This is a genomic window from Stenotrophomonas sp. 14P6.2.3, assembly GCF_057799055.1.
This window is the reverse complement of sequence record NZ_JBYOLA010000012.1, coordinates 57,672-113,655: the sequence shown is the minus strand read 5'-3', so window position 1 is coordinate 113,655 and position 55,984 is coordinate 57,672. Positions and strand designations below refer to the sequence as shown.

Here is a 55,984-nt window from a genome sequence, read left to right as displayed (position 1 = left end):
GGCGCGGCATTCTCGGTGCAGCAGGTCGAGTCCTTGCCGGTAGCGTCCTGGGACGTGCCGGTGGATGCGATCTGCACTGAAGCCGGCACCCTGCTCCCTTCCGCTGCCCCCGTGAACGCATGACCGCCCGCAAGCGCTACTGGCTGATGAAGTCCGAACCGGACGCCTTTTCCATCGATGACCTGGCCAAGGTCAAGGTTGAACCCTGGAACGGCGTGCGCAACTACCAGGCGCGCAATTTCATGCGCGACGGCATGCAGGTCGGCGACGGCATCCTGTTCTACCACTCCAATACCAAGGTGCCCGGCATCGTCGGCCTGGCCACGGTGGCCAGCGCGGCCTACCCGGATGACACCCAGTTCGATCCGAAATCCGACTACCACGACCCCAAGAGCACGCGCGAGAACCCGCGCTGGATGCTGGTGGACGTGGCCTTCGACCGCAAGCTGAAGCAGGTGATCGCGCTGGACGAGATCAAGCTGCATGCCGAGGAACTCGGCGAAGGCTTCCCGCTGGTTGCCAAGGGCAACCGCCTGTCGGTGTTCCCGGTGACCGCTACGCAGTGGAAGCTGCTGCTGTCGCTGGAAAAGAAATCCTGATTCCCTGCCTGAGAGCTCCCCGCAATGTCTGAAGCCAAGCGCCTGGCCGCCGAAAAGGCCATCGAGTACGTCGAAGACGGCATGATCGTCGGTGTCGGTACCGGCTCCACCGTCGCCTATTTCATTGATGCGCTGGCGCGCATCCAGCATCGCATCAAGGGTGCGGTGTCCAGTTCCGAGCAGAGCACCGCGCGCCTGAAGCAGCACGGCATCGAGGTGATCGAACTGAACCACACCGGCACGCTGTCGCTGTACGTGGATGGCGCCGACGAGTGTGATGCCAACAAGTGCCTGATCAAGGGCGGCGGCGCTGCACTCACGCGCGAAAAAATCATCGCCGAGGCCAGCGAGCGCTTCGTCTGCATCGTCGACCCGAGCAAGCAGGTGCCCGTGCTGGGCAGGTTCCCGCTGCCGGTTGAAGTGATCCCGATGGCACGCAGCCTGGTTGCCCGCCAGATCCGCGACATGACCGGCGGCCAGCCGACCTGGCGCGAAGGCGTGGTGACCGACAACGGCAACCAGATCCTGGACATCCACAACCTGCAGATCACCGATCCGGAGAAGCTGGAGCGCGAGCTCAACCAGTTGCCGGGCGTGGTCTGCGTCGGCCTGTTCGCACGTCGTCGTGCCGATGTGGTGATCGTCGGCGGCGAGCCGCCGGTCGTGCTCTGACCCTTTCGAAGGACCCTGACGATGTCGCTGCTGCGCCCACTGCTGATGCTCCCGCTGCTGGCCCTGGCCGGCTGCGCCACCGATGCCGCCCGCCACTGGGTGGAACTGGGCGGCGCACGCTATGACGTTGAACTGGCCACCAACGATGAAACCCGTGCGCGTGGGCTGATGTTCCGCGACCAGATGGCCGAGGACCACGGCATGCTGTTCGTGCATGACCGCGAGGAAATGCAGGCGTACTGGATGAAGAACACCAAGATCGCTCTGGATATCCTGTACTTCGACAGCGAGCGGCGGCTGGTGAGCCAGCAGCGCGACGTGCCGCCCTGCTCGGCCGGCGACATGTGCCCGCCCTACCCCAGCGGCGGTCCGGCGCGATTCGTGCTGGAGCTCAATGCCGGCCAGGCGGAGAAGCTCAAGCTGAAGGATGGTACCGAGCTGACCTTCGGCCCGGGCATCGAGAAGTAAAGGTTCGGCCGGGCTGCGCCCGGCACCCGCCGAATCAACATCAAATGCAACATCTGGGCGTCCGAGGGATGGCGGGGCGATGTGGGCTTGCAGGACACGCCGTGAACCCATCCCTGGGGGCTCGTAGGCGCCATCCATGGCGCCTGCGGTCCTGCAAGCCCACACCGCCCCACCTCTGACAGTTTCCCGCTGCTGTTGGTAGGTGTCGACCTTGGTCGACACGGTAGATCCACGCCATGCGTGGATGGGAAATCGGTGGGATGAGAAATTCACGCCGCACTGCTTGAAACCGCCCACGATTGCCGCCAGTCTGTGGACATGCAGGACCGGATCACTCTCCCCGACTGGGATGCACTGGCCGCCTTCGACGACGAGGCGCTGCCACTGCTGCCGACCGCGTTGCTGATCGCGCGCGATGAATATCCCGATCTGCAGCCGTCGACCTACGATGCGCTGGTGCAGAGCCACGTCGAGCACCTGCGCGCCGAGGTGGACAGCATTGAGCACAGCCCGCTGAAGATGGCCGCCATCAACCGGCATCTGTTTGATGAGCTGGGTTACAGCGGCGACCACCAGGAGTACTACGACCCGCGCAACAGCTACCTCAACCAGGTCTTCGAGCGCCGTCTCGGCAATCCGATCTCGCTCGCGCTGGTGCAGATGGAAGTGGCGCGACGGCTGGGCATTCCGCTGGACGGGGTGTCATTTCCCGGTCATTTCCTGGTGCGCCTGCCGGTCGACGATGGCGTGCTGGTGATGGACCCGTTCAACGGTGGCCGCCCGCTGGACGTGGACGAACTGCGCGAACGCGCCAAGTCGCACCTGGGCGGGCAGATGCCCGACGACCAGGTGCTGGCACAGATCCTCGATCCTGCACCGAGCCGCGCGATCCTGATCCGCATGCTGCGCAACCTGCATGGGGTCTATGCCGAGGCCAGCGAGTGGGATCGTGCCGCGCGCAGTGCCGACCGCCTGCTCAAGCTCGCCCCCGAACAGGACGATGCCCTGCGTGATCGCGGCCTGGCCTATCTGCAGCTGGACTACCTGGCCGGCGCCCGCACCGACCTGGGCCTGTACCTGAAGCGCAACCCCGAGGCCAGCGACGCGCAATGGCTGCGCGAGAAGCTGATTGATCTCGGCGGGCCGGCACCACGGCTGCATTGAGGTTATCCGGTGTGCGGACCAACGGTCCGCACCCACCGGTAGCGCCGGGCCATGCCCGGCGGCGATTGCGCTCAATCGATCTCGACCATCTCGAAATCGTCCTTGGTCACGCCGCAATCCGGGCATGTCCAGGTCTCGGGGATGTCTTCCCAGCGCGTTCCTGGAGCGATGCCCTCTTCCGGCAGCCCATCCGCTTCGCGGTACAGGAATCCGCAGACCACGCACATCCAGGTACGCAGGGTGGTGGGGGTGGCTTCGCTCATCGGATAATCAGGGCTGGATTCACGGGCCGCCATTGTCCCATCGCGGTCCACTCACCGGTAGCCATCGATGACTTCTGCTTCCCCGACGCCCCGCGGCGTCTACCTGATCACCCCGGATGAACCCGATACCGCCCGCCTGCTGGCGCGCACCGCGCCGCTGCTGGCCGCCGGTGCCACCTGGCTGCAGTACCGCAACAAGACCGCCAGCGATGCCCTGCGGCGGGAACAGGCCACGGCCCTGCAGGCCTTGTGCGCCGCCCATGGCGTGCCGCTGATCGTCAACGACGCCCCGGAACTGGCCCAGGCCATCGGCGCGGCCGGCGTGCACCTGGGCGGCACCGACGGTGACATCGGCGCCGCGCGCAGCCTGCTCGGCCCCGACGCCATCATCGGCGCGTCCTGCTACGACCAGCTGGCCAATGCCGAGCGTGCCGTGGCCGAGGGTGCCAGCTACATCGCCTTCGGCGCGTTCTTCCCCACCACCACCAAGGTCACCAGCAGCCGCGCCCACGTTGACCTGCTGCGGCAAAGCGCCGCACTGGGCGTGCCTCGGGTGGCCATTGGCGGCCTGAGCCCGGACAATGTCGGTCCCATCATCGATGCCGGCGCCGATCTGCTGGCCGTGGTCAGCGGCATCTACGCCGCGCAGGACCCGGTCGCGACCCAGCGCGCCTACCTCGCCCGTTTCGATACGCCGCAGTAATCCCCAGGAAACCCCATGAACCACGACCAGTCCCACGCCCTGTTCTCCCGCGCCCAGGAACTGCTGCCCGGCGGCGTCAACTCACCGGTGCGCGCGTTCAAGTCGGTCGGCGGTGAACCCTTCTTCGTCGAGCGCGCCGACGGCGCCTACCTGTACGACGTCGACGGCAACCGCTACATCGACTACGTGGGTTCGTGGGGCCCGATGATCGTCGGCCACAACCACACCGCCGTGCGCCAGGCAGTGAAGAAGGCGATCGACAACGGCCTGTCCTTCGGTGCGCCGTGCGCAGCGGAAGTGACCATGGCCGAGACCATCACCCGCCTGGTGCCGTCGTGCGAGATGGTGCGCATGGTGAACTCCGGTACCGAGGCTACCCTGTCGGCGATCCGCCTGGCGCGCGGTGCCACCGGCCGCAACTGCATCGTCAAGTTCGAAGGCTGCTACCACGGCCACGGCGACTCGTTCCTGGTGAAGGCCGGCAGCGGCATGCTGACCCTGGGCGTGCCGACCTCGCCCGGCGTGCCGGCCGGCCTGAGCGAACTGACCCTGACCCTGCCCTACAACGACTTCGAGGCGGCCACCGCCCTGTTCGAGGCCCGCGGCAGCGAAGTCGCCGGCCTGATCATCGAACCTGTGGTCGGCAACGCCAACTGCATTCCGCCGCGCGAAGGCTACCTGCAGCACCTGCGCGCGCTGTGCACGCAATACGGCGCCCTGCTGATCTTCGACGAAGTGATGACCGGTTTCCGCGTTGCCCTTGGCGGTGCGCAGGCGTACTACGGCATCAGCCCGGACCTGACCACCTTCGGCAAGATCATCGGTGGCGGCATGCCGGTGGGTGCCTACGGCGGCCGTCGCGAGCTGATGCAGCAGATCGCCCCCGCAGGCCCGATCTACCAGGCCGGCACGCTCAGCGGCAATCCGGTGGCGATGGCCGCCGGCCTGGCCATGCTGGAACTGATCCAGCAGCCGGGTTTCCACGACGATCTGAGCGCGCGCGCCGCACGCCTGTGTGCGGGCCTGGAAGCGGCCGCCGCCGATGCCGGCGTAGCGGTGACCACCACCCAGGTGGGCGCGATGTTCGGGCTGTTCTTCACCAGCGAAAAGGTGGAGACCTATGCCCAGGCCACGGCCTGCGACATCCCGGCATTCAACCGCTTCTTCCACGCGATGCTGGACCAGGGCGTGTTCCTGGCACCGTCTGCGTACGAAGCCGGCTTCCTGTCCAGCGCACACGATGATGCGGTGATCGAAGCGACGCTGGCAGCGGCGCGCGTGGCGTTCAAGGCGGCCAAGGGCTGAGCCCCGCCGTGGTGGGTGCCGACCTTGGTCGGCACTTCCATCCACGCATGGCGTGGATCTACTGATCACTGTGCTTCATCCACGCATGGCGTGGATCTACTACCAGAGCCACGCCATGCGTGGCTGCTGCGCACTCAACCGAAGACGAACTTGCCCTTCATCATTGCGAAGTGGCCGGGGAACGAGCAGAAGAAGGTGTAATCACCGCCCTTCTGCAGGCCCTTCGTGGAAAAACGCACGCGGGTGGTCTCGCCACCACCGATCACCTTGGTGTGGGCCAGAACACGCTTGTCGGCCTTCGGCAGGTAGCTGTCGGCCAGGGTCATGCGCATGCCCGCCATCGCCACCGGCTGGTAGTCAGCGGTGCGGGTCAGCACCCAGTTATGGCCCATCGCGGTGGCGGCCAGCTTGCCGGTGTGGCGCAGGGTCAGGTCCACTTCGCTGCAATCGGCGGCCACCTTGATCTCGCGGCTGCTGAAACTCATCTGGTCGGTGCTGTCGATGCTCACCGCACATACGCGCGCCATCGCCGACGGCGCCAGCATCAACGCGCCCAGTCCCACCGCTACCATCCAAGCCTTCATCATCGCGTCTCCTGCAGGTTCGATGGCCATTCTAGGCAGCGGCCTGCGCGCCCGGCTGCGACCGTGTGTCGCAGTCGGGGTCCAGGGTTTGCGTGGGGATACGGCAATGGCATGCTCGACGGATGCGGATCGACCTTCTCCTGCTCGATGTCGATGGTGTGCTGGTGCAGTACCAGCGCGCGCAGCGCGTGCTGCACCTGGCGCAGGCGCTGGACGTGCCGACCGCGCACGTGCAGGCCGCGCTGTACGACAGCGGACTGGAAGCGGCACACGACAGCGGTACGCTGGATGGCGCGCGCTATCTGGCCCGGCTTGGCGAACTGCTCGGCACAACGGTAACGCTGCCAACCTGGATCGCCGCACGCTACGCGGCCAGCCACCCGCAACTGCCGGTACTGCAACGGCTGCAGGCACTGCAGGTGCCTATCGCGGTGCTGACCAACAACGGTGCGTTGATGACGCAGGCGCTGCCGACGCTGCTGCCGCAGCTGTTTCCTGCATTGCAGGATCGCGTGTTCTGTAGCGCGGATTTCGGCCTGCGCAAACCTGCGCCGGAGGTGTTCCTGCGCACGCTCGCAGCCCTCGGCGTGGCACCGGCGCACGCGCTGTTCGTCGATGACCTGTTCGCCAACGTGCGCGGTGCGCGCGCGGCGGGCCTGCACGCGGAAACCGTGCAGGACGGACGCGGACTGGGCAAGGTACTGAAGCGCTACGCGGTACGGTGATCCGCAATTCTGTAGAGCCGAGCCCATGCTCGGCTGCTGTTGCCTGACATCGCGATGAGCCGAGCATGGGCTCGGCTCTACGGAGGTTCCGCAGCAGTAGGGTCGGATCCCTGTCCGCAGGAGAGGGATCCGACCCCGACGTCGGGGCTTCAGCGCGCTGCGACGAACGCAGCAATCGCCGCGCGCAGGCGCTTCAGGCCTTCGGCCACTTCTTCGTCGGTGATGTTCAACGACGGCACGAAGCGCAGCACGTCCGGACCCGCCTGCAGGGTCAACAAGCCCTGTTCGGCGGCGTGGTCGAGGATGGCGCCAGCCTGGCCAGCAAACTCCTTGCTCAGCACCGCACCCAGCATCAGGCCGCGACCGCGCACCTCGCTGAACACCTTGAACTCGTCATTGATGCGGGCGAAGCCATCGCGCAGTGCCTTCGACTGGCGACTGACATTGGCCGCGATCTCGGCCGAAGCCAGCTTGCGCAGCGCCACTCGAGCGACAGCCGCGGCCAGCGGATTGCCGCCGAAGGTGGTGCCGTGGGCACCGAACTGCATGGTCTCGGCCACCTTCGGGCCGGCCAGCATCGCACCAATCGGGAAACCACCACCCAGCGCCTTGGCCAGGGTCACCATGTCCGGCACCACGTCGTCCTGCCAGTGCGCGAACAGCGTGCCGGTGCGGCCCATGCCGGCCTGGATCTCGTCCATTACCAGCAGTGCGTTGTGCTGGTCGCACAGTTCGCGTACGCGCTTGAGGAAGCCGGACTTGGCCGGCATCACCCCGCCCTCGCCCTGGATCGGCTCCAGCATCACCGCCGCCACGTCGCCAGCCGCCATCGCGGTTTCCAGCTGCACCTCATCGTTGAAGTCGATGTAGCGGAACCCCCCCGGCAGCGGCTCGTAGCCTTCCTGGTACTTCGGCTGCGCGGTGGCGGTCACCGCACCCATGGTGCGGCCGTGGAAGCTGCCGCGGAAGGTGATGATCACGCGCTTGTCGGCCGGCCGGCCTTGGCTGGAGGCCCACTTGCGGACCATCTTGATCGCCACTTCGTTGGCTTCGGCGCCGGAGTTGCACAGGAACACGCGCTCGGCGAAGCGGCTGGACTTCACCAGTTCCTCGGCCAGGTGCAGCGGCGGCGCGCTGTAGAACACGTTGCTGGTATGCCACAGCTTGCCGGCCTGTTCGACCAGCGCGGCGACCAGGTCCGGGTCGTTGTGGCCCAGGCCGCACACGGCGATGCCTGCGGCCAGGTCGATGAACTCACGCCCCTGGCTGTCCCACACGCGGGCGCCCTGGCCTCGCTCCAGCACCACCTGGCGGGGCTTGTACACCGGCAGGTAGTAGTGCGACAGGGAGATCAGCGGATCGGTAGCGGCGGTCATGGCAGTCGGCAGGGTTCAGGAACGCCCATTCTCGCGCCGGAACCCGTGCGGCACAATGCACGCATGCGACCGTTTTCCGCCCCCCAGCTGAACCCCGCCACCGAGACCGGCTGGCGCCGCCGATGGTTCGACATCATCTATCGCCACGACAGCCGGCCCTCGCGCAATTTCGACCTGCTGCTGGTGTACGCGATCATCGCCAGCGTGCTGGTGGTGATGTTCGACAGCGTGCAGCGTTTCCACATCGCCCACGCCGACTGGCTGTACGTGCTGGAATGGGGCTTCACCATCCTGTTCACCGCCGAATACGTGCTGCGCCTGGCGGTAGTGAAGCGCCCGCTGCGCTATGCGGTGAGCATCTGGGGCATCATCGACCTGGCCTCGATCCTGCCGACCTATCTGTCGCTGTTCATTCCCGGTGCGCAGAGCCTGCTGGTGGTGCGCGCACTGCGCATCCTGCGTGTGTTCCGCATCCTCAAGCTGACCCGCTACATCGAAGAGAGCGGCGTGCTGATGCAGTCGCTGTGGCGCAGCCGGCGCAAGATCCTGCTGTTCCTGTTCACGGTGGTCACCATCACGATCATCGCCGGCACCCTGATGTACGTGATCGAGGGGCCGAACCATGGCTTCACCAGCATCCCCAGCAGCATGTACTGGGCGGTGGTGACGATGGCCACGGTCGGCTTCGGCGACATCGTGCCGCAGACCGTGCTCGGCCGCTTCGTCACCTCGGTGCTGATCCTGATCGGTTACAGCATCATCGCCGTGCCCACCGGCATCTACACCGCCGAGCTGGCCAGCACCATGCGCGATGCCGAACTGGCCGCGCGCCGCGATGCCCGTGGCTGCCCGCACTGCGGGCTGGAAGGCCACGAGCCCGATGCGCGGCACTGCCGCAAGTGTGGCGGACCGTTGCCGGATACGTTCAGCCACTGACGATGATGCCGGCCAGCGGCCGGCACTACCAATGCCTGCGACAGTAGATCCACGCCATGCGTGGATGAAGTCTCGCCGAACGGCAGTAGATCCACGCCATGCGTGGATGCTCCTGGCTCAATCCAGGAACAGATCCGGCAGCAACGGACGCGACGCATCCACCGCATATCCTGATAGATCGGTCACGCCGGCTTCGGCCAGCACTTCGTCATCGATCAGGAAACGACCGTGGAAACCGGCCGCCTCGCGCACCAGCACCGCATGTGCGGCATCGGCCATGATCTGCGGTGTACGGCAGCCGCCGACGTCCACGCCGGGAATCATGTTGATCGCATCGGTGGCAATGACCGTGCGCGGCCACAGCGCATTGACCGCCACGCCCTGCGGGCCGAACTCGGCGGCCAGGCCGAGGGTGACAAAGCTCATGCCCATCTTCGCCAGCGTGTAGCCGGTATGCGCGCCCCACCACTTGGGATCGAGGCTCGGCGGCGGTGCGAGGGTCAGGATGTGCGGGTTCGGCGCCTGCAGCAGGTACGGCAGGCAGGCCTGCGCGCACAGGAAACTGCCGCGCGAATTGACCTGCTGCATCAGGTCGAAGCGCTTCATCGGCGTGTCCAGGGTGCCGCGCAACCAGATGGCGCTGGCGTTGTTGACCAGGATGTCGATGCCACCGAAGGTGTCCACGGTGGCGGCAACCGCCGCCTGCACCTGGTCTTCTTCACGGATGTCGCACTTCAGCGCCAGGCCCTGGCCACCGGCTGCGGTGACGGCCTCGGCGGCGCTGTGGATGGTGCCCGGCAGCTTCGGATTGGGCACCGACGACTTGGCGGCAATGGCGACGTTGGCGCCATCGCGCGCGGCGCGCAATGCGATCGCCAGGCCGATGCCACGCGAGGCACCGGTGATGAAAAGGGTTTTGCCCTGCAGACTGCCCACGTTCCACACTCCAGCGTATGCAATGAGCCGCTAGTATGCCGCGCCGACGCGGAGTTCACCGCACGTTGACGATACTGGCGCCCCGGTCACTGCACGAGGTCCATGCCATGCGCTGTTCCCGCCTGTTGTTGCCTGCCCTGAGCCTGGCCCTGCTTGCTGCCTGCCAGGGCCGTTCGCCTGAACCCGGCAACGCGCCGGCCAAGGATGACGCCGCCAGCGTCGACAAGGCGGCCGGTGATGGCAAGCTGCGCTGGAGCGAGGCCGTTGTCTGGGATGGTGACCTCAACGCCTGCCGCCAGGGCGACAGCGCGGCCACCCGTGATTGCCTTCGCGATGCGATGCGCGCCGGCGGGGCGAGTGCCGATGCGGTCACCGCCGCCGAACAGCTTTCCACCGGTGGCGAACTGGCCTACGTGACCGCCTGGCATGAACATGACGGCCTGGGCGTGGCCACCGTCGAATACCCGTTCCGCGCCAACACCAATGAAGGCACGCGCCTGGTCGATGCTGGAGGCAAGCGTATCGACGTGGATGCAGTGCAGCTGGACGACACGCTGCGCGCCGATCCCGGCGTGCAGGAGGTGCTGAAGGCGAACCCGCAGGCCACGCCGTTCGCGCCGGCGCAGGCCGCGGGTACTGCAGCACTGGACGGCGGTGGCATCCGCCTGCTGTACCGCACGCCGCTGCGCGATTGCCATGCGTGCCCGGATGTGGGGCAGCTGCAGATCGGCTATGACTTCGACGGCAAGCGCAACTTCATCGGCCAGCAGGTGGTACCGGTGACGCCGTAGTAGTTCGCCGCGCCATTCGGTAAAGCGCATCCACGCATGGCGTCGATCTACTGGTACCCGCGCACCTGCTTGCTGAGCTGCGAAGGCAGCGCGCTCACGGCTTGGGCCCCTGCCCTTCGTTGTCTTCCCAATGCAGGATGCGGCGGGTGACGAAGCGGTAGACCGGCTTGCCGGTGGCGAACCAGAGGTCGCGCACCCACGAGGTGCGCTTGAGCACGCGCTTCTCCACCGGCGTCAGCGACGCGCGGCAGTACATGCGCTTGTGCTTGAGCAGGTGGCGCAGGTCTTCGCGCGCCAGCAAGCGCATCCAGCGCGAGCGCGGGTCGCCGATCACCGCCAGCTGGAAGTCGATCAGCGCCGGTCGACCGTCCTCGGTCACCAGCCAGTTGGCTTCCTTGGCCAGGTCGTTGTGGGCCACACCGCGTCGATGCAGCTGTTGCAGCAGGCGACGCGCGGCGCGGAACCAGGCCACATCACCGCGCGGCGGGCGCTGGTACATCGCATCGCCGGCCATGAAGCTGCGGTCCAGGTTGCGGCCATTCCAGTCCAGCAGTTGCGGCACGTCGGCCATGCCGTGGATGTGCTTCAGCGCGCGCGCTTCGCGCCGCGCCAGCCACCACGCAGGCAGCCGCAGCCACAGCGGCGTGGCCCCCAGATCGCGGCGCACGAAGGGGCCTTCCGGGCCCTGCACGAGGAGGATCCGGCCAAAGCTGTCGGCCTTCAGTGCATGCGTTGGCGCGTCGTTGGATACAGGCATGGCGACATTCTAGGCGATGGCGATGGTTGCAAACGGTCACCAAGCGGCTGGGAACCAGTCACCTTCACGCCTCTATAATCGGGAAATGGACTCTTCATGGATCGACGCCACCCTCGCGTGGATTGCCGCTCATCCCGTGTTGGCGGGTGCGGTCATCTTTCTGATCGCCTTCTGCGATGCGGTCATCATTCTTGGCGCCATCGTGCCAGCGCTGCCGTTGCTGTTCGCCGTCGGCGTGTTCATCGGCCTGGGCCAGATCTCCGGGCCATATGCAGTTGCGGCTGCGGCGCTGGGTGCGTTCGCCGGTGATGGCATCAGCTACTGGATAGGCCGGCGCTGGGGCGATCGCCTGCGCGGCGTCTGGCCGTTCAGCCGCTACCCGCAGCTGCTCGACCGGGGCGAGAACCTGTTCCGCCGCAATGCATTCAAGAGCATCCTGATTGCCCGCTATGTCGGCGCGATCCGGCCATTCGTGCCCGCCATTGCCGGCATGATGAAGATGCCCGCCAGCCGTTACGTACAGGCCAGTGGCATCGCCAGTATTTCCTGGGCTGTGCTGTTCCTGGCCCCGGGCTGGATCCTCGGCGAGGCCTACGACACCGTCGCTGCAGTTGCCGGCCGGCTGGTCGTGGTGGCGGGCCTGCTGGCGGTGATCCTCAGCCTGGTCTGGGCCATCGTGCTGTACGGCTATCGCTGGTCGGCCGCACGCATGGACAACTGGCTGGCCCGCCTGCTCGACTGGTCCAACCGGCACCCGACACTCGGTCGCTACACCGTCGGCGTGCTCGACCCGAAGCGCCGCGAGTCGGTACCGCTGGCGATGCTGGCGCTGATGCTGCTGCTGTTGGGCTGGGGCTGGTTCGCCCTGTTGACCGTGGTGGTCGCCCATGGCGAGCCCCTGGCGGTGGATCTTCTGGTGCACCAGGCAATGCTGGCCCTGCGCAATCCGCTGGCCGATTACCCGATGGCCGCTTTGGCGTCGTTGGGCGCATGGCAGGTGCTGCTGCCGGCAACCGCTGCAGCGATGGGCTACCTGATCTGGCGCCGGCGCTGGATGGCGGCCGCCCATTGGCTGGCCGCATTGGCCTTCGGCCTGGCCCTGACCAAACTGCTCGGCGCCACCGTCGATGTGGTGCGCCCGATCGATGCCAGCAGTGGCTTCGGCTTCCCGTCGGTGTCGGTGACCATGGCCACCATCACCTTCGGCTTCTTCGCGGTGCTGATCGCCCGCGAAATGCCCGGCCGCACCCGCGTCTGGCCGTACCTGGTATCGGGCATCGTGGTCAGCCTGATCGGCTTCTCGCGCTTGTACCTGGGCGCGCACTGGCTGAGCGATGTCATCGGCGGCATGTTGTTCGGCACGTTCTGGCTGCTGGTGCTGGGCATCGCCTACCGTCGCCGCTTCAACCGCTCGTTCTGGGTCAAGCCGGTGGCCTGGCTGTTCTACGGCGTCTTCGCGGTGGCGGCGATGTGGTACGCGCCGCGCAACATCGCCATCAAGCTGGAACGCTTCGAGCCGACCCTTCCGGCGCCGCTGGCGATGGACGCGCAGGCCTGGTGGCAGCACGACTGGGCGAAGCTGCCGGCACGCCGCAACGAATTCGACGATGACCAGCGCTGGCCGCTGGACGTGCAGGTGGCTGGCCCGCTGGCGCCGCTGCAGGCGCAGCTGGAAGCGCGCGGCTGGCAGGTGCAGGCCCAGGCCGGCTGGCAGGAAGCGCTGCTGATGCTGGACAAGAACACCGGCGCCGATGAACTGCCGGTGCTGCCGGCGACACTGGATACGCGCGTCGAAGCGCTGCTGATGGTGCGCCAGGGCGCGCAGGCCGATGAGCGCTACGTGCTGCGCCTGTGGCAGGCACCAGCGCAGCTGCAGCCGGGCGACACGCCGTTGTGGCTGGGCAGCGCGCAGACCCTGCGCTACGAGCGTCACTTCCAGTGGATCGGCATGTGGCACCCGGTACGCGGGATCGATCCGGCGTTGAACGCGGTGAAGGAAGCGGTGCAGGCGCTGCCTCAGCAGGAAGCCGTGCACCCGGAAACCGGCCTGCCGGTGCTGCGGTTGAAGACCACCGCGCCCTGATGGATCCGCCGGGCATGGCCCGGCGCTACCGCCTCCGCTCTGGTAGTCGCCAACCTTGGTTGGCGCTTCCGGCAAAGGCTGCCAACCAAGGTTGGCATCTACCGGTTCTGTCCTGATGGATCCGCCGGGCATGGCCCGGCGCTACCGCCTCCGCTCTGGTAGTCGCCAACCTCGGTTGGCGCTTCGGCAAAGGCTGCCAACCAAGGTTGGCATCTACCGGTTCCGTTTTGGTTGGCGGCTGCCGGTCTCGGCGTTCCGTCGTTACGGCATCCAGCCCAGCAGCTGCTGCAGGCGCTGGTGCGGGTCGTCCAGCTGCAGCAGCTGCAGGCGCTGCTGTTCGCTCAGCGGCAGCAGTTCGCCCAGCCGCCAGCTGACCCAGCTGGCCTGGTCCATCAAGGCCGGCGTGGCCGGTGCGAATGCCGTGCCCGCCTGCTCGATGATGTGGTCCAGTACCGTCGCCAGCAGCGCATGCTGCGGACGCAGTTCGTCATCGGGATCCTCATCGCACCAGCGCACATCGGCCACCACCAACCCGTTGTCGCGCACGCGCGTGCGCTCGACATGGAAACGGCGGGTGCCGCGCAATCGCAGCTGCAGCACGCCATCGGCGCCGACGTCGAAATCCTCGATCTTCACCTGCACGCCGAAGGCGGCCGGCGTTGCCGGCGCTCCCACTTCGTGCCCTTCCAGGATCAGGCAGACACCAAACCCTTCGCCGCTGCGGCCGGTTTCGCGGACCAGATCCAGGTAGCGCGGCTCGAAGACGCGCAGGCCGATGGCCGCTCCCGGAAGCAGCGTCGTATGCAGCGGGAACAGCGGAAGCGAACCCTCGCCGCTCATCGTGCCTGCAGTCCTGCCAGGAAGCGGCGCGGTGCGCCGTCGAAGCCGCCGTTGGACATGAACACCACATGGTCGCCGCTGCGCACATCGGTCTGCAGCTGCGCCAACAGCGCGTCGGTATCGGCCACCGCGTGCGCCTCACCGCGCACCGCGGCGATCACTGCGGCCGCATCCCAGGCCAGCTCCGGGCGGTGCAGGAACACCACCTCATCGGCGAGTGCCAACGACGGTGCCAGCGCTTGTGCGTGGGCCCCGAGCCGCATCGAATTGCTGCGCGGCTCCATCGCCACCACGATGCGCGCATCACCGACCCTGGCACGCAGGCCTTCGAGGGTGGTCGCAATCGCGGTCGGGTGATGGGCGAAGTCGTCGTAGACGGTGATGCCATCGTGGTTGCCGATCACTTCCATGCGCCGCTTGACGCTGCGGAAGCGCGCCAGCGCCGGGATCACCTCGGCCGGCGCGACACCCACTGCATGTGCAGCGGCCAGTGCGGCCAGGCCATTGAGCACGTTGTGCCGGCCCAGCAGCGACCAGTGCACATCGCCCAGTGCCTGCCCGCGATGATGGACGCGGAACGCGCTGCCATCGGCGGCCAGCAACTCGGCATGCCATTCCAACGACGGATCGAAACCGAAGCGCTCGACCGGGGTCCAGCAGCCCATCGCCAGCACTTCGGCCAGGTGCGCGTCTTCGCCGTTGACGATCAGGCGGCCGCGCGCCGGCACGGTACGCACCAGGTGGTGGAACTGGCGCTGGATCGCCGCCACGTCGGGGAAGATGTCAGCGTGGTCGTATTCGAGGTTGTTGAGGATCGCCACCAGCGGCCGGTAGTGCACGAATTTGCTGCGCTTGTCGAAGAACGCGGTGTCGTACTCGTCGGCCTCGACGACGAACTCGCGGCCCTGGCCCAACCGGGCGGACACGCCGAAGTCCTCGGCCATGCCGCCGATCAGGAAGCCGGGGGAGCGACCGGCATTCTCCAGCAGCCAGGTCAGGATGGTGGTGGTGGTGGTCTTGCCATGGGTGCCGGCCACGGCCAGGGTATCGCGGCCCGGCAGGACCTGCTCGGACAGCCACTGGGCGCCGGAAATGTAGCGCTGGCCGGCATCCAGGACGGCTTCCACCGCCGGGTTGCCGCGCGACAGCGCATTGCCGATCACCACCTGCCCGGTGCCTTCCGGCACGCTGTCGGCGCGGTAGCCCTGGTCCAGGGTGATGCCCAGCTGCTCGAGCTGGGTCGACATCGGCGGATAGATGGCCTGGTCGCTGCCGCTGACCGTATGGCCCAGTTCCCGCGCCAGGGCGGCCACGCCACCCATGAAGGTGCCGGCGATTGCAAGGATATGTACGCTGCTCATGACCGGGGATTGTGACCGATCACGGCTGTATAGGGCCATTGTCGGCAGAAGGGTAAGAGAACCCCTACAGTCACTGTGAGAAAACTCCAGTCGCATGTCAGGGAATTCCCGATAGCGATGTTCTGTGAACCCGGACACAATTCAGGATGCCAGCCGCAGTACCCGAACCGGTCCTACTCCCCAAGAGGCCATCCCCAAGGGAGCTCATGCTGTGGGGGCCCTGAGCAAGCCCTTTGCTGGCACCTATGAAACGAATCAGGCCTGATCCTCGCGGATCAGGCCTGTTTTTTTTGCGCCTGCGGCGGCCGGCATCGACCGGCCAGCCGGGTCAGCGCTTGATCGCCGCCAGGATGCGGGCTTCGATCTCGTCGAGCTCGCCGACGCCATCGACGCGGGCCAGGGTGCCACGACCAGCGTAGAAGTCGACCACCGGAGCGGTCTGCTCGGTGTAGACCTGCAGGCGCTTGCGCACCGATTCCGGATTGTCGTCGGCGCGCCCCTGTTCCTGCGCACGGCCGGCGATACGCTCGACCAGCAGCTCGGTGGCCACGTCCAGCTGCACCACGGCATCCAACGGCTGGCCGATCTCGGCCAGCATGCCGTCCAGCGCGTTGGCCTGGGCCACATTGCGCGGATAGCCGTCAAGGATGAAGCCCTTGGCGACATCGGCCTGGGCCAGGCGCGACTTCAGCATGCCCAGCAGGATCTCATCGGACACCAGGTTGCCGGCATCCATCACCGACTTGGCCTGCTTGCCCAGCTCGGAGCCGGCGGCGATTTCCGCGCGCAGCATGTCGCCGGTGGAAATGTGGGCGATCTCGAGCTTTTCCTTCAGGCGCGTCGCCTGTGTCCCCTTGCCCGAACCGGGCGGTCCCAACAGAACCAATCGCATTGACCTGACTCCAACGTGTTGAAAATAAAGAAGGTTCGCGTCCCGGACGGTCCGGTATCGCTGCACCGCAATAGCGCCACTTTAGCGCATCCGGGTAATGTCCCTGCAATGTCCCCTCCCCCGAGCAGGTAGAAGCATGCGCAATGGCACCCTCCTTTACGCCCAGTCAGGCGGCGTCACCGCCGTCATCAACGCCACGGCCGCAGCGGTGATCGAACAGGCCCGCGCCAAGGGAATCAAGGTCCTGGCCGCGCGCAACGGCATCCTTGGCGCCCTGCGCGAGGAGCTGATCGACACCAGCAAGGAGAGTGCTGCGGCCATCCGCGCCCTTGCCCACACCCCCGGCGGCGCGTTCGGCTCGTGCCGGGTCAAGCTGAAATCGCTGGAGGCCGACCGTGCCCGTTACGACCGCCTGCTGGAGGTCCTGCGCGCCCACGACGTGCGCTGGTTCCTCTACAACGGCGGCAACGACTCGGCAGACACCGCCCTGAAGGTATCGCAGCTGGCAAAAAGCTCCGGCTACGACCTGACCTGCATCGGCGTGCCCAAGACCATCGACAACGACCTGGCGGTGACCGACACCTGCCCCGGCTTCGGTTCGGCGGCCAAATACACGGCCGTGTCCGTGCGCGAAGCGGCGTTGGACGTGGCGGCCATGGCCGAGACCTCCACCCGCGTCTTCATCTACGAGGCGATGGGCCGCCACGCCGGCTGGCTGGCTGCAGCCGCCGGCCTGGCCGGTACCGGCGAGGACGACGCCCCGCACATCATCCTGCTGCCCGAGCGCGCCTATGACGAGGCCGCGTTCCTGGCCAAGGTCAAGGCCGTGGTGGCACGCGTGGGCTACTGCGTGGTGGTGGCTTCGGAAGGCATCGCCACCGCCGATGGCCGCTTCGTCGCCGACGCCGGCGGCGGCAAGGACTCCTTCGGCCATTCGCAGCTGGGCGGCGTGGCCGCGCATCTGGCCGGGCGGGTCAAGGACCAGCTGGGGCTGAAGGTGCACTGGGCCCTGCCCGACTATCTGCAGCGATCGGCCCGCCACCTGGCCAGCAAAACCGACTGGGAACAGGCCCAGGCGGTGGGCAAGGCGGCAGTGCAGCTGGCGCTGAAGGGACAGAACGGGGTGATGCCGGTGATCGTGCGCAGCAGCGATGCGCCCTATCGTTGGAAGATCGAGGCAGCGCCGCTGTCGAAGATCGCCAACCATGAAAAGAAGATGCCGGCCAGCTTCATCCGCCGCGATGGCTTCGGCATCACTGCCAAGGCGCGGGCCTACCTGCAGCCGTTGATCAAGGGTGAAGCACCGTTGCCCTACGGTAGTGATGGCCTGCCGAAGTACGTGACGCTGAAGAACGTCGCGGTGAAGCAGAAACTGCCAGCGTTCGAAGGCTGACCCCCAAGGGGACGGAGGGGATTAAGTCGTATACGCCCCTCCGTCACTTCCACCAGCGTCAGCGTGGGTCGGATACGACTTAATCCCCTCCGTCCCCTTTTCAGGAGGAATGCCATGGCGTTGCGTGTTGTTCGACTTGGCTCACCGCGGGCGCCCGGTGAAGGCCTGCGCATCGGCACTGTGCGGCGCCCGCCGCGCGGTGTGCCGCGCAGCGAGTTCGCGAAGCAGGACTGGTACGACGTCTGGTTTCCTACGCTGTCTCCCAGCGCGGAGCTGGTGAAACAGGCGCACGAGGCGAAGACCGCCGCCGACTGGACGGCGTTCTTCCGTCACTACAAAGTCGAAATGAAGGCACCCGATGCGGCGCACGCGCTGGACCTTCTGGCGGCACTGTCGCAGCACAGCGATATCGCGGTGGGCTGCTATTGCGAGGATGCGGCGCACTGCCACCGATCGGCACTGCGCGAACTGCTGGTGGCGCGCGGGGCGAGGCTTGCGGATTGATCGCGGGGTTGCCGGCCAGCGGCCGGCACTACCTAGGTCTCGCTTGCAGTAGATCCACGCCATGCGTGGATGCTTGGCCTCAATTGCAGGCCTTGCCTTCCATCTGCAGCTGCGCGGCGAACATCGTCACCTGCGGGATCTTGCCGGCGGCGGCCTGCTTCTTGGCTTCTTCCAGATAGATGCGCGACTGGCCCTGTCCATCCAGCGCCTGCGCGTTGTTCACCGGCAGACGCCACACCCGCACCACCGCCTGCTGCGCCGGGCAGGCCGCATTCGGAACCCGGATCACATCATTGAGCTTCCAGCCCTTGTCGGCGCTCGGTTGTGCCTTAGCGTAGTCGACAAAGCGGGCGCGCGGCTGGCACTGCTCGCTGGTGCGCACCGCCGAGAAACGATAGGGCTCCGCGGCCTGGCCGGTGAACGCGCCTTCCAGGCGGGCACAGGCCTCGGGAATCTGCCGCAGCGTATGCACCGCGCCGACCGCCTGCGGTGCACCGACCGCGCGCTGCAGTTCGGGTGCTTCCGCCGCGAAGGCAGGCAGGGCCGGGGCCAGAACGGCAAGCATCAACAGGGACAGGCGCATGGGGATTCTCCGACAGGACTGCGCGCAGGCTTGCAGAGGTTGGCTTAACGGGGTGCAAAGGCGCATCCATCGAGCAACCGCTGCGCTCGCCGGGCGCGGCTAGTCGAGCATGGCTCGACTCTACAACTAGCCGGACGCATACTGCGGACACCAGGGAATGCTGAACACCGCCATACGTCGGACGACCACCAAGGTCGGTACGGGTTGGTTCCAGGCTGCAGCCCGTCGTCCCCCTCGTGGTGCAGTTCATCGCCACTGGATGCTTGTCCATCCATTCTGCGGAGGGGTCTAATGCTGGAACGTCACGGGCTGTCATTGGCGCTGGGCTGCGCCATTCTCGCGATCCTGTACGGAATCGTCTCGGCGCGCTGGATCCTGCGCCAACCCACCGGCAATGAACGCATGGTCGCCATCGCCACGGCCATCCAGGAAGGCGCGCGCGCCTACCTCAACCGTCAGTACCTGACCATCGGCATCGCGGGCGTGGTGCTGTTCGTGCTGGTCGGCATCTTCCTGAGCTGGTACACCGCGATCGGCTTCGCGGTCGGTGCGGTGCTGTCCGGCGCAGCGGGCTACATCGGCATGAACGTGTCGGTGCGCGCCAACGTACGCACCGCAGAGGCCGCGCGCCATGGCATCAGTGCGGCGATGGACGTTGCGTTCCGCGGCGGTGCGATCACCGGCATGCTGGTGGTCGGCCTGGGCCTGCTCGGCGTGGCCGGCTACTACGCACTGCTGCTGCGGCTGGGCCTGCCGATGGAACAGGCACTGCATGCACTGGTCGGCCTGGCCTTCGGCTCATCGCTGATCTCGATCTTCGCGCGTCTGGGCGGCGGCATCTTCACCAAGGGGGCCGATGTCGGCGCCGATCTGGTCGGCAAGGTCGAAGCGGGCATTCCCGAGGACGACCCGCGCAACCCGGCGGTGATCGCCGACAACGTCGGTGACAACGTCGGCGACTGCGCCGGCATGGCCGCCGATCTGTTCGAGACCTACGCTGTCACCGTGATCGCCACCATGCTGCTGGGCAGCCTGATGCTGGCCGAAGCCGGTGCCAATGCGGTGCTGTATCCGCTGGTGCTGGGCGGTGTTTCGATCATCGCTTCGATCATCGGCGCGCTGTTTGTGAAGGTGAAGCCCGGTGGCTCGATCATGGGAGCGCTGTACAAGGGCGTGATCGTCTCCGGTGTGCTGGCAGCGATCGCGTTCTATCCGATCACCACAGGTCTCATGGCAGACAACGTGCATGGCCCTGTCGCACTCTACGGCTGTGCGTTGATCGGCCTGGTGTTGACCGGCCTGATCGTATGGATCACCGAGTACTACACCGGCACCCAGTACAAGCCGGTGCAGCACGTGGCGCAGGCTTCGACCACCGGCCACGGCACCAACATCATCGCCGGCCTCGGCATCTCGATGAAGTCCACGGCGCTGCCGGTTATCGCCGTCTGTGTGGCGATCTGGGGCGCGCACGCGCTGGCAGGCTTGTACGGCATCGCCATCGCCGCCACCGCAATGCTGTCGATGGCGGGCATGATCGTCGCACTCGACGCCTACGGGCCGATCACCGACAACGCCGGTGGCATCGCCGAGATGGCCGAACTGCCCTCGGAGATCCGCGACATCACCGATCCGCTCGATGCGGTGGGCAACACCACCAAGGCAGTCACCAAGGGCTATGCCATCGGTTCGGCAGCACTGGCCGCGCTGGTGTTGTTCGCCGACTACACGCACAACCTGCAGGCGGCCAATCCCGGCCAGGAGTTCCGCTTCGACCTCAGCGACCACACGGTGATCATCGGCCTGCTGATCGGCGGCCTGATTCCCTACCTGTTCGGCGCGATGGCGATGGAAGCGGTCGGTCGCGCGGCCGGCGCGGTGGTGGAGGAAGTGCGGCGGCAGTTCCGCGAGATCCCCGGCATCATGCAGGGCACCGCCAAGCCGCAGTACGACAAGGCGGTGGACATGCTGACCCGCTCGGCGATCCGCGAAATGATCGTGCCGTCGCTGCTGCCGGTCGCCGTGCCGGTGGTGGTCGGCCTGCTGCTGGGGCCACGCGCGCTGGGCGGCCTGCTGATCGGCACGATCGTCACCGGGCTCTTCGTGGCCATTTCGATGACCACCGGCGGCGGTGCCTGGGACAACGCCAAGAAGTACATCGAGGATGGCCACTTCGGCGGCAAGGGCAGCGAGGCGCACAAGGCGGCAGTGACCGGCGACACCGTGGGTGATCCGTACAAGGACACCGCCGGCCCGGCGATCAACCCGCTGATCAAGATCATCAACATCGTGGCGCTGTTGCTGGTGCCATTGCTGTAGATCCACGTCATGCGTGGATGGCGGCCCCCGCCGCCGATCACCGTCCGCGCAGATAGAACGCCACTGGCACCATCACTTCTACCGGGTCGCCGGCCACATCGGCCGGCGGCACCGGCACCGGGCTGGCGCGCTGCACGGTGTCCAGTGTCTCCTGGTCGAGCAGTGCGAAGCCGCTGCTGCGCTCGATACGTGGCGCCGACACACGGCCGTCGCGGGCAACGGCAAAGCGCACATAGGCCACGCCCTGCTGGCGCAACCGTTCGGACTGGCGTGGATAGCGCCGATGCTGTTGCAGGTGTCCCAGCAGCAACCCCTGCCAGGTGGCGTTGGCACTGCTGCGTTCGCCAGCGGTGGTACGCGGTGCAGCGTAACGTGCTGCTGCCTGTGCAGGAACGTCCGGCGGCGCCAGCGTGCGATCGACGTTGGCGTCCGCAGCGTCCTCTGTCGGCTTCGCAGCTGGCTCGAGCGGGGGCGCAAGTTCCCCTTGTGGCAGCGCCGGCGCTTTGATCTGTTCGTGTTGCTTCGGCATGGTCACGCGCCGCTGCTGCTCCTGCTGCAACGGTCCGGCGGGCAGCGCGCGCGGCGGTACCGGCGGCGCCTGCGCGGCGGGAGCCAATTCCAGCATCAAGGCGGCAGGAGGTGCCACTGCTACGACCGGCGGCGTGCGCGACGCCCACCACCACAGCGTACCGATCAGCACCGCATGTGCCAGCAGTACGATCGCCAGGCTGGCTGCCCAGCGCTGCAGCCCGCTCATCGAGCGCCCTGCTCCAACCCGACCAGGGCGACCTTCAGGTAACCGGCACTGCGCAATGCGTCCAGCGTCGCCATCAGGTCTCCATAGGAGACGCGCTGATCGGCACGCAGATAGAGACGCTGCGACGTATCGCCATGCGTTGCCGAGCGCAGCGCGTTGGCGAGGCCATCGCTTGCCACCGGCGCCTCGCCCACCCGCAGCGACAGGTCGGCCTGCACGGTCACATACACCGGCGCATTTTCTGCCGGCGTCGCCTGCGCACTGCTGGCGGGGAGCTGTACCGGCACCGACACCGTAGCCAACGGCGCGGCCACCATGAAGATGATCAACAGCACCAGCATCACGTCGATGAAGGGCGTGACATTGATCTCGTGGGCTTCTTCCGGGGTGTCATCGCGTCCGGATGCGGTCCTGATCGCCATGGCGTGCCTCAGTTCACTGCACGCAGCGTGCCTGCCGGTGCACGGCGTGCAGCCCGATCCAGATCACGCGACACCAGCTGCTGCACAGCTGCGGACAGATCGCCCAGCAGGCCACGCAGGCCCGCCAGCACCCGGGTGAAGTGGTTGTAGACCAGTACCGCCGGGATCGCTGCGACCAGACCGAGCGCGGTAGCCAGCAGCGCCTCGGCAATGCCTGGCGCAACCACGGCAAGATTGGTGGTGTTGCTGTGGGCGATGCCGATGAAGCTGTTCATGATGCCCCACACGGTGCCGAACAGGCCCACGAAGGGCGCCACTGCGCCAATGCTGGCAAGCACGCCGATGCCACGACGCTGGTTGCGTGCGGACTCCAGTTCCAGACGCTCCAGTCGTGACGCCACCCGCTCCTTGATCCCCTCACGATGATCAAGTTCCTGCGACAGATGCAGCTCGGTGCGCGCAGCATCCAGCATGGCGACGGCGATGCTCTGCTGCAGTGCGGGCTCGCCGCCTGCGACCGGCAGGCTGGGTGCCGACAGCAGCAGGCTTCGCGCGAGGCGCAAGGCGCGCGCCTGCCGGGCCAGTTCCCAGCCCTTGGCCAGCAGCACGGTCCAGGTGGCCAGCGAGGCTACAGCCAGGGCAATCATCACGCCCTTCACCACCACATCGGCAGCCAGGTACATGCCCCAGGGGGTCAGTGCGGGGGCGGCCATGGGCGCCAGATCAGCAGGCAGCATCGTCAGAGGTTCCATTGGAATCGGAAGAGGAGGCGCGACGGCGGGCAGCGCGCGGATCGGCGGCATCGTCCACGCCCACCAGCGGCGAAAGATCGAAACGTGGCGCCGGTCGACTCAGGACATAGCCGGCACTGACCGCAAAGAACAGGCCAACGCCCAGCAGCAGGCGCCAGGACGGGTGTGCGCCCCAGCAGAACATCGCAAATCCCACCGCCATGCCCGCGCTGGCAAACACCTTGCCCTTGCGCGATACCGCACCCTGCTCACGCCACAGGCGCAGCGACGGGCCGTAGCGCGGATGGGAAAGCAGCCGCTGTTCGAACCTGGGCGAACTGCGCGCGAAGCAGCCCACCGCCAGGATCAGGAAGATGGTGGTCGGCATGACTGGCAGCAGCGCGCCGATCACCCCCAGCGCGACCATCAGCCAGCCGAGCGCGAACCACAGCCAGCGCATCAATCGCGCGCCAGCGGGCGGTGCAGGGACATCAGGAAAACTCCACTTCGACATGGCCGTGTACGCTGCGGAACGCGGCATCGGCGGCATCGATCACTTCCTGCTCCTGCGCCGGCGACAGCACCACTGCATCCAGTGCAGCAGTGAACTCGCGCCAGTGCCGCGCGGCCCCATCAGGATGTGCCGCCAGGTGGCGCGCGCCGAAATCACGATCCAGGCCGAGCGCAGCCGCCATCTTGTAGAGCACGGTGCCACCCAGGTTGGAGCCTTCAGCAACATACAACCAGCCCAATGCAGTCGGCAGCGGCAGGTCATTCCCGAGTGCGACGATGTCCTCGCCCGGCAGCGCCTGCTCCAGGTCCTGCAGGTCGCTGCGTACCTGCTGCAGGCGGCGACGTTCAGCCAGGTCCGGCAGCAATGCGTCCAGCGCAGGGCTGGCGTACAACGCGTCGATGCTGCGGTGGAAGCGGTACTGCACCCGCAGGAAGCGAGCGAAATTGCTGCGGTCGGCAAAGATGTCGCCGGCCATGATGCGCTTGTCGAGGGCGCCATGGCTGTCGCGGGTGGCGGCCTTCAGCCGCACGCTGCGGCTGTCTTCGAGGGATGTCTGAACGGTCATCGGGAGTGCCAGGGAAAGCGTCCCCCTGTAGACGATCCCGGCGAGGGTTCCCCCAACCCTGCTTGCGTCGATAATGCAGGTTCCTTTCCATTGCCAGGACCCCACCGATGATCACCACCGAACCGCGCATGACCAACCTGTTCCTGCAGCTGGGTCTGGATGCCAGTGCCGAGGGCATTGCCCGGTTCATCGCCGACCACCAGCTGGCCGCCGGTGTGGAAGTGGCCGATGCCCCGTACTGGAACGAAGCCCAGCGCCAGTTCTTGGCCGAATCGCTGCAGGCTGATGCAGCCTGGACGACCGTGGTCGACGAACTGAACGAAGCGCTGCACGAAGCGGCGGTGAAGGCGGCGACCGGGCTGTAATCGCTCGCCGGGCATGGCCCGGCGCTACCGGTTGTTCGGTGGATCCACGCCATGCGTGGATGGCCGGACCCGATGGGGTCAGAGCCCTTTCCACAGGAAAGGGATCCGACCCCGCCGATCAGTACTTCCAGGTAAAGGCCAACCGCGCGGTCCGGCCCGGAGCCGGCATCACACCCAGGGCCAGCGGATCCAGGTAGTAGCGGTCGGTCACGTTGTCCACGTTCGCTTCCACCGACAGCTGGTCGTTGAAACTCCAGCTCGCGAACAGATCCACCAGCGTGGTCGGCCGGTACAGCTGCTGGATCGCTGACAGGCCCACGTTCCATTCCTTGTCCAGCTTGCTGATCGGGCCGGCGTTGTGGACCACGCGGGTGCCGAAGGTCAGCCGCTCATCGAACAGTCGCGAACCCAGGGTCAGGTTGACCATGTAGCGCGGCGGGTTCTGGGTGTTGCTGTAGGAACCTTCGAAGCCACCATCCACGCAGTCCGGCGTGCCGATCAGTTCCTCGATCCTGCGCTGGACGCCGTACGCGCGGCGTTCGGCAGCGATGTCCGGCGCGCAGGTCTTGGCCTTGAAGTAGTAGTGCGCCGACAGATCGGCAAACACCTTGCCGCTGTCATAGCTGGACTGGAACTCCATGCCCGACACCTTGAAACGGTCGACGTTGCGGATCAGGCCGGCCGACAACGTGCGGTAGTCGCGGGTGATCAGGTCATCAATGCGGGTATCGAAGTACGCCAGCTTCAGCGCCAGGCGGTCACCGGCAGTGAACAGGTCGTGCTGGATCGTACTGGCGCCCAGTTCCCAGCTGTGCGCGCGCTCGGGCTTGAGTTCGTCCACCGGCTTGGCCGCAGTGAACAGGCCCAGCGTGGTCTCGAACAGGCTCGGCAGCTTGGTGCCTTCGGCGTACTTCAGGTAGACCATGCTGTCTTCGCTGAAACGGAAGGCCACGCTGGCGGTCGGCGAGAACGCGCTGTCACGGCGGCGGATCGGCTGCGACCAGGTCCAGCTCACCGGCACTTTCAGATCCTCAGCAGCATCGGCGTCATAGAAGTTCCAGCCACTGATGTCGCCGACGGTGCCCTTCTTGTACGGCGAGGCCAGCAGCGACTCTTGGGTGAAGTTGCCGTTCGCGTCGGGATACCAGTTCAGCAGCGCGATACGCTTGGCCCGCCACGACGGCAGCTTGGGATTGCCGTTGAGCAGCTCGGTGTAGCGGTACTGGCCCTGGACTTCGTATCCGTCCGGCGTGGCCAGGCGGTTGCGGTCATGCACGTCCACGCGGTTCCAGCGCCCGCCCAGCAGCATCTCCCAGCGTTCGTCCGGCGCCCACTTCAGCGACGCCACCGCGCTGTATTCCTTGCGCTCGGCATTGCGCAGGAAGCGGTTGTTGACCAGGTCGTCGTGCATGATCGGGCCGGAGCTGCCCGGGGCGATGTCTTCATCGCTGTAGGACAGGCCGTAATCGAGGGTGAAGCGGCCGGCACTGCTGTCGAACACCGAGGTGTTGCTGGCGTCCAGACCGAAGCGTTTCTGCCGCAACGGGTTGCGGTAGGCATCCTTGTAGCCGGGATTGCCGCTGAAGCTGGGCGCGTCGTACCACTCGGTACGGCGGTCGAAGTACCACGGGGTAATGCCGGTCAGGCTGTTGTACATCACGCTGTCGGCGTCGGTGTACCACGCGTTGACGCGCAGGTCGATCAGCTCGCTGTCCGGGTTGAACCGGTAGCGCAGGCTGTAGCTGTCCATGTCGACGTGGCCTGGATCCCATTGCGGGATGCGGTCACGTTCAACGCGGATGATCTGCGAGGCCATGATCTCGCCAGCGGTGCCTTCATAGCGCCGATAGCCCGCTTCCAGCGTCTGCGCGTCGTCGATGCGCCAGGTGCCCTTGAGCAGGGTCGATTTCGAACGCGAGGACGTGTTGAACACTTCGGTGCGCGGCGGGTTCAGCGGGGCCAGGGTGCGACGGGTCTGCGGGAAATCGTCGTAGCCCTTGCTGCCGGAGAAGTAATTGCCGTTGTCTCGGTACGCATAGGCGGCCACCAGGTCGAAGCGATCCCAGTGCCCGGCGGCGGCCACGTTGAAGAACTGGCTGCCGGTGGCGCTGCGATCGCTGCGCGGCACGGCCTCGTAGCCGGGCAGGTTGTTGGCGCTGCCGTTGGCCAGTCCCCCGCGCAAGCGTACGCCGACATCGCGCCCCTCGCGCAGCACGTCATCGACATTCAGGGTTTCCATTTCGACCACGCCACCGATACCGCCGGAGGCATTGGCCTGCAGGCTCGGGCCCTTGGTGATGGTCAGCCGCGAGATCAGGTCGGGGTCGAGGTAGGTGCGCTGCGACTGGCCGGCATAGCCACGGTAGGTGTCCATGCTGGACTGGCCACCGTCGATGATGACCGGCACCCGGCTCTGGCCCTGGATGCCGCGGATGTTGACGTCGAAGCCATTGCCCACACGGGGATCGCCCGCGGTAACACCGGCCACGCCCTTGACGATGTCGCCGTTGGAGGTGCCGCGGAACCGCTCCAGTGCGACGCGGCCGATGCTGGTGGTCGAACCCACGCTGCGGTAGCTGTCGAGCAGGCGCGCTTCATCGCTGGCCGCGCCGCCCTGCACGCGGTCTCCGGCCACGCTGAGGGTATCGGTGACGATCACTCCGCCCGTCTGGCCCGCCGCAGCGACCTCCAGCGTCACCGCATCGGCGCTTACCCGGCGCACGCTCAGGCCGCTGCCGCGCAGCAGACGTGCGAGGGCCTCGTCGGCTGACAGCGTGCCGCTGACCGGTTGCGAGATCACGCCTTTGGCCAGCGTGCTCGGATAGACCACCTGCACACCGGACTGGCGCATGTAGGCGCGCAGTGCATCGTCCAGCGGTTGGTCGGGAATATCGAAGTGCTGTACCGCAGCCGGGCCAGCGGTGCTGGACTGCGCCATCACGGTGGGGGTGGCGGTTGCCAGGCCGGCGGCCAGCAGCGCGATGCACAGACGGGACGGGCGCGGTGCGCGGCCCGGGCGGCGGAATTCGTACATGGGGGAACCTGTCAGAGGAGCGTGGCCGCGGGCGCGGCATCATCCGCGCATGCGCGGACCCAACGACGTACGTGGCGGCGGCGGGTACGTTCGTGGATGAGACGCGTGGCGGCGTGCGATCCCCAAGACGGATGCGATGCATCCGCTGCATCCGTGGATGGCGTGGCGTTACCGGTGGACGATTGCCACACCCAGTGGCAGGCGGGTGACCTGCAGGCCGGCGGTGGCCGCCAGCGCGTCCAGTGCCTGCTCCGGATGATCGACGCGCAGCGCCGCGCTGACGGCTGGAAGCGCCTGGAGATTGCCGCGCACGAACGTCGGCCCTGCGCGATAGCGACCGACCTCGTGCACGGCATCGGTCACGCTGGCCTGCTCCAGCAGCAGCTCGCCCTGTCGCCAGGCACCGACACTGTCTGCGGCAACGTCGATCAGTCGCTGCACGCTTCGATGCTCGCCATAGCCCGCACGTTGCCCCACCTGCAGATAGGTCCAGCCGCCATCAACCGGACTGGCCACGCGTACGCGGCCCTGTCCGACTTCGGTCTCCACCCCGGCGGCAACGTGGGCGACCGTGAATGCGGTGGAGATGTCTTCCACCACACCGTTGCCAGCCGCGACGCTGAAGCGCCTCTGCGCATCAGGCGCCACGTAGAACCAGGCACGGCCACGCAGCAGTTCAATGCGACGACGCTGGTCATCGAAGTGCACGGCGATCGCACTGTCGGCATCGAGCACGGCACGGCTGCCATCGGGCAGATGCACATCCTGCACGCGGTGGTCGCTGCGATGATCCGCCTGCAGGCGCAGCCAGGTATCGGGCCAGACCACCAGCAATGCCAGCGCAGCGGCGGTGGCCATGGCCCAACGCAGCCGCCGCGGGCGACGCGCTGCCTGCCTGCGTTCGATGGCGACCGGACGCGGCCCCACACTGCGCCACAGCATGCGCTCATGCTCGAATGAACGCCGATTCGCAGGCTCGGCCAACCAGCGCTCGAACGCATCCATGCGCGCGTCGCTGATATCGCCGGACGCCAGGCACACGATCCAGTCCCTGGCCTGTTCGGCCACGGCATCATCGGCGGTGCTGCGGGGTGTCGGGGGCGGGCTCATCGGCTGGCGGGGGACACGATCAGAGGTGGGCGGAAGGACTAGACCGCATGGGCGGCCTGCGAATCAAGACGCACGGCGGGTATGCGCCCCCAAGCCGGATCGTTCATCGACCGCTGCGTGCCCAGGCAAGCCGCTGCAGCGCAGTGCGTACGTGGTTCTCCACCGTGGTCACCGACACCCCGAGGCGTCGGGCGATGTCGGCCTGGGTCAGGCCCTGCAGGCGATTGAGATGGAAGATGGTACGCGTCGGCTCGGGCAGGTGGCCGGCGGCATCAAGCACGCGCTGCAACTCATCCTGCGCCATCACCTGCTCCTCCGTGGAGATCTGCTCGTCCTCCTGCCACAGGTAGTGCTCGGCCAGCAGGCGGTTGCGCCGCGTCGATTCGCGGCCATGGTCGGTGGCGAGGTTGATGGCCAATCGATAGAGATAGGCGCGCGGATTGTCGATGCTCTGGCTGTTGTCGACCCCGCGCGCCTTGAACCAGACCGCCTGGATCACGTCTTCCGCCCCGCTGTCGCCACCGAGAATGCGCTGCACGCGCCGCAGCAGTGCCGATCGTTCGCGGATCAGCAGTTCGGTCAGGGTGACGGCGTTGGAGGACATGCGCGGCGACGGGACAGACGGGGGCGGCGCGCATGCTACTCCGTTAATGCGAATAAATCACGTTTGCATTACGGCCCCCTGCGTCAGAGACAGTCTGTCAGGCCGTCATAGACGCTCGTGGTCGTGCCGGGCAACGGGGCATCAATCGCCTCATGCCCGGAAACCTGCCAGACCTGCAGCAGCTCCTCCAGCCGGGTTGCAGGCGCCAGCGGCAGCGTGCAGGCGTAGGTGCCATGGTCGACATCGATCCGGCCGTCCTTCTGCACCCAGGTTTCGCTGCCAGCGAAGGTCCAGACGCAGCTGGCGACCACGCCTGTCGCGCGCTCCACCGAGCAGCGCAGGCGCATGGCCCACAGGTTGTAGTACTGCCCCTCGCAGAACGTGTCGCCACAGATATCATCGAACCCGCGCACCAGCATCCGCTCGGCAGCGAGGAAGCGCTCCCGGCCGGTCGCGGGATCGGGATAGTCACGGGCGTCCACGAACGCCGGCGCCGCCTGCGCGGTTCCGGCCAGCAGCAGAGCACAGAGCAGCCATCGTCCCGGGAAAGCACGCATCAGGCGCCCCTCCTCTGCAGGCAATCAGGCAGCACCTCGAACAGACCATGGTCGAGCCCGGGCAGTGGCGCCATCAGGCCGTCCGGCGCCTCCAGCGAGGCAAAGAAGGCTTCAACCGGCACCCCGGGCTGCATTTCCACCGGGCAGGTCCAGTGGCCGTTGTCGACTTGTACCTGCCCTGTGTCGGGTTGCACCGCCAGTTCGCTGGCCGCCAGCACCCAGACGCAGCGCTGCACCGTTCCCCGGTGGGCCAGCACCGCGCAGCGGAACTCCAGCACCCGGTAGTTGCTGTAATCGCCTTCGCAGAAGGTATCGGAGCACAGGCGGTCGAATGCCTGGGCAAGCGCGCCCTCCAGCGCGTAGGCCCTGTCCCAGAAGGCCTCCTGGGCCGGATGGTTGATCAGGTCAACATGCGTCCCGCGCGCCAGCGCGGTCAGCGGGACAAGCAGCAGCAGAACGCCGCAGCGCCAACGGTTCCAGTTCATTGCAGGTCTCCTCGGTTCGGGATTCCAGCCTGCTCCGGTCGCCGGCCCGTCCCCATCGGGATACCCCGTCCTGACCGGTCATCGGCCACCGCGACGGCCCGTCAGCGCCCTACCCTGCACAGCGACCGGCAAAGGCATAAAATGGAGAGCTATCCGTCTACACCCCCACCTGGAGCACACCATGGGCCTGGAACTCGTCTCGCCCGGCAAGAACCCGCCGGAAGAAATCAACGTCATCATCGAGATCCCGAAGGATTCCGAGCCGGTGAAGTACGAAGTGGACAAGGAAACCGGCGCGATCTTCGTCGACCGCATCCTGTCGACCCCGATGCGCTACCCCTGCAACTACGGCTACGTGCCGAGCACCCTGTGCGGCGACGGCGATCCGGCCGACGTGCTGGTGGTGCTGCCGCTGCCGCTGGTCCCGGGTTCGGTGGTGCGTTGCCGTCCGGTCGGTGTGCTGAAGATGAGCGATGAGGCCGGCAGCGACGAGAAGATCCTGGCCGTGCCGGTCACCAAGGTGTTCGGCGGCTACGCGCACGTGGAAGACATCGAGCAGGTGTCCAGCCACTGGCTGGAGCGCATCGGCCACTTCTTCGAGCACTACAAGGACCTGGAGAAGGGCAAGTGGGTCAAGCTGGACGGTTGGGGCGGCGCGGCTGAGGCCAAGCAGATCCTGATCGAGGCGCACCAGCGCCACCTCGACAGCAAGGCCTGAGACTGAACAGCATTGCTCCGGCGCACGGCGTCGGAGCGATGCGGGTCACGTTTCATGACGGCGGCACATCACCTTTGCCGCCGTATTAGGTAAATTGCGTCACTTCACACGTCTTCGACATCGACCGTCGAGACAGCCAGGGGAATGTGTCGTGCGTATTCTGCTTGTTGGGGATACAGCCAGCCTGCCGGCTGAGCTGACCGAATTCATTGCCGATCTTGGGGAAGACTGGCAGCCGTTGACCGCCACCGATGGCCATACCGCGATGACCGCGGTCGCCACCCAGGGCGTGGACGCGGTGATCGTCTGCCCGCAGTTGCCCGATCTCAACGCGACCACGCTGCTGGGACAGATCCGCACCTTGCGCCCGGAGACCATCCGCATCGCACTTGTCGATGCACAGCATGGCAACCGGCCGCCGCCGGCGCGCCTCATCGGTGTCGCCCATCGCTTCCTGCCCTTGCCGCTGGCACCGGAAGTACTGCTGGAAGCACTGACCAGCCTGGAAGAGCTGCGCGAAGTGCTGGACAGCCCGCGCCTGCGCGATGCCATCGGCCGCATCGAGAAGCTGCCCTCGCCACCGCATCTGTACCTGAGCCTGACCCAGGCACTGGAACATGACGACGACGCCGACAGCGCCGATGTCGCCAAGCTGGTCGCCGCCGACCCGGCGATCGCAGCAAAGGTGCTGCAGCTTTCCAATTCGGCGTTCTTCAGCCAGGGCCGCACCATCGCCGACCTGCGCACGGCCGTGACCCGGCTGGGCCTGGCCACGCTGCGTGACCTGGTGCTGGCCAGTGAAGTGTTCTCCGCGCCGACCTTGTCCGGCGCCGAGCGCAACTCGCTGCAGCAGCGTGCCTTGATGGCCTCGCGATTGGCCGCACGCCTGCTGCCCGACTCCAGTGCCGAACTCGGTGCCACCGCCGCACTGCTGGCCGACATCGGCCTGCTGCTGCCGGGCGTACGCAACGAACGCAGCGAACCCGAGCTCGCGGGCGACGACCGCCCCGGCCATGCCGAAGCCGGCGCCTATCTGCTGGGCCTGTGGGGCCTGCCGATGCCGATCATCGAGGCGGTGGCGTTCCATCTGCAGCCGCAGCGCGCCAACACCCGCAGCTTCTGGGTGACCGGTGCGGTGCACGTGGCACTGGCACTGGTCAACGGCGATCCGGTGGATGAAGAGTATCTGCAGCGCGCCGGTGTGCTGAACAAGCTGCCGCAGTGGCGCGAGCACGCCAACAGCCTGATGGGGCTGGTGCCAAGCGACGCCTGAGGCGTAGCGGCAGGCGGGTGCGCAGGGGAAGAAAGGCAGGCCGGGTGGCCTGCCTTTTTTCGTGGTGCCGTTGTGCCGGAACGTACATCCACGCATGGCGTGGATCTACCCAGTCGGTGCAGCGCTCAAACAAGAAGGGCGGACCTTGCGGCCCGCCCTCCTCTTTCTGCTGTCACGCTTCGATGGATCAGAAGCGCTGGGTGTACTTCATGTAGTAGTAACGACCGATGTCGAAGCCACCGTAGTACGAGAAGCTCGAGTTCGGCTGGCTGTACATGACCGGGCCTTCGTGGTTGAACACGTTGTTGGCACCGACCGAGACCGTAGCCTGCCACGGCAGGGTGTAACGCACCTGCACATCGTGGAAGGTGTTCGAACCGACCTTGCGGGTCGGCTGGCCCAGGGTGTAGGACGAGCTGAAGTCAGGCAGGTTGCACTCGGTGTCGTAGGAGCACGGCTCCTTCATGCTCGAGTAGTAACGCACCGCCCAGTTCACGCCCAGGTTGCCCAGGCTCCAATCGACATTCAGGTTCGAACGGACGCGGAAGTTCGCACCCCAGTCGCCGGTTGCCCAGCTGGTGTGCTGCTCGACCGGGGTCTCGGCTTCGTTGTCGCGCTTGTACTCGAGGTAATCGACGTAGGTGGTTTTCCAGTCAACCACGATCTTGCCGAAGGAGAACTCCGGCAGGCGGTACTTGATGCCCAGGTCGTAACCTGCGGTTTCCTGGTAACCACCGTTGATCAGGGTGCGGGTAACGTCGACCACCTGGTTGACGGTGCGGCCGTCGGTGCCACGGCTGAAGCGGTCACACGCCGACGCCACGCCCAGCACGTAGCACTGGTTGAGGATCGAGGTCACCGACTCGGCGGCGATCACGTTGTCGATGCGGATCTTCCACCAGTCCAGGCTGACGTCCAGGCCCTGCACGAAGTTCGGGCTGTAGACCAGGCCAGCAGTCCAGGTCTTGGAGGTTTCCGGCTGCAGTTCCGGGTTGGAACCCGACTCGAAGGCGCTGTAGGACTGGGTGCCCGGGCCGGTCGACTGTGCGCCGCCCGAGGTGATCTGGCGGAAGTTCGCCGGAACGCCACGTGCACCGCAGGCCGCGGCAACCGACGGGTTGCGCGAGGCCGAACCGAAGCTGCTGTCGCACGGATCGGTGTAGGCGTCGAAGGTCTGCGAGGTGCCGCCGTACATGTTGGCGATGTTCGGCGCGCGGAAGCCCGTCGAATAGGTCGCACGCACCAGCAGGTCGTCGATCGGCTTCCACTTCAGGCCGAACTTGCTGTTGATGGTATCGCCGAAGGTGTTGTAGTCCGAATAGCGACCGGCCATGTCGAGCGACAGTTCCTTGGCGAACGGCATGTCAGCCAGCACCGGCACGTTCAGTTCGACGTAGAACTCGTCGAGCTTGTAGCTGCCCTTGGTCGGCGCGCCGGCCAGGTCGGTGCTCAGGCCCGACTGCAGCAGTGCATCCGGGTTGTACTCACCGCTTTCCTGACGGTGCTCGTAACCGGCAGCGATGGCCAGGTCACCGGCCGGCAGCGTGAACAGCGAACCGGAGATGTTGGCGCTGTAAGCCTTGGTGGTGTTGGTGTAGGTGTCGTGGCTCGGCAGGAACAGATAGGCCTGCAGTGCCGGATCAGCCAGCGAACCATTGCCGGTGGAGCCGTACGGTGCGAGCGGGTTCCACGGGGTGCAACCCGCGATCACCTTGCCCGGGGTACCGCAACGGGCAACGTCGCCGTCCATGAAGGACGGGCCGACGGCGTTCTGCACGTTCGGGATGAACAGGTTGCCGGTGCCGGTCTTGACGCCCTTGTTCTGGTTGTAGACGTAACCCACGTCCCAATCCCAGAACTTGTCAGCGAACTCGAACGAACCTTCCAGGCCGGCCGAGAAGCGGAAGGTTTCCTGCTCGGATTCGGTCTGGCGCGGGAACTCGGAGGTGCGACGGATGAAGTTCGCGTCCTTGCCCAGCGGGTTGTAGATGCTGTCGCCCGACAGCGGGGTGCCGTAGACCTCGGACTGGTACGGGTAGCCGGCAATCTGCGAAGTCGCGGTGCGCTTGGTGTACAGCACGTTCGCGGTAGCGCGGATGTTGTCGGTCAGATCGTAGTTGCCGTTGGCGAACACCGAGCGACGGGTCAACTTGTTCTGCAGCCACATTTCCTGGCTGGCATTGGTGTAGTCGGCGGTGCCGAACTCACGGAAGTCGCCCATGCCGTTGCCGGCACCGGTATTGCCACGGGTGTACCAGATATCGTCGTTGGCGTTCTTCGGGGTGCCCATGTCGTCGATCAGCACGCCATGGTTGGACGCCGGCGACCAGCCATTGGCATCGTCGTCGGTCGGGAACGGATGGAAGCGACCGTTCGGATAGCGGCTGAAGGAGCGATCCTTGGCCTTGACCTCGTCTTCCTTGCTGTACTCGGCGCCGAAGGTGATCGAACCACGCTCACCGGTCTGGCCGTAAACGAAGTTGTAGACCTGCTTCTGGCCGTCGCCTTGGCCGTACTGGCCACCGTAGACGCTGGCTTCCAGGCCGTCGAAGTTCTTGCGGGTGATGATGTTGACCACGCCGGCGATGGCGTCGGAACCATAGATGGCCGAGGCGCCATCGGTCAGCACTTCGATGCGCTCCACGACCGAGGTCGGGATCGAGGCCAGATCGGTGTAACCACCGGTGCTGGTGCCCATGCGCTTGCCGTCCAGCAGCACCAGGGTGCGCTCCGGGCCGAGGTTGCGCAGGTCGACGTACTGGCCGCCGACTTCTTCGCCCGAGGTCAGGGCGTCGGCGCGGCTGATCGCCGGCGAACCGGTTGCCGACAGGTTCTGCACGATGTCGGCAACGCTGGTGAAGCCCTGCTTTTCAATGTCGGCGCGCTGCAGCGCGATCACCGGCTGTGCGGTTTCCATGCTCGCCTGGCGGATGCGCGAACCGGTGACCGAAATGCGGTCCAGGTCGGTCGTGCCGCCGGCAGCTGCGTCCTGCGCCGAAGCGAAGGACGGTGCCAAGGCAAGCGCAATGCCGGCCGGCAACAAGCCGAGCCGCACTGCAGGAATACGAACGTTCATCAATCTCTCCAAGGTACGTGTTAGTAGCGTGTTAAAACGCCGTAGCACGTTACGATTGCGTTGCAGCGCTGTATTTGCGCGACACAACCGGAGACTTTGCGGAGTGTGGCGGAAGCTGTCCGTCGTTCTCGCGGAAGCGCGAAGCGGACTGCCCATAGCGGGCGCGGAAGGCGCGCGCGAAGCTGCAGCAGTTGTCGAAACCGCTGGCAGCAGCGACTTCGCCGACCATCATGTCGGTGTCGCGCAGCAGATCGGCCGCGCGCTCAAGGCGCAACCGTGCCGAAAGCGACTGCGGGCTTTCCTCGTACAGGCTCTGGAACGTCTTGGAGAGATACCAGCTGGAGAAGTTGGTCAGCTCGGCCAGTTCGCCGATGCGCACCACACGGTGGCTGTTGCCTTCCAGATACAGGCGCGCGCGCTGCATGCGACCGAACACCTGGCGCTTGCGACTGCGCGAGCGGCCGGGGCAACGCTGCACGTTGTCTGCCAGGCTGCGCTGCAGACCGGCCAGATGCAGCAACAGCGGACGCAGCGCCTGCGCCGGCTGACCGCTGGCGAGGGCGTCACGCCACAGGCGCAGTGCCACGCGTGCATCGGCCCGGTTCATCAGGCCGCGGCCGGCGTACAGGCCGCAGTCGGCCATTTCGGTCAGCACGCGCAGCGCTTCGACGTTCAGGTTCATGCCCACGCACAGGCCGTTGCGTCCGGCCTGGACCAGCGGCCTGGACTCCTTCTCGAACGCGATCCACTCGCCCTGGCGAAGGCGGAACCGCCCTTCCTTGGCTTCCACCCACGAGGTACCGCGCACCTGCATCCAGACACTGAAGCTGATGCCGGCGGTCTGCAGGCTGCCGAGGCGGGCAACGCCCATGCAGGTCGGCGCGACATCGTCGATCGACTTGTCCAGGGAGAGGGTTTGGCCACGATCGGCCAGCGAGAGTTGACGCATAGGGGCACCACGGATTTGCCAAGTACAGGCCTCCGTTTTGCCAAATCAGGCGGCAGCGCGTCAGGAAAGACTGCCGAGATCGCCACGAATTCGCGGCGAGATCGTCACGAAGAAGTTACGAAGGCCCTTTCTCGTTCAAGATCAACAATTTGGAGAATGCAGGGAACAGCGCGGGCGGTTGTTCGGGCAGTCGCATCACGCCGATGTCGGCACCATCGCTGATGGCCAGGGCCAGGTACAGGCTGTTTCCGTCGGCACTGGCGCTGAGTCCATTGCCCGCGCTCAGGCGCTGTGCGTCCAGGCAGCGCTCCGCCTCTTCGCGTCCGGACTGGATACGGACCAGGGTCGTGCCGCAGCTGGCACTGCTGCCGAGGTAGTCGATGCTGCCGTTGCCGGCCACGGTCCAGGTCCGGTAGCGCCAACGGCTGGGCCGGTCCTCGCTGATCTGCTGCACGCTGGCCGGCGTCAATGCCGCGTCCACCGACCACAACCCACCGGCTGCCAGCCGGGTGAACAGCACCCGCCCGGTACTGCGGTCGAAACGGGCCTGTGACACGCCCTCCAGGCTGGCCAACCGCCGCCAAGGCTGCGCGCTGCGGTCGAACAGGCTCAACCGGGTGTGCTGGTCGGCATCACGTTCAACCACCAGCAGCTGATCCGCGTCGGCGCCGTACAACGCCTGCAACGGTTGCTCGGCCGGAACCGGAAGGCGATGCAGCTGTTCGTCGCGCGGGGCGATCTCGTAGACAACGGCTTCGCCGTGCTCATCGCGGCCCACCACCAGCAGGTGCCGGCTGTCGGCCGACCAGTCGGGCGCCTGCCGTGCTTCCGGTTTCAACCCTTCGATCGGCCGCAGCGACTCCGGCCGCTGCATGTCGGCCCACCACAGCGCGAAGCTGCCGGAACGATCGGAACTGAACACCAGTTGCCGTCCATCCGGCGCCACCATCGGTTGCCCATCGCGGCCACTGGAGGCAAACAGACGCTCACCTGCACCACCCTGCGCGGGCATCCTGAACACGCCGAACTGCGCGCGCCGATGCACGAACGCCAGCATGTCGCCGCGGCGGGAGACCGCCGGCCACTGCGCATCGTCGAGCCCGGCGTCACGCAGCGTACGGCGCTCGACGTCGAGGTAGTACAAGCGAGCCTCGCTGTCCACGCGGCGACCGAACACGATATGTCGACCGTCGCCCAGCCATGCCCAACCGCGCAGTTCGGCCGATTCGGTCGTCAACTGCTCGGGCGTGCCGCCGCTGGCAGGCATCCGCCACAGGTCGCCCAGCTGAGGGTTGCGGACAAACACCAGCCATTTGCCATCCGGGGAATAGCGCGGGGCGTAATCGAAATCATCTTCGTCGACAGCGTAATCCAGCGCACGCCATTGGCCGGTGGCCAGATCGAGCACGCGGATGCCGCGATGGGCATAACGACCCACCATGCTGCCGAAGACCAGGCCACGGCCATCGGGTGTCCAGTCGAAACTGAGCAGCTCGGTGCCGTCGCAGCGCGTGGCCTGGCGCACGGCGCCGCCAGTGGCGCTGGCGATCAATACCTGGCAGCTGTCATCGGCACCAAAGCGGGCGAAGGCGATTTCGCGGCCATCCGGCGACCAGTTCGGGAAACGGTCGCTGGCACCTGCCGGCGGCGAAAGCAGCTGGCGTGCGGGCGCGTTGCCGGAGGTCTGCACCTTGATGGCGTTGCCGCCCTTGCCATCGTCGTTGGCGCCTTCGTAGGCGACCTGCGATCCGTCAGGCGAAAGTGTGGGATAGGTCTCAAAACCGGCTGTGGCGGTGATCAATCGATACGGCCGCTCAGGGCTTCCGATCACCCGCGTGCCGTTCTCCACTGCCGCGTCCACCGGAGAGTTCACCGGCGCCGGGCGGCGCAGCAGCAGTACGCTCAACACCACCAGTGCCAGCAGCATCACCACGCCCAGCGCCAGCAGCAGGCGACGGCGGAGGCGCCGCCAGCGACGGCTGCCGCGTTCAACCACGGGCGCACCGACGGGGGCGACGGCATCCGGCGCAGGTGGCGGCGCTACAGACGATTCCTCGGCAGCAGCGATCGCATCGGTCTCGTGGTCCGCCAGCGGCTGCACCGGTACCAGCAAGCGGTAGCCGGTCTTGGCGATGGTCTCGATGTACGCCTGGCCGTTGTCGTCGTCGACGCTGAACGCCTTGCGCAGCTGGGTAACCGCCTGGGTCAGCACATCGTTGGTCGGCAGCGTGTCCGGCCACACTTCGGCGAACAGCTCGTCACGGGTCACCACTCGTCCCGGCTGCCGCATCAACATGCGCAGCACGCCCAGCGACTTGGGCGTCAAACGTCGCGTACGGCGCGCACCCGCAACTTCAACCTCACGCGAGGACAAAGTAACGATGCACTCGCCGACGCGGACGCGGTCGGATTCAGGCGACTGGATTTCGCTGTTGATCATTCGTTGCTATGGGGTTGAAACAGGCCGCGAACACTGTTCACCATCGATCCCTTCCCATCCTTGGCACAGCAAGAAGCCAGATTCCGCACAAAGCATCGGCGCATACCGCAAAAAAAACGAAGCCTCCGGATATTAGCCTATGCGGGTTACCTCGCCTATCGCGTGGTCGACATCAGGCTCTCTCTCGCCGACGCATTCACATAATAAGCATCATCATTCGCGCCCTTTCGGGCGCGATATTTTTATCTGGCGTTCATTTTCAGAAGCGTTTCAGCATGGTCAGGCCGACCAGCCGCGAGACCACCAGCGCGACATACATGACACCGGAAAACTGCTCCAGCATGACCAGCGCGCGGGCCTGCGGATGCAGTGGTACGACATCACTCAGCCCGACTCCGGACAATAAGCTGAAGCTCAGATAAAGCAGCTCCATCCACGTGCGCTGCGCTCCACCCGTGGCGCCCTGGAAACTGCCTGGATACCACTGCTGACATACGGCAAAGGTAAAAGCGAATGCCCATGCCAACAACGTGAACGTGGCGCCGGCGGCAAACAGCTCGTCGCGGGTCACCTTGTGGTCCTGCAGCATGTAAGCGATCAGCGCTCCAGCGGTATAGAAATACAGCAGGCTTTCCAGCAGTTGTGCAGTGATGCCCAGTGCCGGCCGGTCGAGCAGGGCCGCGGAAAGGGAAAACACCACTGCCGGAATGGCCAGCACCAGCGCCAGCCAGGTTCCCAGCGGGCTGCGCTGCACCACCCACAGGGCCAGGCCGAGCACGGCCATGCCGAACACGCCTACTGCCGCGCGGCCGGCAGCGGTTTCGTCCAGCGCGGGGTACAGCAGTACCGACAGCAGCTGCGCCCCGAGCAGCCAGGCAGAGGGATGACGGCGGGCGATGGCCAGCCAGCGGGTGGTCACGGCAATGGGCATGGTTCCTTGTCCCCGGGGAACGATGGGCCGAGGATAGCGGCATGTCCGTGAGATGGGTGATGGGATGACGCCGGGCATGACCCGGCGCTGCCCCTCTGCGATCAGCCCTGCTGATACACCTCGGCGCCGGCTGCACGGAACTGCTCGGACTTCTCCTGCATGCCCTTCTCGGCGTACTCGCGCACGTCCTGGGTGATCTTCATCGAGCAGAAATGCGGGCCGCACATCGAACAGAAATGCGCCAGCTTGTGCGCGTCCTTGGGCAGCGTCTCGTCGTGGAATTCCTTGGCCTTCTCCGGGTCCAGGCCGAGGTGGAACTGGTCGTCCCAGCGGAACTCGAATCGCGCCTTGCTCAATGCGTTGTCACGCACCTGCGCGCCGGGGTGGCCCTTGGCGAGATCGGCCGCGTGCGCGGCGATGCGATAGGCCATGATGCCGTCGCGCACGTCCTGACGGTTTGGCAGGCCCAGATGCTCCTTCGGCGTGACATAGCAGAGCATGGCGGTACCGAACCAACCGATCATCGCCGCGCCGATGGCACTGGTGATGTGGTCATAGCCCGGCGCGATGTCCGTGGTCAGCGGGCCAAGCGTGTAGAACGGTGCCTCGCCGCACTCGCGCAGCTGCTTGTCCATGTTCTCCTTGATCAGCTGCATCGGCACGTGGCCGGGGCCTTCGATCATGGTCTGCACGTCGTGCTTCCAGGCGATCTTCGTCAACTCCCCCAGCGTTTCCAGCTCGCCGAACTGCGCGGCATCGTTGGCATCGGCGATGCAACCCGGACGCAGGCCATCACCGAGCGAGAAGGTCACGTCGTACGCCTTCATGATTTCGCAGATGTCTTCGAAATGCGTGTAGAGGAAGTTTTCCTTGTGGTGGGCCAGGCACCACTTGGCCATGATCGACCCGCCGCGGCTGACGATACCGGTGACCCGCTTGGCGGTGAGTGGCACGTAGCGCAGCAGCACACCGGCATGGATGGTGAAGTAGTCCACGCCCTGCTCGGCCTGCTCGATCAGGGTGTCGCGGAAGATCTCCCAGGTCAGCGCTTCGGCGCGGCCGTCGACCTTCTCCAGCGCCTGGTAGATCGGCACCGTACCGATCGCCACCGGCGAATTGCGGATGATCCACTCGCGCGTTTCGTGGATGTGCTTGCCGGTGGACAGGTCCATCACCGTGTCACCGCCCCAGCGGATCGCCCACACCAGCTTTTCCACTTCCTCGGCAATACCCGAGGACACCGCGCTGTTGCCGATGTTGGCATTGATCTTGGTGAGGAAGTTGCGGCCGATGATCATCGGCTCGCTTTCCGGGTGATTGATGTTGTTGGGCAGCACCGCGCGGCCGCGGGCGATTTCCTCGCGCACGAATTCCGGGGTGATGATGTGCTGGATCGATGCGCCGAAGGATTCACCGGGATGCTGCTGCAGCAGTGCGGCATCACGGATCGCCTCCAGCCGCTGGTTCTCGCGGATGGCGACGAATTCCATTTCCGGGGTGATGATGCCGCGCCGCGCATAGTGCATCTGGGTGACGTTGGCACCGGCCTGCGCGCGACGCGGCAGGCTGCGCGCGGGGAAACGCACCGGGTCCAGCTTGGGATCGTGCTCACGCGCGCGGCCGAACGAAGAGCTGAGGCCATCAAGCTGTTCGGTGTCGTTGCGCTCCTCCACCCAGCCGCGACGCAGTGCCGGCAGACCGGCAGACAAATCGATGCGCACGTCCGGATCGGTGTACGGGCCGGAGGTGTCGTAGACGGTGACCGGTGCGTTCTCTTCGCCACCGAACACGGTGGGCGTGCGGGTCAGCGCGATCTCGCGCATCGGCACCTGCAGGTCCGGCCGCGAGCCGGGCACGTGGATCTTGCGCGAGCCGGGTATGGGCCGGGTCACGGACTCGGAGAGTTGCTGGGCCTGTTGCTGCAGGGCAGAGAGCTGTGCGTTCATCGGGCATCGTCCAGGAAGGTCAGGGACGAAGCGGCGGCGCACTGCCCCCGCGCCCGGACAGCACCAAGGCAGTCCTTGGGCGGGGTCGGGGCACGGCCGCATTGCAAAGCTTCCCTACGCCGGTATGAGCCGGATCAGGTTCCAAGGGACTATCTCAACCGTGGCCACAAGGCCGCGGTACCCCCGCTTCTTGGTGCGCATTAGAACATAGAAACCCCTCGGCCTCCTGGCCGTACACCCACGCCTGGCGTGGATCTACTGCACCCGCGTTAACAGAGCCGTGACGTCGCATTCAGTAACGTGCACGCGCACCGCACCGTTGCAAGCGGTGCTTTCCCTGCCGCCATCGCGGCTCCTGTCCGGTGTGCGCACGCTGTCGCCGGCCCACTCCCCGCAAGCTTTTGCTCGCTCCCCTCAATCCCTTGATCGGAGAAGCTCCTTCATGGTGTTTCGCATTTCCATCGCACTGGTGCTTGCCCTGGTGCTGCTGGCCGGCCTCGCGCCGGGCCCCTTCAATACCGTCGTGCAGGCGGCGCTGGCCGATGTCATCCGCAGCGTCGGTTGGCTGTACCTGCTGGTCGTATTCCTGGCACTGGTATTCCTGATGTACCTGGCGTTCGGCCGCTTCGGCAACCTGCGCATCGGTGGCGAAGACGCCGAGCCCGAGTTTTCGCGCGCCAGCTGGATGTCGATGCTGTTCGCTGCCGGCATGGGCATTGGCCTGGTGTTCTGGGGAGCTGCCGAACCGATCTCGCACTTCACCAAGCCACCGGAAGGCCTGGCACCACAGAGCATGGATGCTGCGCGTGCGTCGATGCGCTATGCGTTCTTCCATTGGGGCCTGCATCCGTGGGCGATCTACGCGCTGATCGGTCTGGCGATGGCCTGGTTCCAGTTCAACCGCAATGGACGCGGACTGGTCAGCGATATGCTGCAGCCGATCATCGGCCGCCACCACCGCGGTTGGATCGGCCGCGTCGTCAACATCGCGGCGGTGGTTGCCACGGCGATCGGCGTGGCGACGACGCTCGGCTTCGGCACCATCCAGATCGCTGCGGGTGTGGAGCGCGTGTTCGGTCTGGAGGCTACGGTGCCGGTGCAGATGACCATCATCGCCATTGCCTTCGTGCTGTACATGGCCTCCACCGCCAGCGGCGTGGAGCGCGGCGTGAAGTGGCTGTCCAACTTCAACCTGGCGCTGGCGGCGTTGCTGGCCGCGACCGTACTGGTGCTGGGACCGACCGGATTCATCTTCGATACGTTCACCACCACGCTGGGTTCCTACCTAAACCAACTGGTGACCATGAGCCTGCGCATGTCGCCGTTCTCCGGCAGCACCTGGGTGGCCGACTGGACGATCTTCTACTGGGCCTGGTGGATTTCCTGGGCACCGTTCGTGGGCTCGTTCATCGCACGCATCTCGCGCGGCCGCAGCGTGCGCGAGTTCGTGATCGGCGTGGTGCTGGCACCGACGCTGCTGGGCTTCTTCTGGTTCGCGGTGTTCGGCGGCACCGCGCTGTGGGCACAGATCTTCGGCCACGCCGACCTGGTGCAGGCGCTGGGCAATGGCTACGAGACGGTGTTGTTCACCCTGTTCGACAGCCTGCCGGCATCGCTGATGCTGTCGGCGGTGGCGTTGGTGCTGTTGATGATCTTCTTCGTGACCTCGGCCGATTCGGCGGTGCTGGTGCTGGCCAGCATGTCCACCGACGAAGCCGGCGACCCGCCGCTGAAGCGCAAGCTGGCGTGGGGCATCGCGGTTGCGTTGATTGCGGCGGCATTGCTGCTGGCCGGTGGGCTGGATGCGCTGCAGGGAATGATCACGATCGCGGCGTTGCCATTCGCATTGCTGATGGTGCTGGTGATGGTGTCGCTGTACCGGGTGCTGGACCAGGAGTACACGCGGGAGCGCCGGCAAACGCAGCGCCAGCGACGCATGATCGACGCGTGGATCGCACGCGAGATGGCGGCGCAGGAAGAGACCCAGGCGGAGGCGGCGCGGGCGCAGGATTCGGATTGAGGGTGTTCTGCAGCCTGCGGCTGCACCGCTTTTTTTTCAAGCAACGGCAAGTGCAACTTCAAAAGCCAAAGCGGCTCTGGGATGTTGAGGGTCTGGCGGGGAGGGGGCCGATGGCGGGACACGCCGCAAGTACGTCCCTGTAGGCTCGGCCACGGCATCCATGCCGTGGACGGTCCCGCCATCGGCCCCCTCCCCGCCTCCGACAGTTTCCCGGTGACGGCAGTAGATCCACGCCATGCGTGGATGAGGTGTATCGGAAAACAAGAAGCACGCAGCTGTTGCCTTTGCCTTTGCCTTTGCTCTTCTTCTTTCTATTCCGTGGCTGACGCGCACGGAAACTTTCGGGGGGGCGTGCGGGTGGGGGTGGCGGGGGTATCCGCGCCATGGATGGCGCGGCTAAGCCTACAGGGACGTATTCACGGCGTCCCCCGACACTCCCACCCGCACGCCCCAGCGCATGAACCTGCTCTGGCGATCAGCCGCGAGGGGGCTCAGCCCGGTGGCCGGAAAACCTCAATACCCCGCCGCCTGCCCATCCTTGCGGCTCTCCGACGCGCCGTAGTACACGCCGGTCTCCGGATCACGCAGGATCGCCTGGTAGCCGCCGTACGGACCATCGGCAAACACCACGCGGTGCCCCTTGCGCATCAGCGCACGCACTGTCTCGTACGGGAACCCGGTTTCCAGATTCACCTCACCGCCATCGGTCATCGCCGTCGCCTGCCCGGTCGGTTCGGTCGAGCCCTCGTGCTGGATACGCGGCGCATCACCGGCTTCCTGCAGGTTCATGCCGAAGTCCACCAGGTTCATCACGATCTGCGCGTGCCCCTGTGGCTGCATCGCGCCGCCCATCACGCCGAAGCTTGCATACGGCTTGCCACCCTTGGTGATGAAGGCCGGAATGATGGTCTGGAAGGGGCGCTTGCCCGGTGCGTAGCCATTGGGATGGTTCTTCTGCAGCACGAACATCTCGCCGCGATCCTGCAGTATGAAGCCAAGCCCCGGCGGCGCCATGCCGCTGCCCATGCCGCGGTAGTTGGACTGGATCAGCGACACCATCATGCCCTCGGCGTCGGCCACGGTCATGTAGATCGTGTCGCCCTCTTCCAGCTGCTTCGGTGTACCCGGCTGCACTTCCTTCAGCGCCTTGTCCATCGAGATCAGCGCGCGGCGCTGCGCGGCGTAGTCCTTGGAAATCAGCTTCTGTACCGGTGCCGCCTGGAACGCCATGTCGGCGTAGAAGCGCGCGCGGTCGGCGAACGCCAGCTTCTTTGCCTCCACGAACAGGTGCACGTGTTCGGGCGAGCCGAACGGAATCTTCGAGAAGTCGTAGCCTTCCAGCACGTTGAGGATCTGCAGAGCGGCGATGCCCTGGCTGTTCGGCGGCAGCTCCCACACGTCATAGCCGCGGTAGTTGCTGCTGACCGGCTCAACCCACTCGCCATGATGGTCGGCCATGTCCTGGTAGCTCAGGTAGCCGCCATTCTTCTTGAAGTAATCGCCGATGGTGTGGGCGATGTCGCCCTTGTAGAAGGCATCACGCCCCCCGTCGGCAATCTTCTGCAGGGTGTCCTCCAGATTCGGGTTCTTCCACATCTCGCCCTTGCGCGGGGCGTGGCCGTCGATGGTGAACTGCTCCTTGAAACCCGGATACTGCGACAGCTTCGGTACCGAGCGATCCCAGTAATAGGCGATCACTTCGGCCACCGGATGCCCTTCGCGCGCATAGCGGATGGCGGGGGCCAGGTTGTCAGCCATCGGCTTGCGGCCGAACCGCTCGTGCAACGCGAACCAGCCATCCACCGCGCCCGGAACGGATACCGGCAGCGGGCCGGTGGCCGGGATCTCCTTCAGGCCACGACGCTGGAACTCGGCCAGGGTGAGCGACTTCGGCGAGCGGCCGGAGCCGTTGTAGCCGTAAAGCTTCTGCGTCTTCGGGTCCCACACGATGGCGAACAGGTCGCCGCCGACGCCGTTGCCGGTGGGTTCCATCAGGCCCAGCGCTGCGTTGGCAGCAATGGCGGCATCGACGGCCGAGCCACCCGCCTTCATCACGTCCAGCGCGATCTGGGTGGCCAGCGGCTGCGAGGTGGCGGCCATCGCATGCGGGGCGATCACCTCCGAACGGGTGGCGAAGGTGTGGCCGGTAATGCGGTCGGCGGCCTGGGACAGCATGGGCACGGCAGCCAGCACGGCAGCCGCCAGCAGGGAACGGGCAAGACGTCGGGACACGGTCGAGTTCCGATGGAAGGGTGGTGACCCGATCTTCGCTGCTGCGGCGGCCAGGGGCCATCGGGCATAGGTCATGGACGACAGTCCTTCGGTGGGTGCGGACCTTGGTCCGCACTGCTTTCGGCTTCGATGACTCCGGCGCGGACCAAGGTCGGCACCTACCAAGGCGAAATCACCCCGAATCCGCGCAAAAAACCTGTTGAAAAGAGTGAATTCCGGTTCACCGAAACACTTTCAGCGGCAACCATCCTTGTGCCACAAGCGATTGCACTGCATGCAGCGGAAACTGACAGGAATATCGCTGCGAGGGTTGACAGCGCCGAAACGGCTGTGGTTTTCTCGATCACATGTTGCATCACAACACGCCACCCCGAACCCACATTGAAGCCGCCGACACCGGCGCCGCCTCGCTGCGTTCGATTCTTGTGCTCGTACTTATTACCCAACCAACAGGTGCGGGACGAGCCAGCGTGTAAGCAACAAACACACCGGAACTCTTCAAAACCCGCACCCGCCAAGGTGCGGGTTTTTTCATTTCAGGACCTGGTTTCAGACGCAACCACCATGACCAACGCCCATCGCACAACCCGGACCCGCTGCACCACGAACCCTCGTGGTGGCAGTACCTGTGCGACGCGCGGCGCTGCCCTCCCCGCTTTTCCCTGACCGGCCGGTACGTCGATTCGACTGCCGGCCGTCTTTTTTCTTCCCACCCGCAAGGAACCTCCCCCATGAGCACCAACGAACTGCCCCAGACCAAGATCGCCGTCATCGGCTACGGCAGCCAGGGTCGCGCGCACGCGCTGAACCTGCGTGAATCCGGCTTCGATGTGGTGGTAGGCCTGCGCCCGGGCGGCCCCACCGAGGTCAAGGCGCAGGCCGATGGCTTCACCGTGAAGGCACCGGCCGAGGCGGTGAAGGATGCCGATCTGGTCGCGGTGCTGACCCCGGACATGGTGCAGAAGAAGCTGTACGAGGACGTGCTGGCACCGAACATGAAGCAGGGCGCGGTGCTGCTGTTCGCGCATGGCTTGAACGTGCACTTCGACATGATCAAGCCGCGCGACGACCTGGACGTTGTGCTGGTCGCACCGAAGGGCCCGGGTGCACTGGTCCGTCGCGAATATGAGATCGGCCGCGGTGTGCCGTGCATCTGGGCGGTCTACCAGGACAAGAGCGGCAAGGCCGCCGAGTACGCACTTGCCTATGCCGGCGGCCTGGGTGGCGCACGTGCCAACCTGATCCAGACCACCTTCAAGGAAGAAACCGAAACCGATCTGTTCGGTGAGCAGGCGGTGCTGTGCGGCGGCGCTTCGGCGCTGGTGCAGGCGGGCTTCGAGACGCTGGTGGAAGCCGGTTACCAGCCGGAAATCGCCTACTACGAAGTGCTGCACGAACTGAAGCTGATCGTCGACCTGTTCTACGAAGGCGGCATCTCGCGCATGTTGGAGTTCATCTCCGAGACCGCGCAGTACGGCGACTACGTCAGCGGCCCGCGGGTGATCGACGCCGGTACCAAGGAGCGCATGAAGGAAGTGCTGAAGGACATCCAGGACGGCACCTTCACCAAGAACTGGGTGGCCGAGTACGAAGCGGGCCTGCCGAACTACAACAGGTTCAAGCAGGCCGACCTGGAGCATCCGATCGAGAAGGTAGGCAAGGAACTGCGCGCCAAGATGGTCTGGTTGCAAGGTCAAGCCGCGTAACAACGCGGCACCCCCACCCGCTCTGCAAGGTTCCCCCATGAACTCTCCCACACACCGCAGCGCGCCGCCCAACGGCGCGCGCTGGCTGACCCAGGCGCTGGAGGCCGAGGGTGTCCGTACGCTGTTCGGGTACCCGGGCGGCACCATCATGCCGTTCTACGACGCGCTGGTGGATTCGTCGCTGAAGCACATCCTGGTGCGCCATGAGCAGGGCGCAGCACTGGCCGCCAACGGCTTTGCGCGTGCCAGTGGCCAGGTCGGCGTCTGCGTGGCAACGTCCGGGCCGGGCGCGTCCAACCTGGTCACCGGTATCGCCGATGCGATGCTCGATTCGGTGCCGATGGTCTGCATCACCGGCCAGGTCGCCACGCCACTGCTGGGCACCGATGCGTTCCAGGAACTGGATGTGTTCGGTTTGACGATGCCGATCGTCAAGCACAGCTGGCTGGTGCGCAGCGTCGATGATCTGCCGCGCGTGGTGGCCGATGCCTTCCGCATCGCCCGCGAGGGCCGTCCCGGGCCGGTGCTGATCGACCTGCCCAAGGATGTGCAGCTGGCCGATGCCAGCCACCTGCCGGCGCATGTGCCGGCCAGCGTGGAACCGCCGCCGGCCGCCGCCGACGCCGCCATCGCCGAAGCCATCGCCGCACTGGCCGCGGCCGAAAAGCCGGTGGTCTACGCCGGTGGTGGCATCGCCCTGGGCGATGCCGTGCAGGACCTGCGCGCCTTCGTCGAAGCCAGCGCCATTCCCACCGTGATGACCCTGCGCGGGCTGGGCGCGCTGCCTCCCCAGCACCCGCAGTCGCTGGGCATGCTGGGCATGCATGGCACCCGTGCCGCGAACATGGCCGTGCAGGAAAGCGATCTGCTGCTGGTGCTGGGTGCGCGGTTCGATGATCGGGCAACCGGCAAGCTGGCCGAGTTCGCGCCGTTCGCCCGCGTGGTGCACATCGATGCCGATGCGTACGAGATCTCCAAGCTGCGCAGCGCCGATGTCGCCGTGCCCGGCAACGTCGGCCACGCCATCCGCGCCCTGCGTGCGGCCTTCCCCTCCCCCAAGGCCCACCAGGACGCATGGCGCAAGCGCTGCGCACAGCATCGCGATCGCTTCGCCGCACGCTACGACGCACCGGGCCAGCACATCTACGCCCCGGCGCTGCTGAAGCGCCTGAGCGAGCTGGCACCGGCCGATACGGTGATCGCCTGCGACGTCGGCCAGCACCAGATGTGGGTGGCGCAGCACTGCCGCTTCAATCATCCGCGCAACCACCTGACCAGCGGCGCGCTGGGCACGATGGGCTTTGGCCTGCCGGCGGCGATGGGCGCGCAGTTCGCCTGCCCTGAGCGCACCGTGGTGCTGGTGTCCGGCGATGGCAGCTTCATGATGAACGTGCAGGAGCTGGCGACCATCGCCCGCTGCCGCCTGCCGGTGAAGATCATCCTGCTGGACAACAGTTCGCTGGGCATGGTGCGGCAGTGGCAGGAACTGTTCTTCGCCGAGCGTTACAGCGAGATCGACCTGTCCGACAACCCGGACTTCGTGGCCCTGGCCAAGGTGTTCGGCATCGCGGCCACGCGCATCGATGCGCGCGATGACGTCGAAGGTGGCCTGGCCGCACTGCTGGCCGAGCCGGGCCCGGCCCTGCTGCACGTGGCCATCGATGCACGCGCGAACGTGTGGCCGCTGGTACCGCCCAATACCGCCAACAGCACCATGCTGGAAAGCAACCCTGCACATGCACGCCAGGAGATCCCCAATGCAATACCGGCTTGACCTGGTGCTGCAACCGGCCGAGGGCGCGCTGCTGCGCGTGATCGGCATGGCCGAACGCCGCGGTTTCGCACCGCGCGCGATCACCGGTGCGCCGGTGGACGCCGACGATGGCCGTTGGCACCTGCAACTGGTGGTGGACAGCCAGCGCCCGCCGGAAACGCTGTGCCGGCAGATGGAAAAGATCTACGACTGCGTTTCGGTGCAGATGACCGCACTGGAAGGAGTATCCGCATGAACGCCCGTACCGTATTCATCACGGTGCCGGTACGGAGGCGTCTTCTTCGCCGCCCGTGCCCGCACGCGGTGGTCGGCAACACCCTGCTGGTGGCCCATGCCGGCCGCTGATGCCAGCAAGGAAAGCGATGTCGGCGACGTAACCGTTGCCGACGTACTGGCCGCGCAGGCCCGCCTGCGCCGCTTCCTGCCGCCCACGCCGCTGCATCATGCCGAGCGCTTCGGCACATGGCTGAAGCTGGAGAACCTGCAGCGCACCGGCTCGTACAAGGTGCGCGGCGCGCTGAATGCCCTGCTGGCCGCCCGCGAACGTGGCGATACCCGGCCGGTGATCTGCGCCTCGGCCGGCAATCACGCGCAGGGCGTGGCCTGGGCCGCCTATCGCCTGGATGTGCCGGCCATTGCCGTGATGCCGCATGGCGCACCGGCCACCAAGATCGCTGGCGTCGCCCATTGGGGCGCGACGGTGCGCCAGCATGGCAACAGTTATGACGAGGCCTACGCGTTCGCCGTCGAGCTGGCGCAGCGCCACGGCTACCGCTTCCTGTCCGCGTTCGACGATGCCGATGTCATCGCCGGTCAGGGCACCGTCGGCATCGAGCTGGCCGCGCATGCGCCGGACGTGGTGATCGTACCGATCGGCGGTGGTGGCCTGGCCTCCGGCGTCGCCCTGGCGCTGAAGTCGCAGGGCGTGCGCATCGTCGGTGCGCAGGTCGAGGGCGTTGATTCGATGGCCCGCGCGATCCGCGGCGACGTGCGCGAGATCGCCCCGGTGCCGTCGCTGGCCGATGGCGTGCGGGTGAAGATTCCCGGTTTCCTGACCCGCCGCCTGTGCACCTCGCTGCTGGACGATGTGGTGATCGTGCGCGAAGCCGAACTGCGCGAGACCCTGGTGCGGTTGGCACTGGAAGAACACATCATCGCCGAGGGCGCCGGTGCGCTGGCACTGGCCGCCGGGCGTCGCGTCGCCGGCCGCCGCAAGTGCGCGGTCGTCTCCGGCGGCAACATCGATGCCGGCGTGCTCGCCGGCCTGCTCACCGATATCCGTCCGCGTCCGCCACGCAAACCGCGCCGACGCCGGACAGAAACTCCGCGTTCGCCCGCCAAGGCGACCGCCACCGCTTTCCCAACGCCTTCCCCTTCCCCCCTGCAAGCCGTCGCGCCCGCTGTCGAGGAGATTTCCCTGTGACCACCATCGAACGAATTACCACCCCGCGCATCCGCATCTTCGACACCACCCTGCGTGACGGCGAGCAGTCCCCCGGCTGCAGCATGAGCCCGCCGCAGAAGCTGGTGATGGCGCGTGCGCTGGACGAACTGGGCGTGGACATCATCGAGACCGGCTTCCCGGCCAGCTCGCAGTCCGACCGCGAAGCAATGGCCCTGATCGGCCGCGAACTGCGCCGCCCGAGCCTGAGCCTGGCGGTGCTGTCGCGCTGCCTGCAGGCGGACATCGAGACCTCGGCGCGTGCGCTGGAAGCGGCGGCCAACCCGCGCCTGCATGTGTTCCTGTCGACCAGCCCGCTGCACCGTGAGCACAAGCTGCGGATGACGCGTGAGCAGGTACTGGAATCGGTACGCAGGCACGTAGCGCTGGCCCGCTCCTACATCGATGACGTGGAGTTCTCCGCCGAGGACGCCACCCGTACCGAGCTGGATTACCTGATCGAGGTCTCGCGCGTGGCAATCGCCGCCGGCGCCACCACCATCAACCTGCCCGACACCGTCGGCTTCACCACGCCGGAAGAGATCCGCACGATGTTCCAGCAGGTCATTGCGGGCGTCGCCGATGTGCCGAACGCGGGCAACGTGATCTTCAGCGCGCACTGCCACAACGACCTGGGCCTGGCCGTGGCCAACTCACTGGCCGCCATCGAAGGTGGCGCGCGCCAGGTCGAATGCACCGTCAACGGCATCGGTGAACGCGCCGGCAACTGTTCGCTGGAAGAAATCGCGATGGTGTTGAAGGTGCGCCAGGCCTTCTACGAGCAGGACACCGCCATCGACACCCCGCGCATCGTCGGCACCTCGCAGCTGCTGCAGCGCCTGGTCGGCATGCCGGTACAGCGCAACAAGGCCATCGTCGGCGCCAATGCCTTTGCCCATGAATCGGGTATCCACCAGCACGGCATGCTGCGCCATCGCGGCACCTACGAAATCATGCGTCCGGAAGACGTGGGCTGGGAGGACTCGCAGATGGTGCTGGGCCGCCACAGTGGCCGCGCCGCCGTCGAAGCGCGCCTGCGCGCACTGGGCTTCTGGCTGGAAGAAGACGAGCTGAAGCTGGTGTTCGAGCAGTTCAAGGGCCTGTGCGAGCAGCAGCGTGTGGTCACCGACGCCGACCTGCAGACACTGATGCAGGGCGGCTCCAACGCACAGGGCTACCGCCTGGCCTCGATGACCATCAGCGATGTCGGCAGCCGCGCCAATGCGCTGGTCGAACTGTCCGACCCGGACGGCAATCGCGTGGCCGAGACCGCGCAGGGCGATGGCCCGGTCGATGCCCTGTTCGGCGCCTTGTCTGCCGCCACTGGCGTGCAGCTGATGCTGGACAGCTACCACGTGCACAGCGTCGGCATCGGTGCCGATGCGCGCGGCGAAGCCAACCTGAGCGTGCGCCACGAAGGCGTCGAGTACGACGGTACCGGCACCAGCAAGGACATCATCGAAGCCTCCGCGCTGGCCTGGCTGGACGTAGCCAACCGCCTGCTGCGGCAGCGCCAGGCCAACGCCGGCGTCAGTACTGAAGCACCTGCCACCGCCACTGCCTGAGGAATCCAAGATGAGCGCCTTCGACACCGCAACCGCCACCAGCAGCGCTGGCCAGCAGTGGAATGCCCAGGACTATGCGATCGATGCCGGCTTCGTGCCGACCCTCGGTGGCGCCGTAGCGCGTCTGCTCGACGCGCGGGCCGGGGAGCGCATCCTCGACCTGGGCTGTGGCGATGGCGTGCTCACCACCGAACTGGCCCTCAGCGGCGCACACATGCAGGGCGTCGATGCTTCACCGGAAATGGTGATCGCCGCTCGTGCACGGGGTGTCGATGCGCAGGTGATGGACGGTCACGCCCTGACTTTCGACGGCGCGTTCGATGCGGTGTTCAGCAACGCAGCGCTGCATTGGATGCCCAACCCGGACCGCGTGCTGGAAGGCGTGCGCCGCGCCCTGCGCCCCGGCGGCCGCTTCGTCGCCGAGTTCGGTGGTCATGGCAACGTGGCCACGATCGTTGCCGCCGTGCAGGCCGCGCGCGTCGCCCATGGCCATAGTGCCAGCACATTCCAGTGGTACTTCCCCACCGCCGATGGCTACGCCGAACGCCTGCGCCAGCATGGCTTCCAGGTGCAGCTGACCGAATGCCTGCCGCGCCCGACCGCGCTGCCGACCGGCGTTGCCGGCTGGCTGCGGGTATTCGCCGCACCGCTGCTGGACGACCTGCCGGCCGAGGCGCGCGCCACCGTGCGCGATGCCGCCACCGCCCTGCTGGCCGATCTGCCGCGCAACGCCACCGGACAGCCGCTGGCTGACTACGTGCGCCTGCGCGTGCTCGCACGTCGGCGCTGACCTGACCCTGCTACTTTCTCTTAGATGTCCGCTACTTCGTACTCCTGCCAGGCAAACGCATGACTTCCGCACCCCGCACCCTGTACGACAAACTGTGGGACGCCCACGTGGTGGTTCCAGAAACCGACAGCGCGCCCGCCGTGCTGTATATCGACCTGCACCTGATCCATGAAGTGACCTCGCCGCAGGCCTTCACCGAGCTGCGCGAACGCGGCCTGAAGCCGCGCCGTCCGGACCGGACCAAGGCGACGATGGACCATTCCACGCCGACCCTGCCAGCCGCCGCCGACGGTACGCTGCCCTACGCCAGCGCTGCCTCCGAAGCGCAGGTCGCCATGCTGGCGCGCAACTGCGCCGAGCACGACATCGAGCTGTTCGACATGGCCTCGGACAACCGCGGCATCGTCCACGTGATCGCACCGGAACAGGGCTTCACCCAGCCCGGCATGACCATCGTCTGCGGCGACAGCCACACCTCCACCCACGGCGCGTTCGGGTCGCTGGCCTTCGGCATCGGCACCAGCGAAGTCGGCCATGTGCTGGCCACGCAGTGCCTGCTGCAGCGAAAGGCCAGGACACTGGCGATCACTGTCGATGGCAAGGTCGCACCGGGTATCGGCGCCAAGGACGTGGTGCTGCACATCATCGGCGTGATCGGCGTCAATGGCGGCACCGGTCACGTGATCGAATTCCGCGGCAGCACCATCGAAGCGATGGACATGGAACAGCGCATGACCCTGTGCAACATGTCGATCGAAGCCGGTGCGCGTGCCGGCATGGTTGCGCCGGATCAAGTGACGTTCGACTTCGTTGCCAATACACCACGTGGCCCGAAGGGCGCCGACTTCGACGCCGCCGTGGCCCGCTGGACGCAGCTGCGCAGCGATGAAGGCGCGCACTTCGACAGCGAGGTGCACATCGATGCTGCCGACATCCGCCCGACCCTGACCTGGGGCACCCACCCCGGCACCGCCATCGCGGTGGACGCGCCGATCCCGGCGGCCAACGATGCCGCCGCGCAGAAGGGCCTGGATTACATGCACTTCCAGGCGGGGCAGACATTGGCCGGCACGCCGGTGGACGTGGTCTTCGTCGGCTCCTGCACCAACGGCCGCCTGAGCGACATGCGCGAAGTGGCGCAGGTGCTGCGCGGTCGTCGCGTCGCCGAGCGCGTGCGCATGCTGGTGGTACCCGGCTCGGAAATCGTCAAGCGCCAGGCCGAGGCCGAGGGCATCCATGAGATCGTGCGCGCGGCCGGTGCCGAGTGGCGCGAGCCGGGCTGTTCGATGTGCATCGCCATGAATGGCGATCTGGTCGCCCCCGGCCAACTGGCGGTCAGCACCAGCAACCGCAATTTCGAAGGCCGCCAGGGCCCGGGCTCGCGCACCCTGCTGGCCTCGCCGATGAGTGCTGCCTGGGCCGCCGTGCAGGGCCACGTCGCCGATGCCCGTGAACTGTTCGCACAGGAGGTGGCCTGATGAGCGGCTTCCGTACCCTGCGTTCGGCCAGCGTGGTGCTGCGCCAGACCAATATCGATACCGACCAGATCATTCCGGCCCGGTTCCTGTCCACCACCGAGCGCGCCGGGCTGGGCCGCAATGCATTCAACGACTGGCGCTGGCAGGCCGATGGCTCCCCCGTGGCCGATTTCGCCTTCAACCAGCCGCACAACGCCGGCCGCAACATCCTGCTGGCCGGGCGCAACTTCGGCTGCGGCTCATCGCGCGAGCATGCACCCTGGGCGCTGACCGACCTCGGCCTGCGCGCCATCGTCAGCAGCGAGATCGCCGATATCTTCCGCGGCAATTCGCTGAAGAATGGCCTGCTGCCGATCGTGCTGGACGAAGCCGACGTGCAGGTGTTGATGCAGCGTCCGGACGACGAGCTGACCATCGACGTGGCCACGCGCGAACTGCGCACGCCCGATGGCCGCGTGTATTCCTTCCCATTGGACGGCTTCTCGCAGACCTGCCTGCTGGAAGGCGTCGATCAACTGGGTTATCTGTTGGGCCGTTTCCCTGAAATCGAACGTTACGAGAGTGAGCATGCACGCTGAGATTGTTGTCCTGCCCGGTGATGGCATCGGCCCGGAAGTGGCCGCTGCTGCGGTCGCCGTCCTGAACGCCGTGGCCGAACGCTTCAACCACACCTTCACCTTCAGCGAGCACGACATCGGTGGCATCGCCATCGACCGTCACGGCGAACCGCTGCCTGCCTCGACCCTGGCCGCCTGCCAGGCCGCCAACGCGGTGCTGCTGGGCGCGGTGGGCGGCCCGAAGTGGTCCGACCCTAACGCCAAGGTGCGCCCGGAACAGGGCCTGCTGGCGATCCGCAAGGCGCTGGGCCTGTATGCCAACCTGCGTCCGGTGCGCACCCACGAAGCCGCACTGCACGCATCGCCGATCAAGGCCGAGCTGCTGCAGGGCGTGGACTTCGTGGTGGTGCGCGAACTGACCGGTGGCATCTACTTCGGCGACAAGACCCGCGATGCCGACAGCGCCAGCGATCTGTGCCGCTACACCGTGGCCGAGATCGAGCGCGTGCTGCGCAGTGCGTTCCGGCTGGCGCAGCAGCGGCGCGCCAAGGTCACCTCGGTGGACAAGGCCAACGTGCTGGAAACCTCACGCCTGTGGCGTGACGTTGCCGCGCGCATCGGCCGCGAGGAATTCCCGGACGTCGCGCTGGAACATCAACTGGTCGATTCGATGGCGATGCACCTGCTGGC

Annotated in this window: 52 protein-coding genes and 1 riboswitch (2 of these 53 only partly in view); of the genes, 27 read left to right on the top strand and 25 right to left on the bottom strand. The window is 66.4% G+C overall.

The features are described from left to right. The 5 genes from AC27VL_RS11755 to AC27VL_RS11735 all read left to right on the top strand — a co-directional run. Positions 1 to 123, top strand: partial view of a 5-formyltetrahydrofolate cyclo-ligase gene (locus tag AC27VL_RS11755; RefSeq protein WP_205405180.1) — the 3' end only. 471 nt of this gene lie to the left of the window's left edge; only the last 123 of its 594 coding nucleotides appear in the window; its start codon lies beyond the left edge, outside the window; the stop codon is at positions 121 to 123. After that, entirely contained in the window at positions 120 to 599 is a 480-nt protein-coding gene (locus AC27VL_RS11750) for an EVE domain-containing protein (RefSeq protein ID WP_089236678.1), read from the top strand. Before AC27VL_RS11755 ends, AC27VL_RS11750 begins: the two co-directional genes overlap by 4 nt. 24 nt (positions 600 to 623) lie before the next feature. Continuing rightward, positions 624 to 1,271, top strand: a complete 648-nt coding sequence (rpiA, locus tag AC27VL_RS11745) for a ribose-5-phosphate isomerase RpiA (RefSeq protein WP_340570801.1) — start codon at positions 624 to 626, stop codon at positions 1,269 to 1,271. Between the two features lie 21 nt (positions 1,272 to 1,292). Beyond that, positions 1,293 to 1,739, top strand: coding sequence for a DUF192 domain-containing protein (locus AC27VL_RS11740; RefSeq protein WP_488766543.1), 447 nt, complete (start codon positions 1,293 to 1,295; stop codon positions 1,737 to 1,739). 318 nt (positions 1,740 to 2,057) lie between these two features. After that, on the top strand, positions 2,058 to 2,903 hold the full coding sequence (locus tag AC27VL_RS11735; RefSeq protein WP_089236681.1) for a SirB1 family protein: 846 nt from the start codon (positions 2,058 to 2,060) through the stop codon (positions 2,901 to 2,903). Positions 2,904 to 2,974: 71 nt separating this feature from the next. Here AC27VL_RS11735 and AC27VL_RS11730 read toward each other — a convergent pair whose 3' ends face one another. Next, positions 2,975 to 3,199 (bottom strand): rubredoxin, encoded by a 225-nt coding sequence (locus AC27VL_RS11730; RefSeq protein WP_025874193.1) that lies wholly within the window; start codon positions 3,197 to 3,199, stop codon positions 2,975 to 2,977. A 34-nt stretch (positions 3,200 to 3,233) separates the two neighbouring features. On the opposite strand from AC27VL_RS11730, the gene thiE reads away from it, so the two are divergent. Together thiE and hemL are read left to right on the top strand one after the other, a co-directional pair. Next, the gene (thiE, locus tag AC27VL_RS11725; RefSeq protein WP_488766540.1) at positions 3,234 to 3,869 is read left to right on the top strand and encodes a thiamine phosphate synthase; all 636 of its coding nucleotides are present in this window, start codon (positions 3,234 to 3,236) and stop codon (positions 3,867 to 3,869) included. 15 nt (positions 3,870 to 3,884) lie between these two features. Further along, a complete protein-coding gene (gene hemL, locus AC27VL_RS11720; RefSeq protein ID WP_488766538.1) occupies positions 3,885 to 5,174 on the top strand; it encodes a glutamate-1-semialdehyde 2,1-aminomutase in 1,290 nt (429 codons plus the stop codon). 134 nt (positions 5,175 to 5,308) lie between these two features. Here hemL and azu read toward each other — a convergent pair whose 3' ends face one another. Next, positions 5,309 to 5,758: an azurin gene (azu, locus tag AC27VL_RS11715; RefSeq protein ID WP_100554198.1), complete on the bottom strand. Its 450-nt coding sequence runs from the start codon at positions 5,756 to 5,758 to the stop codon at positions 5,309 to 5,311. Positions 5,759 to 5,880: 122 nt separating this feature from the next. Here azu and AC27VL_RS11710 point away from each other — a divergent pair, with 122 nt between their 5' ends. Then, positions 5,881 to 6,483: an HAD-IA family hydrolase gene (locus AC27VL_RS11710; RefSeq protein ID WP_488766535.1), complete on the top strand. Its 603-nt coding sequence runs from the start codon at positions 5,881 to 5,883 to the stop codon at positions 6,481 to 6,483. A gap of 149 nt (positions 6,484 to 6,632) precedes the next feature. On the opposite strand, the gene AC27VL_RS11705 is transcribed toward AC27VL_RS11710, so the two are convergent. After that, positions 6,633 to 7,859, bottom strand: a complete 1,227-nt coding sequence (locus AC27VL_RS11705; protein ID WP_488766533.1) for an acetylornithine transaminase — start codon at positions 7,857 to 7,859, stop codon at positions 6,633 to 6,635. A 63-nt stretch (positions 7,860 to 7,922) separates the two neighbouring features. Between AC27VL_RS11705 and AC27VL_RS11700 the strand changes: the two genes are divergently transcribed. Beyond that, on the top strand, positions 7,923 to 8,795 hold the full coding sequence (locus AC27VL_RS11700; protein ID WP_089238093.1) for an ion transporter: 873 nt from the start codon (positions 7,923 to 7,925) through the stop codon (positions 8,793 to 8,795). A gap of 117 nt (positions 8,796 to 8,912) precedes the next feature. Here AC27VL_RS11700 and AC27VL_RS11695 read toward each other — a convergent pair whose 3' ends face one another. After that, positions 8,913 to 9,731 carry an SDR family oxidoreductase gene (locus AC27VL_RS11695; protein WP_093817934.1) on the bottom strand — a complete coding sequence of 273 codons (819 nt, stop codon included), beginning with the start codon at positions 9,729 to 9,731 and terminating at the stop codon, positions 8,913 to 8,915. Positions 9,732 to 9,838: 107 nt separating this feature from the next. Here AC27VL_RS11695 and AC27VL_RS11690 point away from each other — a divergent pair, with 107 nt between their 5' ends. After that, positions 9,839 to 10,522: a hypothetical protein gene (locus AC27VL_RS11690; RefSeq protein ID WP_488766530.1), complete on the top strand. Its 684-nt coding sequence runs from the start codon at positions 9,839 to 9,841 to the stop codon at positions 10,520 to 10,522. 94 nt (positions 10,523 to 10,616) lie between these two features. On the opposite strand, the gene AC27VL_RS11685 is transcribed toward AC27VL_RS11690, so the two are convergent. Next, positions 10,617 to 11,279: a serine/threonine-protein kinase gene (locus AC27VL_RS11685; protein WP_191078547.1), complete on the bottom strand. Its 663-nt coding sequence runs from the start codon at positions 11,277 to 11,279 to the stop codon at positions 10,617 to 10,619. A gap of 85 nt (positions 11,280 to 11,364) precedes the next feature. On the opposite strand from AC27VL_RS11685, the gene AC27VL_RS11680 reads away from it, so the two are divergent. Continuing rightward, a complete protein-coding gene (locus AC27VL_RS11680) occupies positions 11,365 to 13,362 on the top strand; it encodes a bifunctional DedA family/phosphatase PAP2 family protein (protein ID WP_488766528.1) in 1,998 nt (665 codons plus the stop codon). A 261-nt stretch (positions 13,363 to 13,623) separates the two neighbouring features. Here AC27VL_RS11680 and AC27VL_RS11675 read toward each other — a convergent pair whose 3' ends face one another. From AC27VL_RS11675 to AC27VL_RS11665, 3 genes are all read right to left on the bottom strand, one after another. Further along, positions 13,624 to 14,202, bottom strand: a complete 579-nt coding sequence (locus AC27VL_RS11675) for an LON peptidase substrate-binding domain-containing protein (RefSeq protein WP_089236694.1) — start codon at positions 14,200 to 14,202, stop codon at positions 13,624 to 13,626. Further along, positions 14,199 to 15,563: a UDP-N-acetylmuramate:L-alanyl-gamma-D-glutamyl-meso-diaminopimelate ligase gene (gene mpl, locus AC27VL_RS11670; protein ID WP_488766526.1), complete on the bottom strand. Its 1,365-nt coding sequence runs from the start codon at positions 15,561 to 15,563 to the stop codon at positions 14,199 to 14,201. Before mpl ends, AC27VL_RS11675 begins: the two co-directional genes overlap by 4 nt. Positions 15,564 to 15,891: 328 nt before the next feature. After that, on the bottom strand, positions 15,892 to 16,455 hold the full coding sequence (locus tag AC27VL_RS11665) for an adenylate kinase (protein WP_025874177.1): 564 nt from the start codon (positions 16,453 to 16,455) through the stop codon (positions 15,892 to 15,894). Positions 16,456 to 16,591: 136 nt separating this feature from the next. Between AC27VL_RS11665 and AC27VL_RS11660 the strand changes: the two genes are divergently transcribed. Together AC27VL_RS11660 and AC27VL_RS11655 are read left to right on the top strand one after the other, a co-directional pair. Next, complete coding sequence (locus tag AC27VL_RS11660; RefSeq protein WP_025874176.1) at positions 16,592 to 17,848, top strand: 6-phosphofructokinase; 1,257 nt, start codon at positions 16,592 to 16,594, stop codon at positions 17,846 to 17,848. A 114-nt stretch (positions 17,849 to 17,962) separates the two neighbouring features. Next, the gene (locus AC27VL_RS11655) at positions 17,963 to 18,352 is read left to right on the top strand and encodes a DUF488 domain-containing protein (RefSeq protein WP_312705176.1); all 390 of its coding nucleotides are present in this window, start codon (positions 17,963 to 17,965) and stop codon (positions 18,350 to 18,352) included. Positions 18,353 to 18,431: 79 nt separating this feature from the next. On the opposite strand, the gene AC27VL_RS11650 is transcribed toward AC27VL_RS11655, so the two are convergent. After that, entirely contained in the window at positions 18,432 to 18,935 is a 504-nt protein-coding gene (locus tag AC27VL_RS11650; protein WP_099821616.1) for a hypothetical protein, read from the bottom strand. 291 nt (positions 18,936 to 19,226) lie between these two features. On the opposite strand from AC27VL_RS11650, the gene AC27VL_RS11645 reads away from it, so the two are divergent. After that, the gene (locus AC27VL_RS11645; protein ID WP_100460264.1) at positions 19,227 to 21,254 is read left to right on the top strand and encodes a sodium-translocating pyrophosphatase; all 2,028 of its coding nucleotides are present in this window, start codon (positions 19,227 to 19,229) and stop codon (positions 21,252 to 21,254) included. 37 nt (positions 21,255 to 21,291) lie between these two features. On the opposite strand, the gene AC27VL_RS11640 is transcribed toward AC27VL_RS11645, so the two are convergent. The 5 genes from AC27VL_RS11640 to AC27VL_RS11620 are packed head-to-tail and all read right to left on the bottom strand — an operon-like array spanning position 21,292 to position 24,243. Beyond that, positions 21,292 to 22,011, bottom strand: a complete 720-nt coding sequence (locus AC27VL_RS11640) for an energy transducer TonB (RefSeq protein WP_488766522.1) — start codon at positions 22,009 to 22,011, stop codon at positions 21,292 to 21,294. Then, positions 22,008 to 22,433, bottom strand: a complete 426-nt coding sequence (gene exbD, locus AC27VL_RS11635; protein WP_488766520.1) for a TonB system transport protein ExbD — start codon at positions 22,431 to 22,433, stop codon at positions 22,008 to 22,010. The genes AC27VL_RS11640 and exbD overlap by 4 nt, the downstream gene beginning before the upstream one ends. An 8-nt stretch (positions 22,434 to 22,441) precedes the next feature. Beyond that, complete coding sequence (gene exbB, locus AC27VL_RS11630; RefSeq protein ID WP_100553476.1) at positions 22,442 to 23,170, bottom strand: tonB-system energizer ExbB; 729 nt, start codon at positions 23,168 to 23,170, stop codon at positions 22,442 to 22,444. Next, complete coding sequence (locus AC27VL_RS11625) at positions 23,157 to 23,624, bottom strand: YbaN family protein (RefSeq protein WP_488766518.1); 468 nt, start codon at positions 23,622 to 23,624, stop codon at positions 23,157 to 23,159. The genes exbB and AC27VL_RS11625 overlap by 14 nt, the downstream gene beginning before the upstream one ends. 31 nt (positions 23,625 to 23,655) lie before the next feature. Then, positions 23,656 to 24,243 (bottom strand): biliverdin-producing heme oxygenase, encoded by a 588-nt coding sequence (locus AC27VL_RS11620; protein ID WP_488766517.1) that lies wholly within the window; start codon positions 24,241 to 24,243, stop codon positions 23,656 to 23,658. 107 nt (positions 24,244 to 24,350) lie between these two features. On the opposite strand from AC27VL_RS11620, the gene AC27VL_RS11615 reads away from it, so the two are divergent. After that, positions 24,351 to 24,608, top strand: a complete 258-nt coding sequence (locus AC27VL_RS11615; protein WP_032976752.1) for a DUF2789 domain-containing protein — start codon at positions 24,351 to 24,353, stop codon at positions 24,606 to 24,608. Positions 24,609 to 24,726: 118 nt separating this feature from the next. Here the strand turns inward: AC27VL_RS11615 and AC27VL_RS11610 are convergent, their stop codons facing one another. The 5 genes from AC27VL_RS11610 to AC27VL_RS11590 all read right to left on the bottom strand — a co-directional run bounded on the left by AC27VL_RS11610 (position 24,727) and on the right by AC27VL_RS11590 (position 30,398). After that, entirely contained in the window at positions 24,727 to 27,642 is a 2,916-nt protein-coding gene (locus AC27VL_RS11610; protein WP_488766514.1) for a TonB-dependent receptor, read from the bottom strand. A gap of 168 nt (positions 27,643 to 27,810) precedes the next feature. Next, a complete protein-coding gene (locus AC27VL_RS11605; RefSeq protein WP_488766512.1) occupies positions 27,811 to 28,752 on the bottom strand; it encodes a FecR family protein in 942 nt (313 codons plus the stop codon). A 103-nt stretch (positions 28,753 to 28,855) separates the two neighbouring features. Then, positions 28,856 to 29,356, bottom strand: coding sequence for an RNA polymerase sigma factor (locus tag AC27VL_RS11600; protein ID WP_088101228.1), 501 nt, complete (start codon positions 29,354 to 29,356; stop codon positions 28,856 to 28,858). Positions 29,357 to 29,439: 83 nt separating this feature from the next. Next, entirely contained in the window at positions 29,440 to 29,913 is a 474-nt protein-coding gene (locus AC27VL_RS11595) for a hypothetical protein (RefSeq protein ID WP_488766509.1), read from the bottom strand. Beyond that, on the bottom strand, positions 29,913 to 30,398 hold the full coding sequence (locus tag AC27VL_RS11590; RefSeq protein WP_488766507.1) for a hypothetical protein: 486 nt from the start codon (positions 30,396 to 30,398) through the stop codon (positions 29,913 to 29,915). Before AC27VL_RS11590 ends, AC27VL_RS11595 begins: the two co-directional genes overlap by 1 nt. Before the next feature lie 181 nt (positions 30,399 to 30,579). On the opposite strand from AC27VL_RS11590, the gene ppa reads away from it, so the two are divergent. Together ppa and AC27VL_RS11580 are read left to right on the top strand one after the other, a co-directional pair. Then, the gene (ppa, locus tag AC27VL_RS11585) at positions 30,580 to 31,116 is read left to right on the top strand and encodes an inorganic diphosphatase (protein ID WP_025874161.1); all 537 of its coding nucleotides are present in this window, start codon (positions 30,580 to 30,582) and stop codon (positions 31,114 to 31,116) included. A gap of 151 nt (positions 31,117 to 31,267) precedes the next feature. Further along, on the top strand, positions 31,268 to 32,389 hold the full coding sequence (locus tag AC27VL_RS11580) for an HDOD domain-containing protein (RefSeq protein ID WP_089236713.1): 1,122 nt from the start codon (positions 31,268 to 31,270) through the stop codon (positions 32,387 to 32,389). Positions 32,390 to 32,576: 187 nt separating this feature from the next. On the opposite strand, the gene AC27VL_RS11575 is transcribed toward AC27VL_RS11580, so the two are convergent. From AC27VL_RS11575 to thiC, 5 genes are all read right to left on the bottom strand, one after another. Continuing rightward, positions 32,577 to 35,465 (bottom strand): TonB-dependent receptor domain-containing protein, encoded by a 2,889-nt coding sequence (locus AC27VL_RS11575; RefSeq protein WP_191078532.1) that lies wholly within the window; start codon positions 35,463 to 35,465, stop codon positions 32,577 to 32,579. Between the two features lie 49 nt (positions 35,466 to 35,514). Then, entirely contained in the window at positions 35,515 to 36,414 is a 900-nt protein-coding gene (locus tag AC27VL_RS11570) for a helix-turn-helix transcriptional regulator (RefSeq protein ID WP_100553484.1), read from the bottom strand. Between the two features lie 115 nt (positions 36,415 to 36,529). After that, positions 36,530 to 38,854, bottom strand: a complete 2,325-nt coding sequence (locus AC27VL_RS11565; protein ID WP_488766504.1) for a winged helix-turn-helix domain-containing protein — start codon at positions 38,852 to 38,854, stop codon at positions 36,530 to 36,532. A 259-nt stretch (positions 38,855 to 39,113) separates the two neighbouring features. Beyond that, positions 39,114 to 39,785: an ion channel gene (locus tag AC27VL_RS11560; protein WP_108266178.1), complete on the bottom strand. Its 672-nt coding sequence runs from the start codon at positions 39,783 to 39,785 to the stop codon at positions 39,114 to 39,116. A 101-nt stretch (positions 39,786 to 39,886) separates the two neighbouring features. Continuing rightward, positions 39,887 to 41,731: a phosphomethylpyrimidine synthase ThiC gene (gene thiC, locus AC27VL_RS11555; RefSeq protein ID WP_100553487.1), complete on the bottom strand. Its 1,845-nt coding sequence runs from the start codon at positions 41,729 to 41,731 to the stop codon at positions 39,887 to 39,889. A gap of 93 nt (positions 41,732 to 41,824) precedes the next feature. After that, a riboswitch (TPP riboswitch) is annotated at positions 41,825 to 41,926 on the bottom strand. A gap of 247 nt (positions 41,927 to 42,173) precedes the next feature. Between thiC and AC27VL_RS11550 the strand changes: the two genes are divergently transcribed. After that, the gene (locus AC27VL_RS11550) at positions 42,174 to 43,751 is read left to right on the top strand and encodes a BCCT family transporter (RefSeq protein ID WP_488766502.1); all 1,578 of its coding nucleotides are present in this window, start codon (positions 42,174 to 42,176) and stop codon (positions 43,749 to 43,751) included. 513 nt (positions 43,752 to 44,264) lie between these two features. Here AC27VL_RS11550 and ggt read toward each other — a convergent pair. Next, a complete protein-coding gene (gene ggt, locus AC27VL_RS11545; RefSeq protein WP_488766575.1) occupies positions 44,265 to 45,926 on the bottom strand; it encodes a gamma-glutamyltransferase in 1,662 nt (553 codons plus the stop codon). Between the two features lie 788 nt (positions 45,927 to 46,714). On the opposite strand from ggt, the gene ilvC reads away from it, so the two are divergent. The 9 genes from ilvC to leuB form a co-directional block, all read left to right on the top strand. Then, the gene (gene ilvC / locus AC27VL_RS11540) at positions 46,715 to 47,689 is read left to right on the top strand and encodes a ketol-acid reductoisomerase (protein WP_100553488.1); all 975 of its coding nucleotides are present in this window, start codon (positions 46,715 to 46,717) and stop codon (positions 47,687 to 47,689) included. A 37-nt stretch (positions 47,690 to 47,726) separates the two neighbouring features. Next, positions 47,727 to 49,463, top strand: coding sequence for an acetolactate synthase 2 catalytic subunit (ilvG, locus tag AC27VL_RS11535; protein ID WP_230113253.1), 1,737 nt, complete (start codon positions 47,727 to 47,729; stop codon positions 49,461 to 49,463). Further along, a complete protein-coding gene (locus AC27VL_RS11530) occupies positions 49,447 to 49,698 on the top strand; it encodes an ACT domain-containing protein (protein WP_488766499.1) in 252 nt (83 codons plus the stop codon). Before ilvG ends, AC27VL_RS11530 begins: the two co-directional genes overlap by 17 nt. Before the next feature lie 96 nt (positions 49,699 to 49,794). Continuing rightward, positions 49,795 to 50,886 (top strand): threonine dehydratase, encoded by a 1,092-nt coding sequence (locus tag AC27VL_RS11525; protein WP_488766497.1) that lies wholly within the window; start codon positions 49,795 to 49,797, stop codon positions 50,884 to 50,886. Further along, the gene (locus AC27VL_RS11520) at positions 50,883 to 52,469 is read left to right on the top strand and encodes a 2-isopropylmalate synthase (protein ID WP_100462697.1); all 1,587 of its coding nucleotides are present in this window, start codon (positions 50,883 to 50,885) and stop codon (positions 52,467 to 52,469) included. The genes AC27VL_RS11525 and AC27VL_RS11520 overlap by 4 nt, the downstream gene beginning before the upstream one ends. A gap of 10 nt (positions 52,470 to 52,479) precedes the next feature. Next, positions 52,480 to 53,259 (top strand): class I SAM-dependent methyltransferase, encoded by a 780-nt coding sequence (locus AC27VL_RS11515; protein ID WP_488766495.1) that lies wholly within the window; start codon positions 52,480 to 52,482, stop codon positions 53,257 to 53,259. Between the two features lie 59 nt (positions 53,260 to 53,318). Continuing rightward, positions 53,319 to 54,737, top strand: a complete 1,419-nt coding sequence (leuC, locus tag AC27VL_RS11510) for a 3-isopropylmalate dehydratase large subunit (protein ID WP_191078527.1) — start codon at positions 53,319 to 53,321, stop codon at positions 54,735 to 54,737. Then, positions 54,737 to 55,315, top strand: coding sequence for a 3-isopropylmalate dehydratase small subunit (leuD, locus tag AC27VL_RS11505; protein WP_488766492.1), 579 nt, complete (start codon positions 54,737 to 54,739; stop codon positions 55,313 to 55,315). The genes leuC and leuD overlap by 1 nt, the downstream gene beginning before the upstream one ends. Beyond that, positions 55,305 to 55,984, top strand: the 5' portion of a protein-coding gene (leuB, locus tag AC27VL_RS11500) for a 3-isopropylmalate dehydrogenase (protein ID WP_488766491.1). The gene runs 382 nt beyond the window's last position; 680 of the gene's 1,062 nt are visible here — the first part of the coding sequence; its start codon is at positions 55,305 to 55,307; its stop codon lies beyond the right edge, outside the window. Before leuD ends, leuB begins: the two co-directional genes overlap by 11 nt.

Bases quoted from the DNA above. Each gene is read 5' to 3' on its own strand.
- AC27VL_RS11750 (WP_089236678.1), top strand. From the start codon at position 120: ATGACCGCCCGCAAGCGCTACTGGCTGATGAAGTCCGAACCGGACGCC.
- rpiA (WP_340570801.1), top strand. From the start codon at position 624: ATGTCTGAAGCCAAGCGCCTGGCCGCCGAAAAGGCCATCGAGTACGTC.
- AC27VL_RS11740 (WP_488766543.1), top strand. From the start codon at position 1,293: ATGTCGCTGCTGCGCCCACTGCTGATGCTCCCGCTGCTGGCCCTGGCC.
- AC27VL_RS11735 (WP_089236681.1), top strand. From the start codon at position 2,058: ATGCAGGACCGGATCACTCTCCCCGACTGGGATGCACTGGCCGCCTTC.
- AC27VL_RS11730 (WP_025874193.1), bottom strand. From the start codon at position 3,199: ATGGCGGCCCGTGAATCCAGCCCTGATTATCCGATGAGCGAAGCCACC.
- thiE (WP_488766540.1), top strand. From the start codon at position 3,234: ATGACTTCTGCTTCCCCGACGCCCCGCGGCGTCTACCTGATCACCCCG.
- hemL (WP_488766538.1), top strand. From the start codon at position 3,885: ATGAACCACGACCAGTCCCACGCCCTGTTCTCCCGCGCCCAGGAACTG.
- azu (WP_100554198.1), bottom strand. From the start codon at position 5,758: ATGAAGGCTTGGATGGTAGCGGTGGGACTGGGCGCGTTGATGCTGGCG.
- AC27VL_RS11710 (WP_488766535.1), top strand. From the start codon at position 5,881: ATGCGGATCGACCTTCTCCTGCTCGATGTCGATGGTGTGCTGGTGCAG.
- AC27VL_RS11705 (WP_488766533.1), bottom strand. From the start codon at position 7,859: ATGACCGCCGCTACCGATCCGCTGATCTCCCTGTCGCACTACTACCTG.
- AC27VL_RS11700 (WP_089238093.1), top strand. From the start codon at position 7,923: ATGCGACCGTTTTCCGCCCCCCAGCTGAACCCCGCCACCGAGACCGGC.
- AC27VL_RS11690 (WP_488766530.1), top strand. From the start codon at position 9,839: ATGCGCTGTTCCCGCCTGTTGTTGCCTGCCCTGAGCCTGGCCCTGCTT.
- AC27VL_RS11685 (WP_191078547.1), bottom strand. From the start codon at position 11,279: ATGCCTGTATCCAACGACGCGCCAACGCATGCACTGAAGGCCGACAGC.
- AC27VL_RS11680 (WP_488766528.1), top strand. From the start codon at position 11,365: ATGGACTCTTCATGGATCGACGCCACCCTCGCGTGGATTGCCGCTCAT.
- AC27VL_RS11675 (WP_089236694.1), bottom strand. From the start codon at position 14,202: ATGAGCGGCGAGGGTTCGCTTCCGCTGTTCCCGCTGCATACGACGCTG.
- mpl (WP_488766526.1), bottom strand. From the start codon at position 15,563: ATGAGCAGCGTACATATCCTTGCAATCGCCGGCACCTTCATGGGTGGC.
- AC27VL_RS11665 (WP_025874177.1), bottom strand. From the start codon at position 16,455: ATGCGATTGGTTCTGTTGGGACCGCCCGGTTCGGGCAAGGGGACACAG.
- AC27VL_RS11660 (WP_025874176.1), top strand. From the start codon at position 16,592: ATGCGCAATGGCACCCTCCTTTACGCCCAGTCAGGCGGCGTCACCGCC.
- AC27VL_RS11655 (WP_312705176.1), top strand. From the start codon at position 17,963: ATGGCGTTGCGTGTTGTTCGACTTGGCTCACCGCGGGCGCCCGGTGAA.
- AC27VL_RS11650 (WP_099821616.1), bottom strand. From the start codon at position 18,935: ATGCGCCTGTCCCTGTTGATGCTTGCCGTTCTGGCCCCGGCCCTGCCT.
- AC27VL_RS11645 (WP_100460264.1), top strand. From the start codon at position 19,227: ATGCTGGAACGTCACGGGCTGTCATTGGCGCTGGGCTGCGCCATTCTC.
- AC27VL_RS11640 (WP_488766522.1), bottom strand. From the start codon at position 22,011: ATGAGCGGGCTGCAGCGCTGGGCAGCCAGCCTGGCGATCGTACTGCTG.
- exbD (WP_488766520.1), bottom strand. From the start codon at position 22,433: ATGGCGATCAGGACCGCATCCGGACGCGATGACACCCCGGAAGAAGCC.
- exbB (WP_100553476.1), bottom strand. From the start codon at position 23,170: ATGCTGCCTGCTGATCTGGCGCCCATGGCCGCCCCCGCACTGACCCCC.
- AC27VL_RS11625 (WP_488766518.1), bottom strand. From the start codon at position 23,624: ATGCGCTGGCTGTGGTTCGCGCTCGGCTGGCTGATGGTCGCGCTGGGG.
- AC27VL_RS11620 (WP_488766517.1), bottom strand. From the start codon at position 24,243: ATGACCGTTCAGACATCCCTCGAAGACAGCCGCAGCGTGCGGCTGAAG.
- AC27VL_RS11615 (WP_032976752.1), top strand. From the start codon at position 24,351: ATGATCACCACCGAACCGCGCATGACCAACCTGTTCCTGCAGCTGGGT.
- AC27VL_RS11610 (WP_488766514.1), bottom strand. From the start codon at position 27,642: ATGTACGAATTCCGCCGCCCGGGCCGCGCACCGCGCCCGTCCCGTCTG.
- AC27VL_RS11605 (WP_488766512.1), bottom strand. From the start codon at position 28,752: ATGAGCCCGCCCCCGACACCCCGCAGCACCGCCGATGATGCCGTGGCC.
- AC27VL_RS11600 (WP_088101228.1), bottom strand. From the start codon at position 29,356: ATGTCCTCCAACGCCGTCACCCTGACCGAACTGCTGATCCGCGAACGA.
- AC27VL_RS11595 (WP_488766509.1), bottom strand. From the start codon at position 29,913: ATGCGTGCTTTCCCGGGACGATGGCTGCTCTGTGCTCTGCTGCTGGCC.
- AC27VL_RS11590 (WP_488766507.1), bottom strand. From the start codon at position 30,398: ATGAACTGGAACCGTTGGCGCTGCGGCGTTCTGCTGCTGCTTGTCCCG.
- ppa (WP_025874161.1), top strand. From the start codon at position 30,580: ATGGGCCTGGAACTCGTCTCGCCCGGCAAGAACCCGCCGGAAGAAATC.
- AC27VL_RS11575 (WP_191078532.1), bottom strand. From the start codon at position 35,465: ATGAACGTTCGTATTCCTGCAGTGCGGCTCGGCTTGTTGCCGGCCGGC.
- AC27VL_RS11570 (WP_100553484.1), bottom strand. From the start codon at position 36,414: ATGCGTCAACTCTCGCTGGCCGATCGTGGCCAAACCCTCTCCCTGGAC.
- AC27VL_RS11565 (WP_488766504.1), bottom strand. From the start codon at position 38,854: ATGATCAACAGCGAAATCCAGTCGCCTGAATCCGACCGCGTCCGCGTC.
- AC27VL_RS11560 (WP_108266178.1), bottom strand. From the start codon at position 39,785: ATGCCCATTGCCGTGACCACCCGCTGGCTGGCCATCGCCCGCCGTCAT.
- thiC (WP_100553487.1), bottom strand. From the start codon at position 41,731: ATGAACGCACAGCTCTCTGCCCTGCAGCAACAGGCCCAGCAACTCTCC.
- AC27VL_RS11550 (WP_488766502.1), top strand. From the start codon at position 42,174: ATGGTGTTTCGCATTTCCATCGCACTGGTGCTTGCCCTGGTGCTGCTG.
- ggt (WP_488766575.1), bottom strand. From the start codon at position 45,926: ATGCTGTCCCAGGCCGCCGACCGCATTACCGGCCACACCTTCGCCACC.
- ilvC (WP_100553488.1), top strand. From the start codon at position 46,715: ATGAGCACCAACGAACTGCCCCAGACCAAGATCGCCGTCATCGGCTAC.
- ilvG (WP_230113253.1), top strand. From the start codon at position 47,727: ATGAACTCTCCCACACACCGCAGCGCGCCGCCCAACGGCGCGCGCTGG.
- AC27VL_RS11530 (WP_488766499.1), top strand. From the start codon at position 49,447: ATGCAATACCGGCTTGACCTGGTGCTGCAACCGGCCGAGGGCGCGCTG.
- AC27VL_RS11525 (WP_488766497.1), top strand. From the start codon at position 49,795: ATGCCGGCCGCTGATGCCAGCAAGGAAAGCGATGTCGGCGACGTAACC.
- AC27VL_RS11515 (WP_488766495.1), top strand. From the start codon at position 52,480: ATGAGCGCCTTCGACACCGCAACCGCCACCAGCAGCGCTGGCCAGCAG.
- leuC (WP_191078527.1), top strand. From the start codon at position 53,319: ATGACTTCCGCACCCCGCACCCTGTACGACAAACTGTGGGACGCCCAC.
- leuD (WP_488766492.1), top strand. From the start codon at position 54,737: ATGAGCGGCTTCCGTACCCTGCGTTCGGCCAGCGTGGTGCTGCGCCAG.